Source organism: Limnohabitans sp. MMS-10A-192, from assembly GCF_003063335.1.
Lineage (GTDB): Bacteria > Pseudomonadota > Gammaproteobacteria > Burkholderiales > Burkholderiaceae_C > Limnohabitans_A.
The window spans coordinates 115,343-156,305 of the sequence record NZ_NERX01000008.1 but is presented as its reverse complement, the minus strand read 5'-3'; the positions used below and the strand labels follow the sequence as shown (position 1 = coordinate 156,305).

Sequence of the window (40,963 nt, the reverse complement as noted above, 5' to 3'; positions counted from 1 at the left end):
TATCGATCTGCGCCGCGATCTGCAGACCCCAAAAAAATAGCCAGTTTTAGCCGCCTTTTATTTGGTGAGTGATAAATATTTGCGAGTGGCGAAGTGAGTTGCATTGGTGGCTATGTAGAAGTAGTTGCAAGTGGCGAAGTTGCTGCATTGGGGACAAATGAGCAGCTCTCAATAGCAACCAAGCAACACCAGCAACCGAGTGACCAGCAACGCCTTTATGGCCTTCCTGCAACACAACGCAACTGCACCAGCCACTCACTGCAACTTAAAAGGAAAAACAAAAATGCAGAAACAACCAGAAATCGCAGTGCGTCTATACGAGAACGCCAAGTTCGGTACCACTTACGCAAAGGGCCTTTATCACTCAGCTGTATTTAACGCATCAGCCGATGTGCTCAATCCATCCGTCAAATACCTGTTGGACTTTTACACGCTTGAGCGTTGGCAGCACACAGCACGCACGGACGGTCAGATGGAGACACTGGACATTGTTGGCGAGAGCGAACTATCAGATGCACTGTTCAGCTGGATTCATCGCTATGACTGCGCCACCAAGGCCAAGACATTGGTTGATGGCTTTGCCAGTCTCGACCCCAGCACAAACAAGCTCAAGTTGTTGGTTGATGACAAGGGTATTGGATTGACTGAGGGTTGGACACTGACAGCCAAGGTTTGCCGTTCTGTGTATGGCAAAAAGGCACCCACGCTGTTAGCGACAAACGCAGACTTATCCGTGTATTGATGCACTGCTGATCAAGCAAAAAGCCCCACCTGCAAACATCGCAGTTTGGGGCTTTTTTGTGGCCGTGTGCTGCAACCACCAAGGCCAGGGATCTCCACATCCCGCAAAAACTGCGCACTTATTTTTTGACAGCAGCTATGAAGGTCTGGGCTGCACACAGCAAAGCACACACCTCAAATCAGCCCTACAGCGCACGATCAGAACTTGATTGCGTGCTGGGTAGTTGATCGGCCTGATCGCAGCTTGTAGGGCTTGCTGTTCAATCACGCCAAGCAAGTGGCACACACGCCACACGAATTTGCATAAATACAGGACCAAAGAGAACACACAGTCTCTTTTCGTTCTGCTGCAACCAGTTGATCTTGAACATCATTGCATCAAGAAGTGAGTTCTTGTGTTTTCGGTTGCTCAAACCCCGCAAAAGATCACACACTTAAAGCACGCAAATTATTTGGAACACCGAAATGCCACAAGCTAAAACACTCACCCCCGCAGAACTTGAACAAGTGCTGACCTACATCGACAGCAAACCCAACGCTATGCGCAATCGAGTGGCGCTGCTGCTGACTGTGTGGGCGGGATTGAGGGTTGGCGAAGTTGCTGGCTTGACCATTGCCGATGTGCGCAACGCTGATGGCACGGTGAAAGCTGAAATCTTCTTGGCTGCTGCCCGGGTCAAACACGCACACGCACGCACTGTCTATATCAATGCTCGCTTGCAGGCAGAACTGCAAGCCTATGTGACCAGCAAGAATTGGTATGCCGCCGATCAAGCACTGTTTTGCACACAGCACACGCCACGCAAAGGCTTTTCGGCCAACACGATGACACAGCACTTCCACTATCTCTACAAGCGTGCGGGGATTGAAGGTGCATCCAGCCATTCCGGTCGTCGCACCTTCATCACCACATTGGCAAATCGTGGCGTTAGTGTGCGGCTGTTGGCATCACTTGCAGGACACCGCAGCATTGCCACAACCCAACGCTACATTGATGTGAATGACGAGATGAAACGTCAGGCTGTGGAGCTCGTTTGATCAACCATTACTTTAAGTAATACTTTGCGGGATGCAGGGTGGCAGACCGAACTAAACTGCCGCACCAACTCTCAAAATGAGACTTAGGATGGTCACTCGTCCTCAAGCGCTTCCGTGTCCTTGCCTTCCAGCCTTTCGACCATCTTTAGTGCGGCCTCAAGATTTTTTGCAAAGTTTTTGGCGATTGCATTGATCACAAAATCCTCCGTGTCTTTGTCTGTTGGCAAGCAAGTCAGCATCCGCAGTTCGGCTAAGTTTGAGGGATTGCGTGGAACAGCAAACGCAGTGCTGACCGTGATGACATAGCCGTTTGGTGCTGTTTGCAAAACTTTGCCGCGAGGAATGTGCGCTGTGCCAAGTGGCTGCAGTTCCATTGCCTTCAAATACCGCCACGCCAACTCAGTGCCAGACTTCAGCGCTTCACGGTACAGCTTGGCCTTGTCTTGTTCGATTTGAGAGATCCGCAGCTTCTCAAGACCACCTTCTTTTTCCACATACGCAATGAATGCTGCTGGCTTGATCTTGGCTTCTTGCGCCGCTTCGATCGCACGACTGTACAGGTGAGCGGTCTTCGGTTTGACCACAAAGATCAGCCTGATCAACAAGCTGATATCGCTTGTATTCTTGTTGGTCTTGATGCCCTTTTTTTTCAAGTAATGACGAAGATGATCAAAGTATGTATCTCGGTACTTGTGCTGCTTGATCTCTTCGAACAGCTCATAAGTTTGGCCAAGATATTTGTAGAGCATCTCGGTCTCAAATGCAGCTACCTTTGCCGTGATGTTGGCAAAGTTTTTTGCAATCTTCGCCGCCTTATTGATGAGTGGCGTCATCTCATCATTGCGCTCTTCCTCGAAGCCCTTAGCCACAATGACATTGGCCGAAACAACGCTCGTGCTGGTCGTTGCGATGACAACAGATGATGAAGTTGCAGCGGTGATCGGCTGGCCTTTTGCTGCCTTGCTTGCACGAGGCTTGGCAACGGTCTGTTTGGTCGTTTTTTTGGCAGGTGGCATTGCTGTGCTTTCGACTGTTTGCAAACCATTACTTTAAGTAATACTTTGCGTATGTCTCCATTCTGCACCGACAACAGGTGGCAAGTTAGGCATTTTTTGTGCATCAAACCCCACTCAAAGCAGCCCTACACGCCAGCCACAAAAACGACCGGGCTTGAGGATAGCTTGATGATCTGACCGCCGCTTGCAGGGCTTGTGTTGCTGGCACCGTGATCTGGCCGACTACTGAGCAAGTTGCACACCGATCGCTAACAAGTTATCCACAGCTTTTCATCTAAGTGTTCGATGCCGAACGCTGCTTTCTTTAAGAAATGACCAGCTGCAGCAGCGTTACGGCAAGCTGCACTTGAGCTGTCGCTTAAAACGACAACACAGTGCCTGCGCTTTGTGCTGTTCGAGGCTCGACGCACAGGCGTAAAAAAACCCACCGTGTTGCCACAGTGGGTTTTTGACTTTTAAATCTTCAACTGGCTTGCGCCAGCGTTAGATCAGAAAGCGTGACGCACGCCGATGGCGGTACGTGTGCGAGTTGTTTCGCCGTTCACAGCTGTGTAGCCAGTGATAGCTGCAACGCCAGCTTTGTCGTCGATAGACTCATAACGGGCGTAAACAGCAGTGCGCTTGCTCAGAGCGTAGTCAGCACCCAATGCGACCAAGTCAGACTTCTGACCAAGAACGTTCTTCAAAGTACCGGCTTGTGCCATCACGGTTGTTGCACCCATTGTGTAGGCGGCAGAAACGGTGGTGTACTTGTTGTTAACGCTGTTTGTGTTGGTCTTGTTAGTCTGGTTCAACACGAACAATTTCACTGCGCCCATTGTGTAGTTAGCACCCAGGGTGTTCACAGTGGACTCAGTTGCGCCAACACCAGTACCAGTACCGGTGTAGTCTTGCTTCAGGTTGCTGAAGGAAGCTGCGATAGGACCGTTAGCATAGTTGACGCCAACTTCCTTGGTGCCTTGCATGTCATAAGCGCCGAAAGTGGTGCTGAAGTTCGTGTCAGTTGCAGCAGCTGTACCGCTCTTTGTTTGCTTGTTGGCATTGTACAAAGACACAGTGAAGCCAGAGAAGTTAGGCGAAACATACTTGACGGAGTTGTCAGAGCGAACGTTAGAAACAGTTTGTGCATCGTTCACTGCAGTGGCGCGGAAGCCGGAACCGATGCCTGTGCTGAAAGGCTGGCCAGTCAGGAAAGAGCCAAGCGTGTTGTAGTTCACAACGCCAGCGTCGATAGAACCGAAACCACCAGCCAAGCCAACGCGAATTTCGCCGTTGCCGAATGTGGAAGCAGCAGCGACAGTGCCGTCAGCTTTCTTGGCGCCAGTGTTGCCGTTGTTGGACACGGTGTTCCAGTCGGTTTCCACGCGGAAAGTGGCTTTCAAGCCGCCGCCCAGGTCTTCCGTACCGCGGAAGTTGATTTGGCTGGTCGAAGAACCGTTGTTGGCGATACCGCTAACACGAGTACCTTTGTAATCAGCCGACAAGAAGCCAGCGTCCATCACGCCGTCGATTTGAACGGAAGATTGAGCGAAAGCACCGGTGGCGGCCAAAGCAGCCAGAGCGATCAGAGTTTTTTTCATTGCAAGTTTCTCCAAGGTTAAACAAGGGTCCAGAGGATTTAGCCGATGTATGACACCAAACGCACTTCTGAGCCAACCCCCAATCAAGAAGGTTGTGGCTATTGCACCAGAGCAAATGGGCTTTTCCAAGACTTTTGAATAAGAAAAGGCCTTTCCGTTGCACGGATGCAACAAACATCAGGGTCAACCCTGTATTTATGGCAATTTTTCGAAAAATTTCCCAATCAATACAACAACTTCGAACGCGTATTGAATGCAACAGGCGATGTGAATTTCAGCGGTTTTTGGATATCCGTTTGATGCTTTGAATGATTTTGGAGGTGTCGTATTCGGGTTTGTCATGAGTAAACTCGGCCCATGAGCCTCAATGCCTTGATTCTTGCCGCCGACAGCGCCTTGCGCACCCTGTGGGCCGAACCCCGCGCCAGCCGCCCCACGCCCCAAGCGGCCACGGCCGAATTGGTGATGACCGACCCCGAACGCCGCGAAGCCGGTGCGCTGATGCGGGTGAACCATGTGGGCGAGGTGTGTGCTCAAGCGCTGTACACCGGTCAGGCGCTGGCGTCCAATGACCGCACTTTGCGCGCCAAGCTGGCCGAGGCCAGCCGCGAAGAGACCGATCACCTGGCTTGGACTGCACAGCGTTTGCAAGAGCTGAACGACCGCCCTTCGCTGCTCAACCCACTTTGGTATGCAGGGGCCTTTGCCATCGGCTATGCCGCAGGCAAGCTGGGCGGCGACCGGGTGAGCCTGGGCTTTGTGGTGGAGACTGAGCGCCAGGTGGAAGCGCACCTGCAAAGCCACATGGACAAGCTGCCTGCCGCAGACAGCGCCTCAAGGGCGATCGTGGCGCAAATGAAAGCCGATGAAATCGCCCACGCCCAAATGGCACAAAAGGCAGGCGCCGTGGAGTTGCCTGGTGCCGTCAAAGCCTTGATGCAGACCGCCGCCAAGGTGATGACGTCGGTGGCGCACCGGGTTTAAATCAACTTTGCCGCCAGGGCAGGCCACGCACGCGCCAGCCGCCCGTCAAGCCGCGGTGGGCGTTGGCATCGGGGTCGCCCTCGAAGCCTTCGAGGATGTTGTAGGCCTGCACGCCCAGCTCGGTGGCGCGTTGCGCCGCGGCAATGGAGCGCACACCGCTGCGGCACAGCAACACCAGTTTTTTACCGCCAGCGCCCAAGGCCTGGATACTCGCGTCAAATTCGGGGTTCATCGCCATGCCGGGCCATTGCTTCCAGGCCAGCGCATGCGCGTCGGGCACAAAGCCCACCCAAGCACGCTCGGCGTCGGTGCGCACGTCCACCAATTCGGCCTCGCCCGCTTGCACCCAGGCCCAGGCCAGTTGGGGGCTCACGTCACCGGCATAGCCTTGGGCGGGGCGTACCGTCATGTGGGCATCGCCACCGGCATCGTGGCGCAGGCCGGACACCCGGTTGGCGGGCACGGCTTCGTCAATGCGTTTGGGTTTGGGCAGGTTCAGGTTGTTCATGACGCTCACAAATTCAGCCAATGATTTGCCCGCAACGCGGGCGTTGTTTTGCTTTTCAGCACCGATGCTGCTGTGCGTGCGGCCTTGGTAGTCATGGCCAGGCCACACGGTCGTGTCGTCGGGCAAGGCAAACAGCACTTGGGTCAGGCTTTGGTACAGGGCTTCGGGGCTGCCGGACTGAAAGTCCGTGCGGCCGCAGCCGTTGATCAGCAAGGTATCGCCCGTGAACACATGGCGGTTTGACCCGTGTTGCCAGACAAAACACATGCTGCCAGCGGTGTGCCCCGGGGTGTGCAACGCCAACACGCTTTGCGCACCAAAGGTCAGCACTTGGCCGCCTTGCAGTTGCACGGCTGCGGTGCCGATGTCGCAGCCTTCCGGTGCGGCTGAGCGGGCACCCGCATGCTCGACCAGCAAACCGGCGCTGGTCACATGGTCTGCATGGGCGTGGGTTTCGATGGCCCAGCGCAAGGTCAGGCCGTATTCGCGCAAGACGTCCAGGTCGCGCTGCAATTGCTCGGCCACCGGGTCAATGATCAAGGCGTCGCGACTGGCTTCATCGAACAACACGTAGGTGTAGGTGGACGAAGCGGGATCAAACAACTGGATGGGGTTCACAACAACTCCTCAGGCAAATTTGTTCAGCATCTCGGCCACATGGCCGACAGACTGGTCGCCTTGCTCGATCATGCAGCCCACCATTGAGAAGAAGGACTTGTCGAGCGCCTTGTGAGCTGCAACCATTTGCTGGGAGATTTTCTTCTCGGGATCAGTGATGCGACTCATGGAGGGTTCCGGTCTAAGGTCCTGGCAGGATACGTCAAGCTTTGGGCTTTTTGGCAGGCCGCGCCCAATTGGCGATGCTCACTTGCTTGCCACGCGCCACGCTCAAAGCGCCGGGCTCGGTGCTCTTGGTGATGGTGGAGCCACCGCCCACGGTGCCGCCTGCACCAATGGTCACGGGGGCCACCAGGACGCAGTTGCTGCCGATGTGCACGTCAGCCTCGATCACGGTGCGGTGTTTGTTGGCCCCGTCGTAGTTGGCGGTGATGCTGCCCGCGCCGTAGTTGACGCGCTCGCCAACGGTGGCGTCGCCCAAATAGGCCAGGTGGTTGGCTTTGGCGCCTTGGGCCATCGTTGAATTTTTCACTTCCACAAAGTTGCCGATGTGGACTTCGGCCCCCAGCTGCGCGCCGGGGCGCAGGCGGGCAAAGGGGCCGATCAAGGCGCCCTCACCCACTGACACGCCAAGCTTTTCGCCATCGATGTGGGTGAAGGGGTGGATCACGGCGCCGGCTTCGATGCGGCAGTTGGCGATCACGCAGTTGGCGCCGATCTTCACGCCTTCGCCCAGACTCACGCGTCCTTCGAACACACAGTTGACGTCGATCTCGACGTCTTGCGCGCAGTCAAGCTGGCCGCGCAGGTCAAAGCGGCCGGGGTCTTTGAGGCGCACGCCTTGCTCCATCAGATGGTGGGCCTCGCGCAGTTGGTGGGCTCGCTCCAGCTCGGCCAGTTGCACGGGGCTGTTGATGCCGGCCACTTGCAGGGCATCGGTGATTTTGTGCGCCACCACGGACACGCCATCGGCCACAGCGAACTTGACCACATCGGTCAGGTAGTACTCGCCTTGGGCATTCTTGTTGTCCAGTCGGGCCAGCCAGGCTTTGAGCTGGCGAGCAGGCACGGCCATGATGCCGCTGTAGACCTCATTGATTTGGCGCTGCGCTTCGCTGGCGTCTTTTTGCTCGACGATGGCTTGCACTTTTGGGCCATCCCGCACGATGCGGCCGTAGCCGGTCGGGTCGGCAAAGTCGATGGTGAGCAGGGCCAGCTTGTCGCCGCCACATTGCGCGATCAGGGCCTGCAAGGTGTCGGCCTGGGTCAGGGGCACGTCGCCCGAGAGGATGACCACGATGCCGTCATCGGCCAGCGCGGGCAAGGCTTGCTGCACGGCATGGCCGGTGCCCAGCTGGGGTTCTTGGCGCACGCATTGCACCGCCAACACTTGGCCCGGCGCCAGCAGCAAGGGCTCGACCTGGTCCGCACCGTGGCCGGTGATGACCACCGCGGAACGAGCCTGCAGCTGCGCAGCGGTATTCAGCACGTGCTGCACCAAGGGCACGCCAGCCAGGCGCTGCAAGACCTTGGGCACACGGCTTTTCATGCGGGTGCCTTTGCCGGCGGCCATCACAACAACGTCTACGGGCTTGGAATCAACTCGGGTCATGTCCATCTTTCTCAGTCTGTCTGTTCGCGGAATGCGTCAATTATCGCCAGTCGCAGGACAGGTTCTGCGGTCTGTGCGCGCGCTCACCCTCACCCCAGCCAAGGCCACACATTTGGACTGACAATGGATGCCCATGCCGAAGCGCTCACGCTTGCAGGTCTTCAGGAGTCTCCATGTTGCGTTGCGTTTTTTTGCTGACTGTGCTGTGCTTGCAAGGCTGCAGCGCCATCAAGCTGGGCTACCAGCAGCTGCCCACCTTGTCTTTTTGGTGGTTGGACAGCTCGGTGTCGTTCAGCGATGCGCAAACCCCGCCGGCCAAGGAAGCACTGGCCCAGCTGCACCGCTGGCACCGCGCCGAAGAGCTGCCGCTGTATGCCGATGTGTTCAAACGTTTGGCCGTGCAAAGTGCCGAGCCCTTGCAGCCCCAGCAGGTGTGCAACGTGGTGAGCGAGGTGGACAAAGCGCTGGACCGCACGATGCGCAAGGCCGTGAATTTGGCGGCGCCGGTGGCCATGACTATGGGGCCAGAGCAGCTGAGCCACTTGGGCCTGCACTGGGCCAGCAAGAACCAGGACTGGGAAAAAGAGTGGGTGCAAGGCAGCGCCAGCGAGCGGCTGGAGCGCCGCGTGAGCAAGGCCGTGGATCGGTACAGCGATTTTTATGGGCCTTTGACCTCAACGCAAACCGCGATGGTGCGGGCGCAGTTGCAGCAGTCGGCTTGGACACCCGACTGGGGACGGCGTGACCGGCTCAGGCGGCACCAAGATTTGTTGTCCGCTTTGCAAAAAGCCTCACAAAGCAGCCCATCGGCCTTGCCCCAGGTAGAGGCCGATTTGTGGGGGGTATGGCAGCGCTGGATGGACCCACCGGACGCCTATGGCCGCGGGGTGATCCAGAAGCTGCGGTCGCAAGCCTGCGAGAACCTGGCCCAGCTGCACAACAGCACCACCCCCGAGCAACGCCTGCGCGCAGCCCGCAGGTTACGCGCTTATGAGCAGGATTTGCGGGATTTGATCAGGCCTTGATGTTCGCAATACCCGGTCAATCGCCATTCCGCCAATGACCTTGTCATCACGCAAACGACTTTGTCACCCCGCCAACGACCTTGTCACCCCGGACTTGATCCGGGGTCCATGTTGGTGCGGAGATGGATCCCGGATCAAGTCCGGGATGACAACTGTTTATCTGGATGACGACTGTTTATCTGGATGACAACTGTTCTTCTGGGTGACAGCTGTTCATCTGAAGGACAGCTGCTTACCTTAGTGACAGCCCAGTGCTTGGCGCGCGATCAGCTTTGCAGCGCTTTCCACATTTCCATGTCGCGCTCTGCCGTCCAGATGCGGGGGTTCTTGATGCCGCTGGCTTCGTCGTAGGCGCGGGTCACGTCAAACGGCAGGCAATGCTCGTAAATGAACACATGGCCGAACACCGGGTCCATGCTCTTGCGGGTGTGGGCCATGGCGGCTTTCAAGTCCATCTTGCCGGCCACGGCTTCTTTGCCCGCCTGGAACAAAGTGGTGACCCAGCGCTGGGTGTAATCCAAGGCCTTGTTGACGTTGGCGTTGCCCTTCATGGCTTCGCCGCGGCCGGGCACGATGAATTCGGCTTTCAGGGCGCGCAGGGCTTCGAGCGTGGCGGGCCACTCTTCGAGCTGGGCGTCACCGGTGTACACACCGGCTTCGTATTCGACCAAGTCGCCTGAGAACAGCACCTTCTCTTCTTCCACCCAGGCAATCGTGTCGCCGCGGGTGTGGCCAGGGCCTGGATGCCAGATTTGCACCACCACGCCGCCCAGGTTGATGCTGAGCTTACCGGGCACTTCGCCCTTGGTGGGGTTGCCGCCACCGACCACCATGGTGGGCCAGGTCAGGCCCGGGATGCTGTCGGCGCCACGGAACAGGCGCGGGAAACGCTCCATCTCGCTTTTCATGTCTTGCGCGCCACGCTCTTTGATCAGGTCCAATGTGCCTTCGCTGGCGATGATTTCGGTCGCGCCTTCGGCGGCGTAGGCGTATGCGCCCAACACACGCACCGCGTGGTAGTGGGTCAGCAGCACGTATTTGATGGGCAGGTCGCTGACGGTGCGGATTTTCTTGATCAGGTCTTGCGCCATGGCCGGGGTAGCGGTGGCGTCGCTGACCATGATGAAACGGTCGCCAATGATCACGCCAGAATTGGGGTCACCTTCGGCGGTGTAGGCCCAGCAGTGCGGGCTGAGTTGCTCGAAAGTGATTTTTTTCTCGGCCAAGTCGGCTTGGCTGGCGAAGGCCTTGGTGGGTGCTTTGGACATGGAAAGTTCTCCGGTCTGTGAATGGACCGAATTTTACCTAAACGAAATGCGTTACGTATTGGTAAATTGCATATTGCTCGCCAGGGGCTCAAAGAGTGTGTACTCCAACACAGCGGCGTTTGAAGCTCTTCACTCCTCGGGGCCGTGGTCGCAGACCTGCCCAAGGCAACCGGTTCAGCTCCTACAATGCTTTCATGAAAATCCTCTTCGTTGCCGACCCCCTCGAATCGTTCAAGATCTACAAGGACACGACCTTTGCCATGATGCGCGAGGCGCAAAAGCGCGGACATCAGGTGGTGGCGTGCGAGATGACCGATGTGCGCTGGCAACGCGGCGAGGCGGTCTCGGCCCTGGTGCGCGAGGTTCGGCTGACGGGCGATGCCGATGCCTGGTTTGTCGAGACCGGCAAACAACGTGCGGCATTGAAGGATTTTGGCGCGGTGATCATGCGCAAGGACCCGCCGTTTGACAGCGAATACTTCTACGCCACCCACCTGCTGAGCCAGGCCGAGCGCGAAGGGGCCAAGGTCTTCAACAGCCCGGTGGCGCTGCGCAACCACCCTGAAAAGCTGGCCATTTTGGAGTTCCCCCAGTTCATCGCGCCCACGCTGGTGACGCGCAACGAGGCGGACATCCGCGAGTTCCATGCCACGCATGGCGACATCATCTTGAAGCCCCTGGACGGCATGGGCGGCATGGGCATCTTCAAGGTGGGGGCCGATGGCCTGAACCTGGGCGCGATCATCGAGACGCTCAACCGTGACGGCGCACAAACCGTGATGGTTCAAAAGTTTTTGCCCGGCATTGCGCAAGGCGACAAGCGGGTGCTGCTGATCGGCGGCAAGCCGGTGCCCTTTTGCCTGGCCCGCATTCCGCAAGGCGGCGAGGTGCGTGGCAACCTGGCCGCTGGCGGCAAGGGCGTGGCCCAGCCGATTTCGGCACGCGACCGCGAAATTGCCGAAGCGCTGGGGCCGATCCTGATGGCCCGTGGCCTGATGCTGGTGGGCCTGGACATCATTGGCGAGAGCCTGACCGAGATCAACGTGACCAGCCCCACCTGCTTTCAGGAAATCACCGACCAGATGGGCTGCGATGTGGCGGCGCTGTTTGTGGATGCCATTGAGCAAGCCCTGGCGGCTTGAGCGGCGGCATGAGCGCGTCCCGTCATCGGGCCTTCATGCACACGCGCTAGGATCGGGTGGTTGACCGATTTTTTGAATACCCATGCATTCTTTTCCAATGAACCGCTTTGTACTGGGCTTGGGCCTGCTGGGCTTGGGCCTTTGTGCGTGGGCACAAGAAACAGAAAACACCTCGGCCCGCTACCAGAGCACCTACAACTGGCAGCAGCACCCCAGCTTTGGCAGCAGCGGCAGCACATCGGCCAACAGCCTGAGCGCGCAGCGCGAGAAGATGTACACCTTCTCCCTGACCGGCCATTGGGGCCTGCGCTTGGAGTCGGGCGCTGAGGTTTATGCCAACGTCGAGCTGGCCTCGGGCGTGCCCTTCACGGGCAATTTGGTGGGCTTGGGCAGCTACACCAACGGCGAAATCACCCGCGCTGGGGGCACCACGCCCAAGCCCTATTTGCAACGCCTGTTTTGGCGCAAGACCTGGAACCAGGGCGGCGACAAGGAGCAGATCGCCTCCGACTTCAACCAGATGGCGCAGCTGGTCGACAAGAACCGCTTCGTGATGACGGCGGGCAACTTCTCGACACTGGACGTGTTTGACGACAACGCTTACGCCAAGGACCCGCGCACCCAGTTCATGAACTGGAGCCACTGGACGTATGGCGCTTTTGACTACGCGGCCGATGCGCGTGGTTTTGGCTGGGGCGTGGCCGGCGAGTGGTACCAAGGCGACTGGGTGTTTCGCGCAGCGCGCATGACGGGCCCCAAGAAGCCCAACGAGTTGCAGGTCGACACCGACTTGCTGCGCCACTACGGCGACCAGGTCGAGGTGGAGCATGCCCACACGCTGATGAACCAGCCGGGCAAGCTTCGTGTGCTGGCCTGGCGCAACCGTGCGGTGACGGCCAGCTTCAAGGATGCGACCGCCTACTTGCTGGCCAACCCCGGCAGCAACCCGCAAGCGTTTTTCAATGTGCGTCAGGGCGAAAAAATCAAATACGGTCTGGGTGTGAACCTGGAGCAAGCCTTGAGCGACCAGGTGGGTGTGTTCTTGCGCGCCATGAAAGCCGATGGCCGCACAGAGACCTATGCCTTCACCGAGATCGATGCTTCTCTGTCAGCGGGTGTGCGCGTCAACGGCGCCGCCTGGCAGCGCGGACAAGACAGCGTGGGCCTGGCTTTCATGGAAAACCGTTTGTCTCCCGATCGCCGCAACTACCTGGCGGCCGGTGGCATGTCGTATTTCATTGGCGATGGCCAGCTGCAATACAAACCCGAGCGCGGGCTGGAGACTTTCTACAGCTGGGGCATCAACCGCCACACCTGGCTGACCGCCGACTACCAGTACATCCAGAACCCCGCCTACAACGCACTGCGCGGGCCGGTGCATGTGTACGCGTTACGGATGCATGCGCAGTTTTGATGAATGACCATAAAAAATCCCTCCGAAGAGGGATTTTTTCATCGTGCTGTCCTGAGGATCAGGATGGGCGCACAAATACCTGGGTCACGAATTCGTTGGTTCCTGTGCGTTTCATCCACACAGCACGTTTTGTCACGGTGCCTTGAGGCGTCGCTTCCAGTGGGAAACTGATACCGCTGTATGCCGTCTCGTCACTGCCGCAAACGTAGGTCACGTTCACATTGACCACCGCCTTTTCACGCGCTGTCACAGCACTCCCGGACTTGATGGTGCAGGGACTTTGACCTTGCACGGTCTTAGTTCCTGACAACACACCTGTTGATGAGACTGCCCATGCATAAGAAACCGTCAGGGTCGTATTGCTGTCCACCGGATTGGGGATGATTTCAGCCAAGGTCCATGTGGTGTTCCAGTCCGTCACGCTGTTGAGCTGTGCCGTGGTGCTCCACAACGTATCCAGTGCCGTGGTGTAAGTGGTGCCGAAATCAAACACTTGCTGACCCGACGTTGCAGACTTGGGCAAAGTCAAGGACTTGCCAGTTGTTGCTGCCGCCCACCCCGCCGACGAATACGACAGCTCGGTACCCTGGCTGGTCACAAAGTTCTCACCAGATGCCGCAACAGCCCCAGTGAACATCTTCGAAGTGCCTGCCGCTGTGTTGTAGGTCCAGCCCCAGACATCACCGCCGCTACCAGCAGTGGTGACCACACCAATGAACTTGGTGGTGGACGTGCTGTTGTCTGTTTTGTTCCAGATGCCGGGTGCCAGAACGGCAGTTGGCGCCGGTGCGGGGGTTGATCCGCCACCCCCACCTCCGCACGCGGTCAAGACCGAGAGCAAAGCCAAAGCGCTGAACTTCATGGACAGTTTGATTGTGTTTTTCATCTTTGATTCCTTTATCTGTCTAGTGATCAAGACCAGAACAGGTCATTGGCCTGCAATGGGTTAGCACCCAAAGCGCCCAAGTCGATCTTGGCGGCGGCGCCATTGAGGGTGACGACGCCGTTGTCGACAAAGTTGCTGCTGTGTGCCAGATCAAATGCGTCATCAATCTTCAAGTCGATGCGCAGTTGCGAACCCACTTCAGTCATGCTGCCGCCAAATTCAGCCGTAGCCAGGTTCACCAACGAACCGTTGATGGTTGTCCAGAAACCGTTAACGCCAGCGTTTTTGTCCACATACAGACTGATGTTGGTAGGCACAAGTCCTTGGTCAACTTCTTGGGTCGCCGTGATCAGTGACTTGCCATATGGAAGATCCATACCTGCTGCCAGCTGATTGGGTGCCACAGCAGTGTTGGTCACGTCCACCACAGCATTGTTGTTGTTGGTGGTGTGATTGGCTTCGGTTGCCACAACCGTCAGCCCGCCGACTTTATCGACCTCTGGACGGTTCAAGGTGACGGACTGGGTAGTACTTTGTTGCCCACCCAAAACGCCATCCTTGACAACAACATCGATGTTGTAGCTGCTGCGAGTCAAGAAATCTGCCGTTTGCAGATCGGTCAAGCCTGATTTAACAGTGACAGCACCTGTCGTGGCATCGATGTCGAAGAATGCAGCATCGGCACCAGACAAGCTGTAGTTGAACATGCCATAGCCAGTGGTGTCGGTTGCAGTGGCTTGGTAGACCACGCCACTGTTGTCGATCAAGTCACCATTCGACGACGAACTTAGAACAGGCGCCGTATTGTTGCTGGCAACATAAAGAATGTCACTTCCAGGGCCACCAATCGACACACTGGTCAATGGGTCGATCACTGTGAGGCCACCATCTTGCACCGTAATGCTGAAGTCCAATCCTCCCAAAGCATTGATCAGTGACTGCAGAGATACACCACTGCGCAGGTAAACAGTTGCCTTGTTGTTGGCATCGTCTTCTACCAGTTGCAGATAGTCGTTGATGGTTTTACCCGACACGTTGACAGCACCTGCCAGGCTGAAGGCCAAATTGGTGCCTTGCTGGTCGTGCGCCTCAATGCCATAGATCGCGGTGCCAGTGCCTGCTGCACCCACCAGACTGTTCATGGCCGTGACACGGTCAAAAGCGGTCAGCTTGGCGATGGTGACGGTATCCACTGCGGCCGTAGCGATCGATGTCGCAGATTCTGCGGTGATGTAACCGTCTGTGTATGAGGCCGTCACCGTGATGGCTTTACCCACCTGCGCTTGACCCAGCTCCAGTGTGGTGCCCGTCTGTCCGCTGATGGCTTCACCATTGGCTTTCCACTGGTAGCTCAGTACACCCAGACCGTCGCTGTCGGCCAGCGTGCTTGTTGCCGTCAACGTTTGACCCAATGTCGCCTTGCCGGTGATCGTGACCGCGCCTGTGGGAGCATCGTTCACGTTGCCCACGGAAGCCGTAGCCGTCGAGGTCACAGTTTCCGGTGTGCTCTGACCATCTGCGTACGAAGCCGTCACCGTGATGGCTTTGCCCACCTGCGCTTGACCCAACACCAGTGTGGCGCCTGTCTGTCCGCTGATGGCTTCGCCGTTGGCTTTCCACTGGTAGCTCATCGCACCCAGACCATCCACATCGGCCAGTGTGTTGATCACTGTCAGCGTCTGGTTCTGTGTCGGTGTGCCGCTGATCGTGATGGCGCCCGTTGGGACGTCGTTCACGTTCAAAACAGATGCAGTGGCATTCGAGGTCACCGCCTCTGCTGTGCTCTGACCGTCTGTGTACGAAGCCGTCACCGTGATGGCTTTACCCACCAGAGTTTGGCCGAGCACCAGTGTGCTGCCAGTCTGTCCGCTGATGGCCTCACCATCGGCTTTCCACTGGTAGCTCACCACACCCATCCCGTCCACGTCTGCCAGCGTGTTCGCTGCCGTCAGTGTTTGGCCTTGAGTTGCCGTACCCGTGATCGTCACAGCGCCTGTTGGGACGTCGTTCACGTTCAAAACAGATGTGGTGGCGTTTGAAGTCACCGCCTCCGCTGTGGTCTGGCCATCCGTGTACGAAGCCGTCACCGTGATGGCTTTGCCCACCAGGGTTTGACCCAGCACCAGTGTGGCGCCCGTCTGTCCGCTGATGGCTTCGCCGTTGGCTTTCCACTGGTAGCTGATCTCACCCAGACCGTCCACATCGGCCAGCGTGTTGGCCGCTGTCAGCGTCTGGCCTTGTGTTGCCGTACCTGTGATCGTGACCGTGCCTGTAGGGACGTCGTTCACGTTGGCCACCGATGCCGTGGCCGTCGAGGTCACAGTTTCCGGTGTGCTCTGACCATCTGCGTACGAAGCCGTCACCGTGATGGCTTTGCCCACCTGCGCTTGGCCCAACACCAGTGTGGCGCCTGTCTGTCCACTGATGGCTTCGCCGTTGGCTTTCCACTGGTAGCTCATCTCACCCAGACCGTCCACATCAGCCAGTGTGTTGATCACTGTCAGTGTCTGGTTCTGAGTCGGTGTGCCACTGATCGTGATGGCGCCCGTTGGGACGTCGTTCACGTTGGCCACGGCAGCCGTACCTGTCGAAGTCACTGCTTCATTAGTGCCCCGCAAGTCGGTGTACGCAGCGCGCACGGTGATGGCCTTGCCCACTTGGTCTTGACCCAGCGTCAAAGTGCTGCTGGTTGCACCCGTGATCGATTGACCATTGGCAAGCCACTGGTAAGTCACTGTACCCATGCCATCGACATCAACCAAGTTGTTGGCTGCTGTCAATGTCTGGCCTTGGGTCACCGTGCCACTGATCGTCACTTCACCTGCTGGCAAATCATTGACGTTGGACACGGCCACCGACTGCGCGGAGATCATTTGCTCTGGTGCACCCAGTTGATCGGTATAGCTAGCCCGAACAGTGATGGATTTACCCACTTGGTCTTGTGTCAGCACAAAGGTGTTGCCAGTTGCACCAGAAATGGCGTCGCTACCAGCAAACCATGCATAACTCAGTTCACCCAGACCATCCAGATCCGCCAAGGTTCCAACCGATGCGGTCAAGGTTTGACCTTGCACCAACGCACCCGAAATAACAGGCAAGCCTGTGGGCGCATCATTCACGTTGCTGACCAATGACGGCACAGTGTCCGAGCCGTTACGTGTCGTCTGCAGACTGCTCAGTGAATTGGTGTTACCCAAGTTATCGGTATAACGAACCACCACACTGATGAGCTTACCCACTTGCTCCTGACCCAAGGTCAGTGTGGCGCCGTTGGCAGCGGCAATCGGCTCAGTGCCAGCAAACCACTGGTAGTAATAGCCACGACCAGTGTTGATGCCATCTTCGTCTGCCAAAGTCGCGTGGGTAACCGTCAACTCACGCCCTTGTACAGGGGCGCCGTTGATGATGACTTCGCCTGTTGGCTGGTCATCCATGTTGTTTACGCCAATCGTGAAGTCCTCTAGATTGACAGAACCATCTGCACTGAGCGCTTCAACCGTAATTGTGTAGCTCGGACCCTCTTCCGCTTCATAGTTCAAAGCACCTGCGACGGTCACCACACCGGTTTGAGAGTCAATTGCAAACTTGCCACCCGCATCATTGGTGAGGCTGTAAGTGATTGTCTGTCCACCCTCATCGAGATCGCTTGCGGTTATCGCCAAGCCGCTCACCACCGTTCCTACTTCAACGTTCTCGTTCACGTTGTTGTCTGAAACATCCGTATCATGCGGTCCCATCACGTCATTGTCGTTCACGTTGCCCACAGCAATCGTCACCGTGCCGCTCTCACTCGAGCCATCTGCGCTTGTCGCCAGCACCGTGATTTCATGGCTTTGTGCCGTCTCGTAATCGAGAGCCAACGCCACAGTCACCACGCCTGTCTCTTCGTTGATAGCAAACAAACCACCCGGATTGTTGCTCAAGCTGTAGGTGATCGTCTGGCCGCCTGCATCAGCATCGCTGGCAAGCGCCGTCACTCCCACCACAGCCCCCACAGCCGCATCTTCGTCCACTGCATCGGCCGCCGCATCCACATCGTCCGGACCCACCACCGGGTTGTCATTCACATCCGTCAGATTGATCGTCACCTGGGTGGTACTGGCATTGGTACCATCGCTCGCCTCTACATCCAGCGTGTAGCTTTGGTCGGCGCTTTCGTAGTCAATGCTTGCAGCACCTTCAGCCGTCAGACTGATCTGACCCGTGACAGGATCGATCGCAAACAGGTCGTTGCCCAAACCATCTGTTGGCGCATTCACCAGGCTGAATGTCAGTGGATTGAGCGTGCCATCCTCATCCGTGGCCGTGACCACAGCACCGGCAATGTCACCCGCAGCAGCATCTTCTGCCAGATCCACGGCAGCAGGAGGCGTTGCCACCGGCGTGTTGTCATTCACATTGACCAAGTTGACCGTCACCTGAACCGCAGTGCTGGTGTTTGCGCCATCGGTGACCTCAACATCCAGCGTGTAGCTCTCTGTGCTCTCAAAGTCGATGAACGCGGCACCTGCTGTTGTCAGGCTAATCTGTCCGGTCGTGGGGTCAATCTCGAAAAGATCATTGTCTGAACCGTCGGTCGGTCCACCCACCAAGCTGAATGTCAGCGCGTTGAGTGTGCCGTCCGCATCCGTGGCCGTGACCACAGCACCAGCAATATCACCCGCAGCAGCATCTTCTGCCAAATCCACAGCAGCAGGCGGTGTTGCCACCGGCATGTTGTCGTTGACGTTGCCCACAGCAATCGTCACCGTGCCGCTCTCACTCGAGCCATCTGCGCTTGTCGCCAGCACCGTGATTTCATGGCTTTGTGCCGTCTCGTAATCGAGAGCCAACGCCACAGTCACCACGCCTGTCTCTTCGTTGATAGCAAACAAACCACCCGGATTGTTGCTCAAGCTGTAGGTGATCGTCTGGCCGCCTGCATCAGCATCGCTGGCAAGCGCCGTCACTCCCACCACAGCCCCCACAGCCGCATCTTCGTCCACTGCATCGGCCGCCGCATCCACATCGTCCGGACCCACCACCGGGTTGTCATTCACATCCGTCAGATTGATCGTCACCTGGGTGGTACTGGCATTGGTACCATCGCTCGCCTCTACATCCAGCGTGTAGCTTTGGTCGGCGCTTTCGTAGTCAATGCTTGCAGCACCTTCATCCGTCAGGCTGATCTGACCCGTGACAGGATCGATCGCAAACAGGTCGTTGCCCAAACCATCTATTGGCGCATTCACCAGGCTGAATGTCAGTGGATTGAGCGTGCCATCCGCATCTGTGGCCGTGACCACAGCACCGGCAATGTCACCCGCAGCAGCATCTTCCGCCAGATCCACAGCAGCAGGAGGCGTTGCCACCGGCGTGTTGTCATTCACATTGACCAGGTTGACCGTCACCTGAACCGCAGTGCTGGTGTTTGCGCCATCGGTGACCTCAACATCCAGCGTGTAGCTCTCTGTGCTCTCAAAGTCGATGAACGCGGCACCTGCTGTTGTCAGGCTAATCTGTCCGGTCGTGGGGTCAATCTCGAAAAGATCATTGTCTGAACCGTCGGTCGGTCCACCCACCAAGCTGAATGTCAGCGCGTTGAGTGTGCCGTCCGCATCCGTGGCCGTGACCACAGCACCAGCAATGTCACCCGCAGCAGCATCTTCTGCCAAATCCACAGCAGCAGGCGGTGTTGCCACCGGCATGTTGTCGTTGACGTTGCCCACAGCAATCGTCACCATGCCGCTCTCGACCGAGCCGTCAGCACTGGTAGCCACCACCGTGATGTCATGGCTCTGCGCTGTCTCGTAATCCAGCGCACCCAAAACGGTCACCACACCGGTGTTTTCGTCAATCGCAAACAAACCACCTGCATCATCGCTCAGGCTGTAAGTGATCGCCTGGCCGCCCGCATCGGCATCGCTGGCAAATGCTGTCACACCCACCACCGCGCCAATCGACGCGTCCTCGTCCACCTCGTCTGCAGCAGTGTCAGTGTCATCCGGTCCCACAACCGGGTTGTCGTTGAGGTTGTCGATCGTCAGCGTCAGCGACTTTCTGCTGATGTTGCCTGCAGCATCCTCGGCCACAACTTCGAAGGAGTAGCTCGATTGCGTTTCGTAATTCGGGCTGCTGTTGATGGTGACCACACCATTGGCGTCGATGCTGAAGGCACCTGCATCTGTGCCGTCCAGGCTGTATGTGAATGAGCTCGACGTATTGGGCGCATTGAAATCGGTGTCGAACGCATCGGCGTCATACACCTCTGTGCCATCAGCAATGTTTTCATCCTGACTGGCCACCACATCACCCGAGGTGAATGTCGGAGCTTCTTCGTCGACGTTCACCACAACCAAACGCAATGCGCTAATGGCAGATGAGCCGTCGGCAGAGGTCGCCTTGACATACACCGTGCGGGTATCACCACCGGTTTCGTAGTCGATCGGCGCAATGACCGAAATATCCCCCGTCGAAGCATTGATGTAGAACTCACCGGAACTGTAGGGCACAGTTCCAAGTTCATTGCCAGTCAGCGAATAACTGACCGTGTTGGTCGTGGCATCGGCATCGACCGCTACCGCCTTGACGCCCAGCAGCGTACCGACCGTCTGGGTCGGAGTGATGCCATATTCACCCTCAGGGAAGGTGTTGGGCAGCAAACCCTCGAATGTGTTGTTCACGTCGAAAGTCGGACGTGTCACATCAAACTCATCCCGATCAGCAATCACGATCGTCAGGGTTCGATCAACAGATTCACCATGCTGGTCGGTTGCGCGCACAGTCACCGTGTAGCTGCTGCGCACCTCGGTGTCCAGAGGCGCTGCAGGGGTCAGCTGCAGCTGTGCTGCGTTCGACGGGTTGAAGCGGAAGAACGCAGCATCTGCGCCACCCACGACCTCGTAGGTGAAGCTGTCGTTCTGGTCGGCATCCACCGCGCTCAGCGTGGTGATGGTTCTCCACGACGGGTTCAGTGCGCCGGCACCTACGACTTCATTGATGACCAGGCCACCGGAATCACTGATGGCACTGGGCCGATCGTTGACGCCATTGACCGTGATGATCACGTTTTGCGTGTCCGTGTCGTTGGTTGCACCGGAATCGTCCTGGGTGCTGACACTGAAGGTCAAGGTCACCGTTTCGTTGGCGCCCAGGAACTGAACGTCATCGTTGGCAACCTGGTAGTTCCAGCCAGTCTGGTCGGCCGTGAAACCGCTTGTCAGTGCAGCCTCTTGCTCGGCACTGAGTGTGTATGAAGCAGACAGCGTCGCGTCGTCCCATGCAGTGGACACCACTTCGGTGGTGATGGTCTGCACGTCCAGATCATCAGGGTCCACCACCGAGACTGCGCCGCTGTCCGTCAGGTCGGCCGTGCTGTCTTCCTCGGTCACATCGCCGGTAGCCGTCACGGTGATCGCAGGACGGTCGTTGGTCCCGTACAACGTGATGGTCACCTCCTGTGTGACCGTACCACCTGTTTCACCATCGTCGATGGTGATGGTGTAGACCTGAGTCAGGGTCTGACCTTCACTCAAGTTGTCCAGCTCGCTGTCAAACGCACTGAAAGTCCATTGCACTTCCTTGTTGATCGGATCAACAGCGCCCAAGGTCAACGCACCGATCGGCAGGGCAACCTCATTGCCTTGGTCGTCCAGCACCACGGTGTCAACGGTGGCCGTGTGCGTATCGGTCAGGTCCACATCGGCAAACTCGATGGTGCCCTGGTCGGTCAGGGTAGCGGTGAGCTCGTCAAGGGCTGCGTCTGCGCGTTCGGTGACTCCACCTGCGCTCTGGGCAGCGGTAATCGTCGGCGCGTCGTTGGTCCCGTTGATGGTCACAACGATTTGTCGGGTCTCCGTATCGCCGTTCTGATCAGAGAATGTGACCTCGAACGTATCCACCTGCGTATCGCCCACACCCAGGTATTCCACGCTGGCCGCAGAAACCGCATAGTCCCAACGCAGTTCACCGCCAGTGCCCGTGCCCGTGGTGTCGGTCACGATTTCTACATTGGTCAACGCACCACCCACGGTGCCAACCGGCACCGAGGTGGTCACCACGTGCTCATCGGCCAGATCCAGATCGGTGAACTCGATGGTGCCAAAAGCCGTCAATTCGGCCCCAACAGCTGGCGCATCCAGCTCGTCGAGATCTGCCGACAGAACCGGCGTACCCGTGACCACAATGCCGTCATTGGTGCCCGTGATCGTGATCGCAATGGTATGCGTATCGAACGCCTCTGCCGTGTCGTCATCTGTCGAGGTGACGGTGTAGGTCAGTGTGACCCTCTGGCCGTCCTGCAAGTAGTCGAACGCCGTCACGGCTGCTGAATCGAACTCCCAATCCAGGTTGTTGGCAGTGCCCGCATTGGCAGCATTGGTGTCGTTGGACTGGATGCTCAACATGCCCAGCAGATTGGCTTCGCTCAATGTAGCCAGACCTGTGGTGATGCCACTGGTCACCACCGAGGTTACTGTGGTGGTAACGTTGTCGGTGAAGTCAACATCGTTCACCGTCAGTGTGCCGGTGATCTGCAGTGCCCCGTCCGTTTCGGTCTCGCCACCCACGTCACTGTCGTTGGTCGCGACCGAAATCACCGGAGCATCGTTGGTGCCTGTCAGTGTGACTGTCAGGGTCTGGGCAACGGTGGCACCCGTGTCGTCCTCAATGTCGTAAGACACCACGATGACACGTTGCTCGCCGGTGGCCAGATCATCAAATGCCGCATCTTCCGAATCTACGCTCAACGTGTTTCCGGTAATGATGTCCAAACCTGCGGGCAGACCTGGAGTCGATGCACCACCATCAATGGTGTAGCTTAGGCTGCTGGCGACCACGCTGAGCGTGGCGGTTTCATCGCGATCAAGGTCGGAAGCACCGTCCAGCATATTCACGTCGTAACTGACATCGCCTTCATCTGCAGACGTCGACAGCACATCCAGCACGGTAGGTGCGTCGTTCTGTCCGGTCAGTGTGATCGTGACGGTTTCGTCTGCAGTACCCGATTCGCTGTCCGTGACGCGAACGGTGTATGTCAAGGTCAGTGTGTCCGTGGACTTGAGGTAGTCGAACGGCTCGGCACCGGAGTCGAACGCCCAGGTGACAGCCGCGGTCCTGTTGGAGCCAGCGCCCGAAGCCGTTAGTACGCTAGTCGGGGACACCGCCATCATGGCCAACAAGTCGGCCTCGAGCAGACTGCCCACAGGGCCCGTGGTCGACACACTCAGGACAGACGCGTCAAGCGACTGGGTGTAGTCCACATCGGTGACCGTGATGGTGTCTGTTGCAGTCAGCGCCTGGCCGTCACCGTTGACGCCCTCTGTCTGATCGCCAGTCACACCGTCATTGGCACCCACGGCAATGGTCGGCAGGTCATTGACCGGCGTGACATTGATGTAGGTGGTTGCGGAAACACCCGGGTTGCCATCGGGGTCAAACGTGGTGTCCATGTCGCGCGAAGTGAACACCACCTCTCGCATGGTTGGATCGGGGTCTTGCGAAGTGTTGGTGTACTGAACCGTACGAGTCGCAAGCTGGAAGTAAGTGCCGTCTAGTCCCTGACCAGCATCAATGCCCACATATCCGATGGCCAAATTCAAAGCGGTAAAGGTCAGCTCGGTGGCATCGATCAAACCGTCCGTGCCTGTGCCGTTGCCTGTCACGCTGATGCCCGCTGCCGTCACAGACGCCATGCTGGAAATCGTCAGGTACTCTTGGTAGAGCGTCACCAGCGGATTCAGCGCGTCCACCACATTGTCAAGCGGGTTGGCGAGTGTGACAGTGACCGAACGGATGTTTCCATCCTGGTCAACGATCTGTGCATCCGAATCCGTGACAAACACGGCACCGGTTTCTTCGGTATAGGGATTGACGTAGAAGTCACGTTCGGCCTGGTCTGCACCGTTGAGGTCGACCACTGCGCCCCAATTGACTTGCACTGCCGTCGTGGCCGTAGCAGTCAATGGCGTGGCAGCGCCCTCGCCCGCAGGATCCCCCTGATCGGTGACAGACACCGTGATGGTGCGTGTGCCTGCAGTCGCGTTGGGGTTCGTGTTGTTGTAAGTGATGGCCCGCAGCACTTCCTCGAAATTGGCATGGCTGTCACCAGCAGTGCTGCTGAAAGTCAGTGTCGTGGTGCCCAGGCCAACAACCGTGATGCCGGCCGGCAACTGATAACCCGAAGCCAGATCGAGGGTTTCGTAGGTGATGCTGAGGTTGTCACGCAGACCCTCGCTGATGGAGACCACCATTTCGGTCAGCACATCGCCCGTGTCCACATCGCTGAGCAAAGTGCCCGTGAGCTGAGGATCAATGATGGCGACAGCTGTGCCTCGCGGATTGAAGGCCACACCAGATGTGTTGTCGTTACCGCCCGCACCACCGTTGAGGTCCACCACCGGCGCATCGTTGATCGGGTTGATCGTGATGGCCACCGTGTCGGTGTCCGACAGGGCCACGTAAACCGCACCGGTATTGCCACCATCGTCCGTGACCATCGTCAGCGTGTCGCTGCCGTTGTGGTCCTGATTACCCTGGTAGGTCACCGCGCCCGCAGCCGCCAGAACGGCATTGATGTCCGTCACCGAACCCGTCAGCTCCACAGAGCTCGAGCCGTTGCTGGCCGCCGTCACAGCACCGCCTGTGCCCGCCACCGTGATCTCACCGTTGAGAACACTCAGTGTCACTGTCACGGTGGCTCCAACCGTCTCGTCGGCGTCCAGGTCTGCAATCTGCAGACCCGTGATGTCCAAACCCGTGTCTTCGTCCACCGTCTGGTCAGCCGGCACCGTGTTCACCGGTGCGTCGTTGACAGCATTCACTGTGATTTCGGCAATCGCCGTATCTGCCGACAGTGTTTCGATGCCGCCGATATTGGCGCCCGAGGCCACGTCCAGATAATCGCCTTCGACGCCCACCGTCTCGTCCCAGGCGCGGAAAGTCAGGCCCTGTGTCACGGTGCCGTTGTAGTTGGCCTCCGGCACGAAGCGCACCAGCGCTGCTCTGCCGAGCAGCAATGCCTCGTCATTGTCCAGTTTGGTGACATCGATGTCTGCCCACGAACCACCCGAGAGCTTGTACTGCCAGGTGCCGTTCGTGTTGTCGACCGCCGTGATCGCCATGGCTTCCGGTTCGGCGCCGGGGAGGTCTACGTCCGTGATCCAGCCAGCGCCAATCAGAGCGGCCACCGTCGTGCCGACGTTGGCAGCATCCGCCACATCTTCGTCGATCGTGCTCACCACAGCCACGGCAGTGTTGGTGTCCAGCACCGGCGCATCGTTGATCGGGTTGATCGTGATGGCCACCGTGTCGGTGTCCGACAGGGCCACGTAAACCGCACCGGTATTGCCACCATCGTCCGTGACCATCGTCAGCGTGTCGCTGCCGTTGTAGTCCTGATTGCCCAGGTACGTCACCGCACCCGTAGCCGCCAGCACAGCGTTGATGTCCGCCACCGAACCCGTCAACTCAACTGTGCTGTCGCTGTTGCTGTAAATGGCCGTGACACCGCTAGCACCACCTGTGCCAGCAACTGACAACTCACCATGGTCCACGCTCAACGTCACCGTCACTGTTGCTACGCCAGCCTCATCAGCGTCCAAGTCAGCAATCTGCAGACCCGTGATGTCCAGACCCGTGTCCTCATCCGTCGGCAGCGCTGTCACCGTTGTGTCGGGCACCGTGTTCACCGGTGCGTCATTCACCGCATTCACGATGATTTCGGCAGTCGCCGTATCTGCCGACAGTGTTTCGATGCCGCCGATATTGGCACCCAAGGCCACGTCCAGATAATCGCCTTCGACGCCCACCGTCTCGTCCCAGGCGCGGAAAGTCAGGCCCTGTGTCACGGTGCCGTTGTAGTTGGCCTCCGGCACGAAGCGCACCAGCGCTGCTCTGCCGAGCAGCAATGCCTCGTCATTGTCCAGTTTGGTGACATCGATGTCTGCCCACGAACCACCCGAGAGCTTGTACTGCCAGGTGCCGTTCGTGTTGTCGACCGCCGTGATCGCCATGGCTTCCGGTTCGGCGCCGGGGAGGTCTACGTCCGTGATCCAGCCAGCGCCAATCAGAGCGGCCACCGTCGTGCCGACGTTGGCAGCATCCGCCACATCTTCGTCGATCGTGCTCACCACAGCCACGGCAGTGTTGGTGTCCAGCACCGGCGCATCGTTGATCGGGTTGATCGTGATGGCCACCGTGTCGGTGTCCGACAGGGCCACGTAAACCGCACCGGTATTGCCACCATCGTCCGTGACCATCGTCAGCGTGTCGCTGCCGTTGTAGTCCTGATTGCCCAGGTACGTCACCGCACCCGTAGCCGCCAGCACAGCGTTGATGTCCGCCACCGAACCCGTCAACTCAACTGTGCTGTCGCTGTTGCTGTAAATGGCCGTGACACCGCTAGCACCACCTGTGCCAGCAACTGACAACTCACCATGGTCCACGCTCAACGTCACCGTCACTGTTGCTACGCCAGCCTCATCAGCGTCCAAGTCAGCAATCTGCAGACCCGTGATGTCCAGACCCGTGTCCTCATCCGTCGGCAGCGCTGTCACCGTTGTGTCGGGCACCGTGTTCACCGGTGCGTCATTCACCGGGGTAATGTTCACGGTCATGGTGGCGCCAGCTGCACTCCAGTCCTGGCCGCTGTTGAAGGTGTCTCCGTCATCCTGGACACTGAACTCGAAGCTCACCGCGCTGAGGTTATCGTTGTCTTCGGGATCCGGCGTGTAGGTCAGATTGCCGATATTCGCAACGGCAATCTCATCGCCAGCCTCAACGTCCACACCATCGAGTTTCAGCACACCATGGGTAGGCAACGTATCAATCCGGATCGCGGCCAGGCTGTTGCCCGGGATGCCAGTGCCCACATCTGTGTTGTCGTTGAAGCCGAAGTCAGGCGCCGTGAACGTGAACTCCGTGTCTTCCGTCGCAGTCACCTGGCTGTTTTCTGCATTGGGCGCATCGTTGACAGGCGTGAGATTGATGATGGTTTTGGCCGCCACACTCAGGGTGCCATCGGCATTGAGGCTGGTGTTGCCGTCCACGTCAATGGCACTGACCTCAATGGTGCGGTCAGGTGTCGGACGGGTGTCCATGGCGTCGTCGTTGTTGACGTAGCCCACACGGCGCAAGCCGTATTGGAAGTAAGTCGCGTCTGCACCGTTGGCAGCCGTGAAGGTGATGACGGTGGCTTCATCCAGGTTGTTGACGCCTGAGCCGTTGCCAGTGACCACAATGCCACGGGTCAGCAGGTAGGCGGTGGCAGCTGCATCGGGGGCCGTCAGGTATTCCTTGATCGGCCCGTTCAACTCGTTGTCTACAGGGTTGGTGAGGTCAACTTTGAGTTCGCGGATCAGGCCACCCTGATCGGTGATGCTGGCATCGTCAAAAGCAATGCGTACAGCCGAAGTCTGTTCAACGTACGAAATGGTGTATTGACGGCCGACGGCATCGAAGTCACCGATCGGGTTGGTGAGCGTGTTGAGGGTCCCGCTGTTGTCAACCACAGGAGTCCATGGCACGCGCACTGTGACCGTAGACACCACCGGCCCTGCCACGACTGCAGTGGCTGTCGTGTTGCCACTCAGCGGGGTATTGACTGTGTCGTAGAAGGCCAGGTCCTGGCCCGCTTGCAAGCTCAGCGAGCGGCTGGCAACAAAGTGCATGGAGTCCAGCACTTCAGTCACCACGGCGCCGGTATCCGCGCCATTGATGAAGATGCGCTGGCCTGGCAGCACCCCTGCAACAGGCTCAGTGGTGCTGATAGACGCCGTGTTCGAGGCCAGACCGTTGATGTCGCTCAACGAAATCTGAACAGTGCGGTCACCTGCGAAGGCATTGGGGTTGCTGTTTTCATACAGCACTTCACGCAAGAGGCTCTCGTAAATGCTCGATGACAGACCGCCCGCGGGTGCATTGAGCGTGAGTACGAAACCACTCGACGACGGCTGCGACAAAACGGTAATGCCGTGAAAGTCGGCCAGATCCTGGCCAGCCTGGGAGAGGGACAGCGTCTCGTAAATGGTGCCGAACTGGTTGTCACGCACACCCGTGACTAAAGTCACAGTGGCGCTGCTGACGTCTCCGCTGTCCACATCGGTCACTGTCAGCTTTGGGGCAATTTCGACGGCATCACCACGTGGTTTGAAGGTGACAACGTTGTTGTTTCCAGCAGACGTCACCACATAAGGGGATGCAACACCGTTGTTCGTGAAGCTCAGGGCATTGAGGTTATCAAGTGCGCCTTGATTCTTGGCGAGCAGCCTGAGAGTGCCATCATCATTGATCGATGCAACCCAATTCGGGAAAGAGGCATTCTCGAAGAGTGCCCCGATCTGCTGGATCGTCATGCCAGGCTCAAGATCGAGCGTGAAACCATCGAACGTCAAAGGTGTAGGGTTGGCAGCTGTCGCGGGTACGGGCAACAGCAAAATATCAACAATTTCGTTAACGGTGCCCTGGAAGTCTGCCAGCTGCAGGTCTGCAACGTTTTGCTCCAAAACACTGGTGAGCGTGATGCTGCCGTTGTTGTTGTTTACAGCTGTCCAGTCGGCATTGCCAACCAGCGCAGCCACGACCGCCGTGGCCACTTCCATAGCCGTGGTGGAAGCAGTCAGGTCAATAGTTAGCCCGGCAAAGGTCAGAACGTTGATGTTGGCAGGCTTGGCCAAGAATGTCACATCGACGATTTCAGGCACGGCCGGCAGTGCAGCCGCATCGCCTTGCTGCGTGATCGTCACTGCAGTGGCCAAGGCGGCGACAGTGGCGCTGCCTTCGACCACATAGCCACCACCTGCATCGACGATCAGGGCGTCGTTGACAGCATCGGCCACAATGTCTGTCGTGCCTTGAATGATGTAGTTGGTGCCACCATCATCGCTGGTGCTGTAGGTCAGCGTGTCGTAGTTGCCCACCGCCTGGTTCTGGTTGGCACCCGTCACATAGTAGACGTCGTTGACGGCCAGCCAGTTCATCAGGTCGGTAGAGCTGTTGGCCGTGATGGTCAGTGTATTGGTGTCATACCCCGAGACGGTCAGCGCGCCGCTGTTGGTGTCCACTCGCAAAGTGCCGTTGGTGACGGCAAGCTTGAGTGTGACAGTAGGACCATCGACATCGACGATGTCAATCACCGCATTGCTCAGGTCGAGCAGCACCGGAACATCTTCGTCGACCGTGATGGACGCAGGAATGACGCCAGTCACGGTGGGCAGGTCGTTCTCGCCGTCAATGTAGATCGTGAGCACGCCGCGGTCAGTCAAACCGCCGGTGTCTACAACGCGGTAATTGAACTCTTCAATCAGCTGCTGGCCGGGCAGCAGGGCCTGGACATCTGCATTGTCCTGGTCGAGCTCGTAGGTGTATTCACCTGAGGACTTAGTCACGGTGAGCGTGCCGTAAGTACCGATGTAGGTGAGCGTGGTGCCATTGTCTGTGGCCAGCGTACCTGCGCCCACAGTGGCACCAAAGCGCACCTCGTTGATGCTCATGGTCCCGTTGCCATTGGCATCGCTGTCGTTGGCCAGCAGGTCACCGCTGTACGGAGAAACGGTGTCGATGGTCCCGTTTTGATCGCCCGAGTGCTCGGTGATCGTGACGGTGTCGTCCACCGCGACCGGGGCCACGTTGCCCAGCTGGATCGGACCCACGTCATCAGAGGCTGTGTTGGCCTGGGTGTAGCCACCGTTGTCGGTGTAGGAGACCACGTTCACGCGCAGATACTTGTTCGCATCGGTGGTCTGCACGGTGTAGGTTGACGATGTGGCGCCGCTGATATTGCCCCAGGGGCCTGTCGGAGAGCTGGAAGATTGCCACTGGTAAGTCGGGTTCGACGAGCTGATGCCGTCAGCGTCTTCCAGAATCGCGGTGAGGGTGTATCCGGGCGCAGCGGTGCCAGAAATGCTGACCGTACCGGTGTCGTTGGCGTCGGCCACGAACTTGACATTCGAGATCGGAGTTTCGGCCACGCCAGCCGCGTCTGTGTAGAAGGCCTGCACACGGACAAAGTTTTCCGACTCGCTTTGCTGCAGGATGTTCAGGGTTTGCGTGGTGCCATAGCCACCGGTGCCAACGACGTCGGTCCAGGCGCCCAGCGGCACAAAGCTGGGCAGCGTCACGGGGTCTGTGCCCAGGTTGACGGCGACGGTCGACAGATCGTCGCGATGGCCGATCGTGTCCGCGATCAGCTTGATGGTGCCGTTGCCGTTGTCAATGGCCGTCCAGTTGGCAATCGCGGGGTTGGCATTGATGGCGTTGGTCACTGCCGCAGCCATTTCTGCGGCAGTGCTGGCGTTGGTCAGGTCGATGCCCACACCGTCAAAGGCCACACCGGACACACCATTGGGCTTGCTGGCGTTGAACGTGACCAGCACTTCTTCGCCTTGCGCACCACCGGGCAGTGTCGTAACAGCAACAGTCACGACCTGGGCGCCGGAGACCACAGGGGCTTTCTGCCACTGGTAGGTCACGCCCACATCGCCGGTAAAGCTCGATGTTTGCAGGTCGGCCTGATTGGCGGGTGTCACACTGGTGAGCGTGATGCTGCCGTTGTTGTTGTTGACCGCCGTCCAGGTTGCGTTGCCGTTGAGCGCCGTCACCACAGCGGCTGCGACTTGCTGCGGCGTGCTGGCGGCACTGAGGTCAACCGTCACACCGGCAAACGTCATGCTCTTGACACCGGCAGGTTTGTTGCCGAAGGCAACGCTGACGATTTCGGACAGCGGGGCAGGCGATGCCAATGCATCGCCTTGCTGCGTCACGGTCACGCTAGTGGCCAATACCGCCGTCATGCCGTCAATATCGGTCGGCAACTGAGCGATCAGGTCATGGCCCTGGGTGGGGGTACCGGTGTAGGTCACTGCACCGGGGTTGTTAGCGGTCAGACCGTATTGCTGGTTCGGTGTCGAGCTGCTGCCCCCCGAGAGGTCCAGCGTGAATGAGGAAGTGGCCGAGGTGCCCACTGCGTCCGTGCCGGTAATGACAAAGTTGAGGTAGGGCTCACTGCCCGGCGCGTTGCCCGAAATGACGCCGGTAGTGGGGTCAATGCTCAGGCCATAGAAGGACAAGGGCTGGTCATTGGCCGTGGCGCTGTAGGTCAGGGTGTCGCCGGCATCCGGGTCGTAGAAGGGCGACAGAAGGTCGATATCGATGTTAAGCGGTGCACCAGGCGTGCCGGTCATGTTGGCCAGGGGGGCATCAACGCTGACCGGGTCATTTACTGCCGCGATGTTCAGGGTCCGGGTGACACCCGAGACCACGCCATTGACACCGTCCACGATGTCGTAAGTCAGTGTCACAGGCCCGTTGTCATTGAGCGCCGGAACATAGGTGAAGCCACCCACACCATCATCAACGATGGTGCCACTGCTGGCACTGATGTTGGTGACCGACAGGGTGTTGCCATCGGCATCGGTGTAGCCCTGGGTCAGATCGGCTGTACTGATGGTCTGGGTGGTGTCTTCCGTGCCAGACAGGTCTGCTGCCGCCAGCGTGGCATCCGTCAGCGCGGGAGCAGCATTGGACAACTGGAAGGTCACCGTGTTAGGGCTGGTCGAAATCGGGTTTTCTTCGACGTAGAACTGCAGCCCGGTAATGGCCGTGTTCGTTTCATTGGCGTCAGCCGTGTACTTGAGCTTGCCGGCCACGATGTCGGCCGTCGGAATCCAGTAACCCAGCACCCCGTTGGGCAAAGGGTTGGTTCCCGGGTAGGTGGCCTGCATGTCGTTGGCAAACGTCAGGCCTGCCATGTCAACATCGATGCTGCCATTGTTGAGTGTCAACGTACCACTGCTCGGCAACGCCGTGATGATCACGTAGTTGAACGGTCCGTTTTCGGCATCGGTGAAATCGCCGAAATCAGACAGGGACAAGACGATGGCCTGACCACGGGCTGCGGTGGTGGTGGTGTCTGTGGAAGCGGGAGGCGTGTTGCCATAGTCGACAGTGATGTCGACATAACCCGTGATCGTGGTGTTGCCATCGGTCACCGTGTAGGACCGGGTGACCACCTCGGTGCCGGACTTGTTGGCATCCATCGGAGCGGTGAAAATCAGCGTATTGCCCGAAACACCAGCGCCGCTGAACGTCAAATTTGCCAGCGGCGTGTCCGGATCTGTCACGAGGGTGGACAAGTCCACCGTGATGGTTTGCCCCTCAGCGGCGTTGGCTGTGCCAAGCGTTGCCACGGGCATGTCCAAGTTGACCGCTGTTGCAGTGTCTGTGCTGACCGCTGTACCGCCGAAAAATGCGAAGGCGGTGGTCTGGTTCTCAACAACCGAAATGGTTACGGATGCGAGTGTCTTGCTCGAATCCGCAACGACTTTGAAACCAAAGATGGCGGGGTCGTTGACAGCGTCATAATCGTACTGCCCCATCCAACCACTGGGGATGGCCGCACGATCCATCTCGTCAATCAAACGATAAACATTGGTCGGCAGCAGATCGTTGTCGTACCAATCAGGCACCGAAAGCAAATCAGATGTTTCGGTACTGGCATCCGTGTAAGTCAGCGTGACTTCAAAGGTGGCGTTACTGCCAACGCCTGCCCCCCCTGCTGACGCGAACAAATGAACCTCGCTGTACTGCCCATTCACAATGTTGATGGTCGCAGTATTCAAGGATGCCCCAGAGGTCTGCACACCGTCTACGGACACGCCTTGGCCGGTCACTCTCCAAGCGTTATTGCCGGCCTCATTGAAGTTCGCAAGATCAACATAGGGATGGGTACTGTCTGCCGCAAAAACACCATCATCAGGAAGACCGTCACCCGGATTCCCCTCCGAGGTCGCCACAGACTCGCTGACAAATGCATAGTTGTCATCGAAATTGGCCGTCGGTGTTACGGCTGCGGCATCGTCATCGCCCCAGACCACATCCGCGTTGAACAACGGTGTGAAGTTGAGCGCCGTCGAATTTTTGATGGTGTAGGTCTGTGTCGCCGAGACGCGACCACCATTTCCATCGATCACGTCATAAGACAACGTGACAAGACCCGTATCGTTTGTGGCCGGGGTGATGGTCCACGTGTCGTTGCCGTTCGCCGTGACCACGGCAAACTCGTTGGCACGCAGAGATTGAATGCTCAGCGCATCACCATCCACATCGCTGAAGCCTTGCAGCAGCTGGGCTTTGGTGACCGTGTAAGCCACGTTTTTCTGCGCGTCGGGCAGTGTGGCCGAGGCCGAACCTGTAGGCGCGTCGTTGACCGGGTCCACCGTGAAGGTTCTTGATGCACCTGTGGTCGTGGCAGTGCCGTCTGTGACGCTGTAGTTCAGTGTCACCGTGCCATTGAAGTTGGCAGGCAATGTGATGGAATAAGTGCCGTCGGCGTTGGCTGTGACTGGCGTCACGTTGCTGTTGATGGTCTTGGTCAAGCCGGTAACGCTCAACGTGTCGCCATCTGCGTCTGTGAATCCAGCCACCAGATCTTTGGTTCTGACGATGTAGGTTCGGTCTTCGACCCCGTCTGCCAAAGTGGCTTGTGTCCCGGTCAGGGCAGGTGCATCGTTGACGTTGGCCACGCGCGCGGTCTGCGTGCTGAACACAGCTTCGTTGGCACCGCCTTGATCCTGGTAGCTCACCTTGACCGAAATGGACTTGCCCACGTGGGACTGTGTCAGCGCCAGTTCGTCGCTGCCAGCACCGCTGCCGGCTTGCACCTGCACGCCATTCGCATACCAGGTGTAGGTCAAAGCACCCAGACCATCGGCATCGAGCAGTGAAGACGCATCCGCCGTCAGTGTGCTGTTCTGGGCCAGTGTGCCCGTGATGCTGACACCGCCTGTGGGTGCATCGTTGAGGTTGTTGCCCAACGTCAGCGTGAACACATCCGAAATGGTCGCATTGATGTACTGGATGGACGCGTCGATTTGGGTGGCGCCATTTGACAAGCTGGCGTTGGTGATTTCGCGCTTGTCAGGGTCGGTGATGGTCAGAACACCGTTGGCGTAGCTGACGGTCACGGTGCTCAGGCCCGGTGTGGCCTGAATGGCGGCCTCAATGGCCTGCGCTAAGCCCACACCCGTGGTGGCAGCAGCCACGTCGACAGAAGGTACCGTGACCGTGATGGAACCGATCTGGATGCTGAAGGTCTGCGCGGCGTCTGCAGCTGCATCGTTTGCCACGTCAATCAGCGCTTGGGAGTTGACTCCGGTGTCTTGCGCGTAAACGCGCACGTTCAGCGTGCTCGACTGCTCCGAGGCCGTGGGGTTGCCACTGAAGGTGCGCGTCAGAGGATTGAAATCGAGCCATAACGGCAATGGATCACCATTTTCAAGTTTAGCGTCGTAGCTCAGGCCCAGACCTTCAGCATCCACGAAGGTGTTGGCCGGGATCTGGAAAGACCATTCGCCGGCACCGTTGAAGGTGGCGGGATTCTCGATGGCGGCATTCAAACGCGGCACATCGTTGGTGCCGGTGATGGTGATGTCCAGCGCACGCAGCGCTCCGGCACCATCCGGATCAACCACTTTGAGGTCGAAGCGGTCATTGACCGAGGCGCCTTCGGGCAGGGCGTTGATCGCCTCCAGCCGGTTGGGGGTGTAGACCCAGGTTTTGGTGCTGGCATTGAAGGTGAGCAGGCCGTACAGGCCTTGAAGCTGCCACATGTTGGCCGAGGTTTCCAAGCCGCCGCGAATGGAGTATTCGAGCTGGCTTGCAGACGATTCGGCATCGGTGGCCACAACAGTACCCCTGAGGGTCTGGCCGGAAACTGCAGAGCCGGTTCCTGTAGAGAGCACCAGGGTGCCCGCGGTATCGCGGACATAGGTGTCTTGCACGCCACCAGTGATGGTCTCACTGGGGCTGAACTCGGGCGCATCGTTGGTGGGCAGCACGATGATGCCGACGGTGCGCTCCACTGCGCTGATGCCAGCGGTGGCTGCAGCGGTCAGTGTGTTGACGTAATTGCCACCCGCAGGCGCACCTGTGGCGTATAAAAGCGTATTGAAGCTGCCGTCGGTGGCCAGCAGTTTCAGTGCGGACGGGGTGCCGTTGTAGTCAGCCACCGGGTTGAAGCGGATCAGGGTGCTGTACGACAAAGCCAGCGCATTGGTGGCGCTGACAGCGGCTGTATCAATGGCGTGCCAAGCACCACCTGCGTAGTATTCCCAAGTGCCTTCGGTGCTCGGGTCAGCATCGGTGCCGGTGATGACCACACCCGCCATGTTGCCCGCGCCGCTCTCAATGTCATTGAAGTAGCTTCCAAGACGGCCGATCAGCGTCACACCGGGATTGCTCACCTGGTCTTCGGTCATGGGCATCAGCACCACGCTGTTGGACAGGCTGGGGGCGTCGTTGACCGAGTTCACGACTGCAGTCATGGTGTAGGCGTTGGCGCTCCACTCGTAGCCGTCAAACACTTGGAAGCCAAAACTGGTCTGTCCATAGTAATTTGCTACCGGGGTGTAGCGCAGACCTGACAGGCTGCCCGCTGCAATCTCTTGGCCCGAAGAGACATTTGACCCGTTAAGGGTCAGAGTGCCAGAGTCGGGCAAACTGGTTATTCTGAGCTTGACGAAACCATCGTTATCTGAATCGTTGAATCCAAACAAGCCTGAGCTGAATGTGTAGCGACCATCCTCGTCTAAGCTCACGCTATTGCTGGCTGCATTGGGCTTTATATTGGTGAAAACGGAAAGTGTAGTGGCGGACGTGCTGAACAACCAGCCATTGACTTCGCCATCAACTTTGAGCAGCAGGGTGGTGCCCTGCATGAACTCAAAATTAGGAATGTTGTATGTGGTGACAAAACTCTGGTTGTTGTAACCACGCAAGTATTTGTCACCGTAAGTGTTGATCAGCGCCGTCCATGAACCGCCGTTGTTGTAGCTGATGTAAAGCGCGTCGCGCTCACCTTGATCGAAGTCAACGTCATAGCCTGTAACCTTGAGCGTGCCACCGGATTTGTATGTCACGCCTGTGGCGGTCATGATGGCGTCTCTGCTGTAGCTACCGCTGGCGCCACTGAAGCTATAACTCACTGACGCGCCCAGCGTCTGCTCATAGCCTTGAAACTCCATGCTGGTTGTGTTGATTTCACCGCTTGCAGCCTCCAACACCCAATCCCCGCCAAGGTAACTTGCACCCGTTACGTCTGAAGAAGCGGCAACATCAGCGCCTGTGGCAATCGCCAGCGCATCGATGAACGCACGACCAGCATCACCTGCTGCAACGTCACAACCGTAAAGCAAGATGTCTGCATCCGCACTCAATGCATTTGCAATGGTGGTCAGCGCATCCAAGTTGTAACTAAAACCCAAACGATCAATATTCAACGCGCCATTGCCGAGCGAAAGATACCCCGATCCACCGTGCGACAGCACATGCAGCACATCAACGCCAGTCCGGCCCTGCAGAGCATTGGCGATCTGTGTCAGGCCAGCCTCCTCACTGTTGAGCATGACAACTTCATAGCCGGGATCAACTTGCGCCAGAAGGCTGTCAATGTTGGCAACGCGGCTATCGATAAACAGAATTTGTGTGTTAACTGCGGACATGAGAACTCTCCTGGACTCTTAAAACTGGAAGGGGGTTGTGTGGGCTGCCGCGTTGCTTTGTTGCAACGCAGTGGCATTAGCCACAGACAACCTTGGGGCAGAAGCGCTGCCGGACTTGATCGAGAAACTCTGCATACCAAATGACTGACCCATCAGATCTACGGCACAGGGATGGCTTGCCCTGATCTGTCGGGGCAAAGAGCCCCCTCGCCCGCGTACGGGCAAGGCAAACGAAGCGTCCAAAGGACGTCCTGACGATCGAATGGGCATACCGTTTCCTGTGCTCAAATGATTAAACATTTTTCTCTTCTTTAACGTTATCCATATCATATTAGCATGTTTAATACTTCAAGCGACAATAACACTTTACATTATTTTTGCGAATTTATGCCACACTTTGACAATTTTGATCTAGAATTAACGGAATGAATTTACACATTTATGATTAAATTTTAACGAAAGCAGTAAAAATCAATCATCAAATTACCATTTAAACAAATTTAAATACTAAATTAACAAAATAAAAGTATTTTGATTTCAACGAATGATGTTTCGAAAATGAGGATCCAATGACAGTGTTTGAAAAGCTTCGCAAGGGCGAGATAGGCGAGGCACTCAAAGCCCAAAAAGGTGTGTTGCGCACAGTGGTGGTCTTCAGCATGGTGATCAATTTGCTGATGCTGACGCCGTCGATTTACATGTTGCAGGTTTACGACAGAGCCTTGCCCAGCGGCAATCAAATGACTTTGTTGATGCTGACTTTGCTGATGCTGTTCTTTTTTATATTCATCAGCGCTCTGGAGTACGTGCGCAGCCTGATGGTGATCCGGATCGGATCAAAGATTGATCTGGAACTGAACAAACGGATCTATACCGCTGCGTTTGAGCAAAACCTGAAAAAGGTCGGATCACCTGCGGGCCAGTCACTCAACGATCTGGCCACCATCCGGCAATTCGTCACGGGCAACGGCCTGTTTGCCTTCATGGATGTGCCATGGTTCCCGATCTACCTGGTCGTCTTGTTCATTTTTGACGTATGGGTGGGTGTATTCGCTCTGTGTGGTGCAGCCGTGTTGGTGGTTTTGGCAGTGATCAACGAACGTGTATCGCACACGCCATTGAGCGAGACCAGCAAACTGCAGGTGCAGTCCAGCAACATGGCCACCAACACCTTGCGCAATGCCGAGGTGATCGAGGCAATGGGCATGCTGCCCAGTTTGCGCGCACGCTGGTACGCGGTGCACGAGAAGTTTTTGAACCAGCACGCAGAGGTCAGTGAAAAGCTGGGAACGATCAGCGCGACCACCCGGTTCGTTCGTTTGTCAGTGCAATCGCTGGTCTTGGGTTTGGGGGCCTACTTGGTCATCATTGGCGAGATGAGTCCGGGCATGATGATTGCCGGCTCCATCTTGATGGGCAAAGTGCTCGGGCCCGTGGAATTGCTGATCAATGTATGGCGACAGTGGTCGGGCGTGCGCAGTGCGAGCGAACGCCTGGTGGCTTTGCTGGATGCCAACCCTCCCAGAGAAACTGGCATGCCATTGCCCGCACCGCTGGGCAAAGTGTCCGTGGAATCTGTCACTGCAGGCCCACCCGGCACACGCCAGGCGGTTCTGAACAATGTATCGATGGCCCTAGAGCCTGGCGATGTGCTGGCGGTGATTGGCCCCAGCGGTTCGGGCAAGTCCACATTGGCACGCCTACTGGTGGGCGTGTGGGCTCCTCAGTTAGGCAAGGTGCGTTTGGATGGCGCCGACATACATCAGTGGAACAAGGATTTGTTGGGCCCCTACTTGGGCTATCTGCCGCAAGACATTGAGTTGTTCGCAGGCACCGTGGGCGAGAACATCGCTCGCTTTGGCCAAACCGATCCGACACAGGTGATTGCGGCAGCACAGCAGGCGGGTGTGCACGAGATGATTTTGCGCTTCCCCAAAGGTTACGACACCGAGTTGACTGACGATGGCGCCAGTCTTTCGGCAGGTCAACGCCAGCGCATTGGCTTGGCTCGGGCCCTGTATGGCCAACCGCCTGTGATTGTGCTGGACGAACCGAACTCGAATCTGGACGAAGCCGGCGACATCGCCTTGGGCCGAACTTTGCAATGGTTGCGTGAAAACAAACGCACGGTGGTGCTGATTTCGCACCGCGCCAATGTGCTGGCATTGAGCACCAAGCTGGCGTTCATCCGTGACGGTCAGATGCAGGCTTTCGGCCCGACGCAACAGGTCATGGAAGCCATGGCCAAAGCACAGCAACAAGCACAGGCCAGCGCAGCACCAGCCGCGCCTCAAGAGGGTCAATGAAGATGAATATGCCGACGAATCCTACTGCCACAGAAGTGACCGATGTGAACCCCAAACCCGAGCCGGGCGGCCCTCTGGATGAACGCAGTTACAGCCGCTGGGGCTGGATCATTGTGCTGGCTGGCGTTCTGGGCTCTCTGGGCTGGATGGCCATAGCTCCGCTTGACCAAGGTGTGCAAGTGCAAGGCACGGTGATCGTGGCTGGCAACCGCAAGTCTGTGCAGCATCCGACCGGGGGCATCGTCGACGAAGTGCTGGTGCGTGAAGGCGATGTGGTCAAGGTGGGCCAAGTGCTGGCCCGCATGAATGTGACACAAGCTCGAGCAGATGCGGAGATGATGCGCTTTCAGGTGCTGACAGGGCGCGCCATGGAGGCACGGCTGAAAGCAGAAGACACGGGCGCTGCGGCCGTTAAATTTCCAGACATGCTGATCAGCGATGCCACCAGCAAAGCCGACCCCCGTGTGCCGAGCCTGCTGCAGTTGCAATTGCAGTTGTTTGCCAGCCGCCGCGCGGCGCTGCAAAGCGAACTGGCCAGCATGGATCAATCGATTCAGGGTGTTGAATTTCAACTCAAGGGCCTGCTGCAATCGCGCCAGGAAAAACGCAGCCAACTGATCACGATGGACGAGCAGTTGAACAACATGCGTGAATTGGCCAGCGAAGGCTATGTGCCGCGCAACCGGATGCTGGAACTGGATCGGCAGAGTGCTCAACTCAAAGGCGCGTTGGCCGAGGATACTGGCAACATTGGTCGCCTGGAAAAGCAAATCCAGGAAGTCACCATGCGCAAGGAACAGCGCCTGCAGGAATACAAGAAAGAGGTCCGATCGCAGTTGACCGAGATTCAACGCGACACCGAAAGTGCTGCCCAGCGCCTGGCTGCAGCCGATTTCGCTTTGAGCAACACCGAGGTGAAGTCTCCTGCAGATGGCGCTGTTGTGGCCTTGTCAGTGTTCACCCCTGGCGCAGTCATCAGCCCTGGCTTTCGCATCATGGATGTGGTTCCTCAAGATGCACGTTTGGAAATTGAAGGCCAGGTGCCTGTCCATCTGATAGACAAGGTCAAACCCGAATTGCCTGTTGAGCTGATGTTCACTGCTTTCAACCAGCGCAAGACGCCTCACATCGCTGGCGTTGTCACGAAGGTTTCCGCAGACCGATTGACGGATGAAAAAACCGGCGCGCCTTACTTCAAGTTGTATGCCGAGGCGACCGCCGCAGGCATCGTTCGTTTGCGGGATGAAAAAGTTCGTCCCGGCATGCCGGTTGAGGTATTCGTCAAGACCGGCGAGCGTACGATGCTCAATTACTTGATCCGCCCCATTTTGGACCGCGTTCACTCTGCGCTGCGTGAGGAGTGAGCATGAGGAAAACCTTTTTAGCCTCGGCTGCTTTCATAGGCATGGCCGCGACGTGCTCTGCATGGTCACTCGATTTGGTGCGTGCATATCAAGCGGCTTTGCAAAACGACGCGCAATTTCAAGCGGCTTTGCGTGAACGTGATGCCGGCCTGCAATACCAAGAAATTGGCCGGTCCAATTTGCTGCCGGTCCTTCAGTGGTCATACAGCGACAGTCAAAACAAATTGACCCGAACACAGGACATTTTGGGCAAATCGGTCACAGACAGCCCCGACTACAGAAGCCAGTCGAACGTGCTTTCCCTGCGTCAGCCTTTGGTGAATTTCGAGGGTTTGGCACGCTACAGACAAGGCGTAGCTCAGACGAGCCAAAGCCTGGCGACTTTTGATGTTCAAGCCAATGCCCTGGCCATTCGACTGATGGAGGCTTACGCCAATGTGCTGTTTACCAAAGAGCAGGTGGCGCTGACTCAGGCTGAATTGAATTCTTTGCGCGAAGTGATGAAGGCCAATGAGGCCATGTGGAAAAAAGGCGAGAGCACACGCACCGATGTTCTGGAGACACGCTCTCGGTATCTGATTTCAGAGGCCCAGTTTTTGGAAGCACAAGCATCGCTGGACTTTGCACAGCGACAGCTTGAGGGCATAGCCGGTGATGAAGTTCGTTCTGAATTTGAAAACATGCGCGGCCCAAGGCAAGACTTCACATTACGGCCGCTGCTGCCTGCAACGATCGAAGAATGGCAACAACTGGCACACGACAACAACCCCGACATTCGGGCCCTGCGTCATGCGATGGAGGCCGCCCGACAAGACATGGAGCGAAGCCGTGCAGGACATTTGCCGCGACTGGATCTCGTCGCCAGCGTCAGCCGCAGCCTGTCAGAGACTGTCAATACGATCAATCAGCGGCTGAACAATCAAAGTACAGGGGTGCAATTGACCCTGCCTTTGTACAGTGGCGGGGCTGTTTCTGCGACATCGCAACAA

The 40,963-nt window shown here is 57.7% G+C and carries 16 protein-coding genes and 2 pseudogenes (1 of these 18 only partly in view); 9 read left to right on the top strand and 9 right to left on the bottom strand.

Annotation, left to right across the window (positions count from 1 at the left end; genetic code table 11):
• Positions 1–199: 199 nt before the first annotated feature.
• Both B9Z43_RS17090 and B9Z43_RS15200 read left to right on the top strand, forming a co-directional pair.
• Positions 200–742: a hypothetical protein gene (locus tag B9Z43_RS17090; RefSeq protein ID WP_146183939.1), complete on the top strand. Its 543-nt coding sequence runs from the start codon at positions 200–202 to the stop codon at positions 740–742.
• A 464-nt stretch (positions 743–1,206) separates the two neighbouring features.
• A complete protein-coding gene (locus B9Z43_RS15200) occupies positions 1,207–1,779 on the top strand; it encodes a site-specific integrase (protein ID WP_108326802.1) in 573 nt (190 codons plus the stop codon).
• A 92-nt stretch (positions 1,780–1,871) separates the two neighbouring features.
• On the opposite strand, the gene B9Z43_RS15195 is transcribed toward B9Z43_RS15200, so the two are convergent.
• Positions 1,872–2,819 carry a hypothetical protein gene (locus B9Z43_RS15195; protein WP_146183938.1) on the bottom strand — a complete coding sequence of 316 codons (948 nt, stop codon included), beginning with the start codon at positions 2,817–2,819 and terminating at the stop codon, positions 1,872–1,874.
• Positions 2,820–3,283: 464 nt separating this feature from the next.
• Entirely contained in the window at positions 3,284–4,375 is a 1,092-nt protein-coding gene (locus B9Z43_RS15190) for a porin (RefSeq protein WP_108326800.1), read from the bottom strand.
• 357 nt (positions 4,376–4,732) lie between these two features.
• Between B9Z43_RS15190 and coq7 the strand changes: the two genes are divergently transcribed.
• Positions 4,733–5,359 carry a 2-polyprenyl-3-methyl-6-methoxy-1,4-benzoquinone monooxygenase gene (gene coq7 / locus B9Z43_RS15185; RefSeq protein ID WP_108326799.1) on the top strand — a complete coding sequence of 209 codons (627 nt, stop codon included), beginning with the start codon at positions 4,733–4,735 and terminating at the stop codon, positions 5,357–5,359.
• Position 5,360: 1 nt separating this feature from the next.
• Here the strand turns inward: coq7 and B9Z43_RS17575 are convergent.
• From B9Z43_RS17575 to glmU, 4 genes and pseudogenes are all read right to left on the bottom strand, one after another.
• Positions 5,361–5,788 (bottom strand): annotated as a pseudogene (locus tag B9Z43_RS17575) (rhodanese-like domain-containing protein).
• 4 nt (positions 5,789–5,792) lie between these two features.
• Positions 5,793–6,485 (bottom strand): annotated as a pseudogene (locus B9Z43_RS17570) (MBL fold metallo-hydrolase); the annotation flags it as partial.
• Between the two features lie 9 nt (positions 6,486–6,494).
• Positions 6,495–6,653 (bottom strand): hypothetical protein, encoded by a 159-nt coding sequence (locus B9Z43_RS17085; protein ID WP_233250103.1) that lies wholly within the window; start codon positions 6,651–6,653, stop codon positions 6,495–6,497.
• 34 nt (positions 6,654–6,687) lie between these two features.
• The gene (gene glmU, locus B9Z43_RS15175) at positions 6,688–8,097 is read right to left on the bottom strand and encodes a bifunctional UDP-N-acetylglucosamine diphosphorylase/glucosamine-1-phosphate N-acetyltransferase GlmU (RefSeq protein ID WP_369910386.1); all 1,410 of its coding nucleotides are present in this window, start codon (positions 8,095–8,097) and stop codon (positions 6,688–6,690) included.
• Positions 8,098–8,270: 173 nt separating this feature from the next.
• Between glmU and B9Z43_RS15170 the strand changes: the two genes are divergently transcribed.
• Positions 8,271–9,122 carry a DUF6279 family lipoprotein gene (locus B9Z43_RS15170; protein ID WP_108326796.1) on the top strand — a complete coding sequence of 284 codons (852 nt, stop codon included), beginning with the start codon at positions 8,271–8,273 and terminating at the stop codon, positions 9,120–9,122.
• A 266-nt stretch (positions 9,123–9,388) separates the two neighbouring features.
• Here the strand turns inward: B9Z43_RS15170 and B9Z43_RS15165 are convergent, their stop codons facing one another.
• Entirely contained in the window at positions 9,389–10,390 is a 1,002-nt protein-coding gene (locus B9Z43_RS15165; RefSeq protein WP_108326795.1) for an MBL fold metallo-hydrolase, read from the bottom strand.
• A 194-nt stretch (positions 10,391–10,584) separates the two neighbouring features.
• On the opposite strand from B9Z43_RS15165, the gene gshB reads away from it, so the two are divergent.
• Together gshB and B9Z43_RS15155 are read left to right on the top strand one after the other, a co-directional pair.
• Positions 10,585–11,532 (top strand): glutathione synthase, encoded by a 948-nt coding sequence (gshB, locus tag B9Z43_RS15160; RefSeq protein ID WP_108326794.1) that lies wholly within the window; start codon positions 10,585–10,587, stop codon positions 11,530–11,532.
• 82 nt (positions 11,533–11,614) lie between these two features.
• The gene (locus B9Z43_RS15155; protein WP_108326793.1) at positions 11,615–12,946 is read left to right on the top strand and encodes a carbohydrate porin; all 1,332 of its coding nucleotides are present in this window, start codon (positions 11,615–11,617) and stop codon (positions 12,944–12,946) included.
• A 58-nt stretch (positions 12,947–13,004) separates the two neighbouring features.
• On the opposite strand, the gene B9Z43_RS15150 is transcribed toward B9Z43_RS15155, so the two are convergent.
• Positions 13,005–13,832, bottom strand: a complete 828-nt coding sequence (locus B9Z43_RS15150) for a hypothetical protein (protein WP_108326792.1) — start codon at positions 13,830–13,832, stop codon at positions 13,005–13,007.
• A 26-nt stretch (positions 13,833–13,858) separates the two neighbouring features.
• A complete protein-coding gene (locus tag B9Z43_RS15145) occupies positions 13,859–36,304 on the bottom strand; it encodes a cadherin domain-containing protein (RefSeq protein WP_108326791.1) in 22,446 nt (7,481 codons plus the stop codon).
• A 569-nt stretch (positions 36,305–36,873) separates the two neighbouring features.
• On the opposite strand from B9Z43_RS15145, the gene B9Z43_RS15140 reads away from it, so the two are divergent.
• The 3 genes in view from B9Z43_RS15140 to B9Z43_RS15130 are tightly spaced (at most 8 nt apart) and all read left to right on the top strand, a layout consistent with a single transcriptional unit that may run on beyond the window.
• Positions 36,874–38,610 carry a type I secretion system permease/ATPase gene (locus B9Z43_RS15140; protein WP_108326790.1) on the top strand — a complete coding sequence of 579 codons (1,737 nt, stop codon included), beginning with the start codon at positions 36,874–36,876 and terminating at the stop codon, positions 38,608–38,610.
• A gap of 8 nt (positions 38,611–38,618) precedes the next feature.
• Entirely contained in the window at positions 38,619–39,974 is a 1,356-nt protein-coding gene (locus B9Z43_RS15135; protein ID WP_108326808.1) for an HlyD family type I secretion periplasmic adaptor subunit, read from the top strand.
• A gap of 2 nt (positions 39,975–39,976) precedes the next feature.
• A protein-coding gene (locus tag B9Z43_RS15130; protein WP_108326789.1) for a TolC family outer membrane protein crosses the window boundary here: on the top strand, positions 39,977–40,963 show its 5' portion. 351 nt of this gene lie beyond the right edge of the window; the window shows 987 of its 1,338 coding nt (coding positions 1–987); it begins with the start codon at positions 39,977–39,979; its stop codon lies beyond the right edge, outside the window.

What these genes read in the sequence shown, in the direction of transcription:
- B9Z43_RS15200 (WP_108326802.1), top strand. Translation starts at nt 1,207, where the DNA reads ATGCCACAAGCTAAAACACTCACCCCCGCAGAACTTGAACAAGTGCTG.
- B9Z43_RS15190 (WP_108326800.1), bottom strand. Translation starts at nt 4,375, where the DNA reads ATGAAAAAAACTCTGATCGCTCTGGCTGCTTTGGCCGCCACCGGTGCT.
- coq7 (WP_108326799.1), top strand. Translation starts at nt 4,733, where the DNA reads ATGAGCCTCAATGCCTTGATTCTTGCCGCCGACAGCGCCTTGCGCACC.
- B9Z43_RS17085 (WP_233250103.1), bottom strand. Translation starts at nt 6,653, where the DNA reads ATGAGTCGCATCACTGATCCCGAGAAGAAAATCTCCCAGCAAATGGTT.
- glmU (WP_369910386.1), bottom strand. Translation starts at nt 8,097, where the DNA reads ATGACCCGAGTTGATTCCAAGCCCGTAGACGTTGTTGTGATGGCCGCC.
- B9Z43_RS15170 (WP_108326796.1), top strand. Translation starts at nt 8,271, where the DNA reads ATGTTGCGTTGCGTTTTTTTGCTGACTGTGCTGTGCTTGCAAGGCTGC.
- B9Z43_RS15165 (WP_108326795.1), bottom strand. Translation starts at nt 10,390, where the DNA reads ATGTCCAAAGCACCCACCAAGGCCTTCGCCAGCCAAGCCGACTTGGCC.
- gshB (WP_108326794.1), top strand. Translation starts at nt 10,585, where the DNA reads ATGAAAATCCTCTTCGTTGCCGACCCCCTCGAATCGTTCAAGATCTAC.
- B9Z43_RS15155 (WP_108326793.1), top strand. Translation starts at nt 11,615, where the DNA reads ATGCATTCTTTTCCAATGAACCGCTTTGTACTGGGCTTGGGCCTGCTG.
- B9Z43_RS15150 (WP_108326792.1), bottom strand. Translation starts at nt 13,832, where the DNA reads ATGAAAAACACAATCAAACTGTCCATGAAGTTCAGCGCTTTGGCTTTG.
- B9Z43_RS15145 (WP_108326791.1), bottom strand. Translation starts at nt 36,304, where the DNA reads ATGTCCGCAGTTAACACACAAATTCTGTTTATCGATAGCCGCGTTGCC.
- B9Z43_RS15140 (WP_108326790.1), top strand. Translation starts at nt 36,874, where the DNA reads ATGACAGTGTTTGAAAAGCTTCGCAAGGGCGAGATAGGCGAGGCACTC.
- B9Z43_RS15135 (WP_108326808.1), top strand. Translation starts at nt 38,619, where the DNA reads ATGCCGACGAATCCTACTGCCACAGAAGTGACCGATGTGAACCCCAAA.